At 64.2% G+C, this 44,457-nt stretch carries 46 protein-coding genes and 1 pseudogene; 22 read left to right on the top strand and 25 right to left on the bottom strand.

What is annotated here, in order from left to right:
• Positions 1-60 precede the first annotated feature (60 nt).
• Together AOQ71_RS21960 and AOQ71_RS21955 are read right to left on the bottom strand one after the other, a co-directional pair.
• Positions 61-390, bottom strand: coding sequence for a c-type cytochrome (locus tag AOQ71_RS21960; protein ID WP_245317065.1), 330 nt, complete (start codon positions 388-390; stop codon positions 61-63).
• 36 nt (positions 391-426) lie between these two features.
• Positions 427-2,091, bottom strand: a complete 1,665-nt coding sequence (locus AOQ71_RS21955; protein ID WP_057750872.1) for a methanol/ethanol family PQQ-dependent dehydrogenase — start codon at positions 2,089-2,091, stop codon at positions 427-429.
• Between the two features lie 334 nt (positions 2,092-2,425).
• Between AOQ71_RS21955 and lanM the strand changes: the two genes are divergently transcribed.
• The 4 genes from lanM (at position 2,426) to AOQ71_RS21935 (ending at position 4,327) form a co-directional block, all read left to right on the top strand.
• On the top strand, positions 2,426-2,818 hold the full coding sequence (lanM, locus tag AOQ71_RS21950; protein ID WP_057751392.1) for a lanmodulin LanM: 393 nt from the start codon (positions 2,426-2,428) through the stop codon (positions 2,816-2,818).
• 183 nt (positions 2,819-3,001) lie between these two features.
• Positions 3,002-3,082 (top strand): pyrroloquinoline quinone precursor peptide PqqA, encoded by an 81-nt coding sequence (pqqA, locus tag AOQ71_RS21945; RefSeq protein ID WP_057750869.1) that lies wholly within the window; start codon positions 3,002-3,004, stop codon positions 3,080-3,082.
• 25 nt (positions 3,083-3,107) lie between these two features.
• Positions 3,108-4,013 (top strand): DUF6662 family protein, encoded by a 906-nt coding sequence (locus tag AOQ71_RS21940; RefSeq protein ID WP_057750865.1) that lies wholly within the window; start codon positions 3,108-3,110, stop codon positions 4,011-4,013.
• Between the two features lie 104 nt (positions 4,014-4,117).
• A complete protein-coding gene (locus AOQ71_RS21935) occupies positions 4,118-4,327 on the top strand; it encodes a hypothetical protein (protein WP_057750862.1) in 210 nt (69 codons plus the stop codon).
• A gap of 10 nt (positions 4,328-4,337) precedes the next feature.
• On the opposite strand, the gene AOQ71_RS21930 is transcribed toward AOQ71_RS21935, so the two are convergent.
• From AOQ71_RS21930 to AOQ71_RS21915, 4 genes are read right to left on the bottom strand one after another with little or no spacing between them, the layout of a single operon-like run.
• Complete coding sequence (locus AOQ71_RS21930; protein WP_057750859.1) at positions 4,338-4,691, bottom strand: hypothetical protein; 354 nt, start codon at positions 4,689-4,691, stop codon at positions 4,338-4,340.
• A gap of 47 nt (positions 4,692-4,738) precedes the next feature.
• Positions 4,739-5,461, bottom strand: a complete 723-nt coding sequence (locus tag AOQ71_RS21925; protein WP_057750856.1) for an ABC transporter ATP-binding protein — start codon at positions 5,459-5,461, stop codon at positions 4,739-4,741.
• Positions 5,451-6,188 (bottom strand): ABC transporter permease, encoded by a 738-nt coding sequence (locus AOQ71_RS21920; protein ID WP_057750853.1) that lies wholly within the window; start codon positions 6,186-6,188, stop codon positions 5,451-5,453. Before AOQ71_RS21920 ends, AOQ71_RS21925 begins: the two co-directional genes overlap by 11 nt.
• 1 nt (position 6,189) lies before the next feature.
• Positions 6,190-7,131 (bottom strand): ABC transporter substrate-binding protein, encoded by a 942-nt coding sequence (locus AOQ71_RS21915; protein WP_205668256.1) that lies wholly within the window; start codon positions 7,129-7,131, stop codon positions 6,190-6,192.
• A 121-nt stretch (positions 7,132-7,252) separates the two neighbouring features.
• Here AOQ71_RS21915 and AOQ71_RS21910 point away from each other — a divergent pair, with 121 nt between their 5' ends.
• Positions 7,253-7,612, top strand: coding sequence for a hypothetical protein (locus AOQ71_RS21910; RefSeq protein ID WP_057751388.1), 360 nt, complete (start codon positions 7,253-7,255; stop codon positions 7,610-7,612).
• Between the two features lie 121 nt (positions 7,613-7,733).
• Here AOQ71_RS21910 and AOQ71_RS21905 read toward each other — a convergent pair whose 3' ends face one another.
• Positions 7,734-8,552 carry a quinoprotein dehydrogenase-associated SoxYZ-like carrier gene (locus AOQ71_RS21905; RefSeq protein ID WP_057751385.1) on the bottom strand — a complete coding sequence of 273 codons (819 nt, stop codon included), beginning with the start codon at positions 8,550-8,552 and terminating at the stop codon, positions 7,734-7,736.
• Between the two features lie 53 nt (positions 8,553-8,605).
• A complete protein-coding gene (locus AOQ71_RS21900) occupies positions 8,606-9,532 on the bottom strand; it encodes a quinoprotein relay system zinc metallohydrolase 2 (protein ID WP_057750851.1) in 927 nt (308 codons plus the stop codon).
• A 129-nt stretch (positions 9,533-9,661) separates the two neighbouring features.
• Between AOQ71_RS21900 and AOQ71_RS21895 the strand changes: the two genes are divergently transcribed.
• Both AOQ71_RS21895 and AOQ71_RS21890 read left to right on the top strand, forming a co-directional pair.
• Complete coding sequence (locus AOQ71_RS21895; protein WP_057750848.1) at positions 9,662-10,540, top strand: substrate-binding domain-containing protein; 879 nt, start codon at positions 9,662-9,664, stop codon at positions 10,538-10,540.
• Positions 10,537-11,139, top strand: a complete 603-nt coding sequence (locus AOQ71_RS21890) for a PQQ-dependent catabolism-associated CXXCW motif protein (RefSeq protein WP_083514397.1) — start codon at positions 10,537-10,539, stop codon at positions 11,137-11,139. Before AOQ71_RS21895 ends, AOQ71_RS21890 begins: the two co-directional genes overlap by 4 nt.
• 114 nt (positions 11,140-11,253) lie before the next feature.
• On the opposite strand, the gene AOQ71_RS21885 is transcribed toward AOQ71_RS21890, so the two are convergent.
• The 6 genes from AOQ71_RS21885 to AOQ71_RS21860 form a co-directional block, all read right to left on the bottom strand.
• Complete coding sequence (locus tag AOQ71_RS21885) at positions 11,254-11,553, bottom strand: copper-binding protein (protein ID WP_057750845.1); 300 nt, start codon at positions 11,551-11,553, stop codon at positions 11,254-11,256.
• 143 nt (positions 11,554-11,696) lie between these two features.
• The gene (locus AOQ71_RS21880; RefSeq protein WP_057750842.1) at positions 11,697-12,305 is read right to left on the bottom strand and encodes a BAR domain-containing protein; all 609 of its coding nucleotides are present in this window, start codon (positions 12,303-12,305) and stop codon (positions 11,697-11,699) included.
• Positions 12,302-13,150 (bottom strand): ABC transporter permease, encoded by an 849-nt coding sequence (locus AOQ71_RS21875; protein WP_057750839.1) that lies wholly within the window; start codon positions 13,148-13,150, stop codon positions 12,302-12,304. The genes AOQ71_RS21880 and AOQ71_RS21875 overlap by 4 nt, the downstream gene beginning before the upstream one ends.
• A complete protein-coding gene (locus AOQ71_RS21870) occupies positions 13,147-13,953 on the bottom strand; it encodes an ABC transporter ATP-binding protein (RefSeq protein ID WP_057750834.1) in 807 nt (268 codons plus the stop codon). Before AOQ71_RS21870 ends, AOQ71_RS21875 begins: the two co-directional genes overlap by 4 nt.
• A complete protein-coding gene (locus AOQ71_RS21865; protein ID WP_057750831.1) occupies positions 13,950-14,945 on the bottom strand; it encodes a YVTN family beta-propeller repeat protein in 996 nt (331 codons plus the stop codon). The genes AOQ71_RS21870 and AOQ71_RS21865 overlap by 4 nt, the downstream gene beginning before the upstream one ends.
• Positions 14,930-16,111 carry an ABC transporter substrate-binding protein gene (locus AOQ71_RS21860; RefSeq protein WP_057750828.1) on the bottom strand — a complete coding sequence of 394 codons (1,182 nt, stop codon included), beginning with the start codon at positions 16,109-16,111 and terminating at the stop codon, positions 14,930-14,932. The genes AOQ71_RS21865 and AOQ71_RS21860 overlap by 16 nt, the downstream gene beginning before the upstream one ends.
• 128 nt (positions 16,112-16,239) lie before the next feature.
• On the opposite strand from AOQ71_RS21860, the gene AOQ71_RS21855 reads away from it, so the two are divergent.
• Positions 16,240-16,740: a DUF3280 domain-containing protein gene (locus AOQ71_RS21855; protein WP_057750825.1), complete on the top strand. Its 501-nt coding sequence runs from the start codon at positions 16,240-16,242 to the stop codon at positions 16,738-16,740.
• Positions 16,741-16,947: 207 nt separating this feature from the next.
• Here the strand turns inward: AOQ71_RS21855 and fghA are convergent, their stop codons facing one another.
• Both fghA and AOQ71_RS21845 read right to left on the bottom strand, forming a co-directional pair.
• Positions 16,948-17,793 carry an S-formylglutathione hydrolase gene (fghA, locus tag AOQ71_RS21850; protein ID WP_057750822.1) on the bottom strand — a complete coding sequence of 282 codons (846 nt, stop codon included), beginning with the start codon at positions 17,791-17,793 and terminating at the stop codon, positions 16,948-16,950.
• A gap of 70 nt (positions 17,794-17,863) precedes the next feature.
• Positions 17,864-18,484 (bottom strand): response regulator, encoded by a 621-nt coding sequence (locus AOQ71_RS21845; RefSeq protein WP_057750818.1) that lies wholly within the window; start codon positions 18,482-18,484, stop codon positions 17,864-17,866.
• 203 nt (positions 18,485-18,687) lie between these two features.
• On the opposite strand from AOQ71_RS21845, the gene AOQ71_RS21840 reads away from it, so the two are divergent.
• The 6 genes from AOQ71_RS21840 (at position 18,688) to AOQ71_RS21815 (ending at position 27,777) form a co-directional block, all read left to right on the top strand.
• Positions 18,688-20,046 (top strand): histidine kinase, encoded by a 1,359-nt coding sequence (locus AOQ71_RS21840; RefSeq protein ID WP_057750815.1) that lies wholly within the window; start codon positions 18,688-18,690, stop codon positions 20,044-20,046.
• Between the two features lie 179 nt (positions 20,047-20,225).
• On the top strand, positions 20,226-22,694 hold the full coding sequence (locus AOQ71_RS21835; protein ID WP_430648641.1) for a TonB-dependent receptor: 2,469 nt from the start codon (positions 20,226-20,228) through the stop codon (positions 22,692-22,694).
• A 649-nt stretch (positions 22,695-23,343) separates the two neighbouring features.
• The gene (locus tag AOQ71_RS21830; RefSeq protein ID WP_057750809.1) at positions 23,344-24,111 is read left to right on the top strand and encodes a M48 family metalloprotease; all 768 of its coding nucleotides are present in this window, start codon (positions 23,344-23,346) and stop codon (positions 24,109-24,111) included.
• Positions 24,112-24,705: 594 nt separating this feature from the next.
• On the top strand, positions 24,706-25,458 hold the full coding sequence (locus AOQ71_RS21825) for a hypothetical protein (RefSeq protein WP_057750806.1): 753 nt from the start codon (positions 24,706-24,708) through the stop codon (positions 25,456-25,458).
• Positions 25,459-25,526: 68 nt separating this feature from the next.
• The gene (locus tag AOQ71_RS21820) at positions 25,527-25,982 is read left to right on the top strand and encodes a hypothetical protein (RefSeq protein ID WP_057750803.1); all 456 of its coding nucleotides are present in this window, start codon (positions 25,527-25,529) and stop codon (positions 25,980-25,982) included.
• A 220-nt stretch (positions 25,983-26,202) separates the two neighbouring features.
• Positions 26,203-27,777, top strand: coding sequence for a S8 family serine peptidase (locus AOQ71_RS21815; RefSeq protein ID WP_162268394.1), 1,575 nt, complete (start codon positions 26,203-26,205; stop codon positions 27,775-27,777).
• Between the two features lie 209 nt (positions 27,778-27,986).
• Here the strand turns inward: AOQ71_RS21815 and AOQ71_RS21810 are convergent, their stop codons facing one another.
• Both AOQ71_RS21810 and AOQ71_RS21805 read right to left on the bottom strand, forming a co-directional pair.
• Entirely contained in the window at positions 27,987-29,000 is a 1,014-nt protein-coding gene (locus AOQ71_RS21810; protein ID WP_057750797.1) for an ABC transporter permease, read from the bottom strand.
• Positions 29,001-29,012: 12 nt separating this feature from the next.
• On the bottom strand, positions 29,013-29,894 hold the full coding sequence (locus tag AOQ71_RS21805; protein WP_347336708.1) for an ATP-binding cassette domain-containing protein: 882 nt from the start codon (positions 29,892-29,894) through the stop codon (positions 29,013-29,015).
• Between the two features lie 22 nt (positions 29,895-29,916).
• Here AOQ71_RS21805 and AOQ71_RS49980 point away from each other — a divergent pair, with 22 nt between their 5' ends.
• Positions 29,917-30,081, top strand: coding sequence for a hypothetical protein (locus AOQ71_RS49980; RefSeq protein ID WP_347336707.1), 165 nt, complete (start codon positions 29,917-29,919; stop codon positions 30,079-30,081).
• On the opposite strand, the pseudogene AOQ71_RS49975 reads toward AOQ71_RS49980, so the two are convergent.
• From AOQ71_RS49975 to AOQ71_RS21800, 3 genes and pseudogenes are all read right to left on the bottom strand, one after another.
• A pseudogene (locus AOQ71_RS49975) lies at positions 30,055-30,335 on the bottom strand (D-xylose ABC transporter ATP-binding protein); the annotation flags it as partial. The gene AOQ71_RS49980 and the pseudogene AOQ71_RS49975 sit on opposite strands and share 27 nt — an antisense overlap.
• Position 30,336: 1 nt before the next feature.
• Positions 30,337-30,509, bottom strand: a 173-nt coding sequence (locus AOQ71_RS48295) for an ATP-binding cassette domain-containing protein (RefSeq protein WP_245317079.1), incomplete at its 3' end; no start/stop codon positions are given.
• A 30-nt stretch (positions 30,510-30,539) separates the two neighbouring features.
• Complete coding sequence (locus AOQ71_RS21800; protein WP_057750794.1) at positions 30,540-31,493, bottom strand: sugar-binding protein; 954 nt, start codon at positions 31,491-31,493, stop codon at positions 30,540-30,542.
• A 383-nt stretch (positions 31,494-31,876) separates the two neighbouring features.
• Between AOQ71_RS21800 and AOQ71_RS21795 the strand changes: the two genes are divergently transcribed.
• From AOQ71_RS21795 to AOQ71_RS21780, 4 genes are all read left to right on the top strand, one after another.
• Positions 31,877-32,281, top strand: coding sequence for a hypothetical protein (locus tag AOQ71_RS21795; RefSeq protein WP_057750791.1), 405 nt, complete (start codon positions 31,877-31,879; stop codon positions 32,279-32,281).
• Positions 32,282-32,422: 141 nt separating this feature from the next.
• Positions 32,423-33,886 carry a GH1 family beta-glucosidase gene (locus AOQ71_RS21790; RefSeq protein ID WP_057750788.1) on the top strand — a complete coding sequence of 488 codons (1,464 nt, stop codon included), beginning with the start codon at positions 32,423-32,425 and terminating at the stop codon, positions 33,884-33,886.
• A gap of 226 nt (positions 33,887-34,112) precedes the next feature.
• The gene (locus tag AOQ71_RS21785) at positions 34,113-35,345 is read left to right on the top strand and encodes an acetyl-CoA C-acetyltransferase (RefSeq protein WP_057750785.1); all 1,233 of its coding nucleotides are present in this window, start codon (positions 34,113-34,115) and stop codon (positions 35,343-35,345) included.
• A 334-nt stretch (positions 35,346-35,679) separates the two neighbouring features.
• Positions 35,680-35,982: an HU family DNA-binding protein gene (locus AOQ71_RS21780; RefSeq protein ID WP_008139488.1), complete on the top strand. Its 303-nt coding sequence runs from the start codon at positions 35,680-35,682 to the stop codon at positions 35,980-35,982.
• A gap of 70 nt (positions 35,983-36,052) precedes the next feature.
• Here AOQ71_RS21780 and AOQ71_RS46355 read toward each other — a convergent pair whose 3' ends face one another.
• The 4 genes from AOQ71_RS46355 to AOQ71_RS21765 form a co-directional block, all read right to left on the bottom strand.
• Complete coding sequence (locus AOQ71_RS46355; protein WP_167353991.1) at positions 36,053-36,208, bottom strand: hypothetical protein; 156 nt, start codon at positions 36,206-36,208, stop codon at positions 36,053-36,055.
• A gap of 5 nt (positions 36,209-36,213) precedes the next feature.
• On the bottom strand, positions 36,214-38,601 hold the full coding sequence (lon, locus tag AOQ71_RS21775) for an endopeptidase La (protein WP_057750782.1): 2,388 nt from the start codon (positions 38,599-38,601) through the stop codon (positions 36,214-36,216).
• An 8-nt stretch (positions 38,602-38,609) separates the two neighbouring features.
• Entirely contained in the window at positions 38,610-38,993 is a 384-nt protein-coding gene (locus tag AOQ71_RS21770) for an Hsp20/alpha crystallin family protein (protein WP_057751381.1), read from the bottom strand.
• Positions 38,994-39,219: 226 nt separating this feature from the next.
• On the bottom strand, positions 39,220-39,789 hold the full coding sequence (locus AOQ71_RS21765; RefSeq protein WP_057750779.1) for a YciE/YciF ferroxidase family protein: 570 nt from the start codon (positions 39,787-39,789) through the stop codon (positions 39,220-39,222).
• A gap of 502 nt (positions 39,790-40,291) precedes the next feature.
• Between AOQ71_RS21765 and AOQ71_RS21760 the strand changes: the two genes are divergently transcribed.
• The 3 genes from AOQ71_RS21760 (at position 40,292) to AOQ71_RS21750 (ending at position 44,214) form a co-directional block, all read left to right on the top strand.
• A complete protein-coding gene (locus AOQ71_RS21760) occupies positions 40,292-40,945 on the top strand; it encodes an L-fuculose-phosphate aldolase (protein WP_205668250.1) in 654 nt (217 codons plus the stop codon).
• Positions 40,946-40,957: 12 nt separating this feature from the next.
• Positions 40,958-42,745, top strand: coding sequence for a chloride channel protein (locus AOQ71_RS21755; RefSeq protein WP_057750776.1), 1,788 nt, complete (start codon positions 40,958-40,960; stop codon positions 42,743-42,745).
• 149 nt (positions 42,746-42,894) lie between these two features.
• The gene (locus AOQ71_RS21750) at positions 42,895-44,214 is read left to right on the top strand and encodes an alpha/beta hydrolase (RefSeq protein WP_057750773.1); all 1,320 of its coding nucleotides are present in this window, start codon (positions 42,895-42,897) and stop codon (positions 44,212-44,214) included.
• The last annotated feature ends 243 nt before the right edge of the window (positions 44,215-44,457 follow it).

Here is a 44,457-nt window from a genome sequence, read left to right as displayed (position 1 = left end):
AGGCTGCCGTCGCCGCAGCCGCGAGGATCGTCAGGAGCGCGAGCGCCGCTAGCCGGTGTCTCATGGCTTCCTCCGGCTCGAAATGAAGGCCCAGAGATTGCCGATGTCATCGTCGCTCAAGATATCGCCCCAGGGCGGCATCTTGTTGTTCTTGCCGTTCTTCACGGTGGTGACGAAGCGCGTCCTGTCGTCAGGGAAGGCGCGCAGGTCCGGCGTGATGGTGCCGGAGTTCATCAGGTTGGGGCCGTGGCAGTGCGAGCATTTTTCGGCATAGGTCGACTTGCCGTGGTCGATCTGCGCCTGCAGCGGATTGCCGTTCGAATCATCCGCGGCACGGACGGTCGCCGCAAGCGCGACCGTCAGCACCGCGACGGTGGCGATCCTCGCCACCGTCCTGTGAGCTGTGTCCTTCAACGGGGCTTGCCGTTACTGCTTCACCGCAAAGACCCAGAGCGAACCGCCGGGCGGCACCTTGGCCAGCCGCTCGTCGCCGGAGAACAGCGAGTAGACGCCGCCATAGCCGCTCGTGACGGCGACGTATTGTACGCCGTCCTGCTGCCAGGTCACCGGCTGTCCCTCGATGCCGGAGCCGGTCTGGAACTGCCAGAGTTTCTTGCCGCTGTCGGCGTCGAAGGCCTCGAACTCGCCGGTCAGCGCGCCGGTGAAGACGACGCCCCCCGCGGTCGACAGCACGCCGGAGAAGCGCGGGATGTCGCTGGCCGCCTCCCACTTCGCCTTGCCGGTCATCGGATCGATCGCCTTCAGATGGCCGCGCGCGCCGTCACCCCATTCCCAGGGATCGGTCAGGTCCATGCCGAGATACCATTCACCCTGTTTGAAGGTGACCGGCTCCGATTTGTACCTGCCGCCGAAGGCGAGCGTGTTGGCGTAGGCAAGGCCCGTCTGCGGGTTGAACGACATCGGTTCCCAGTTCTTGCCGCCGAGGATCGACGGATAGACCGTGACCTTCTTGCCGTCACGGGCATCCTTGACGACGTCGGTCTCGATCGGGCGGCCTGTCTTCATGTCGACGCCGGTCGCCCAATTCACCTTCACATATGGATTGGCGGCCAGCAGCTTTCCGTTGGTGCGATCGAGCACGTAGAAGAAGCCGTTGCGGTTGGCATCCATCAGCACCTTGGTCGGCTTGCCCTCGACATTCATGTCGGCGAGGACCATCTCGGCCACCGAGTCATAGTCGAACGGATTGTTCGGCGAGAACTGGTAGTGCCACTTGATCTTGCCGGTCTTGGGATCCATCGCCAGCACGGAGCAGGTGTAGAGATTGTCGCCGGGGCGCACGGCCGCATTGAACGGGCCGGGGTTGCCGATGCCCCAATAGACCGTGTTCAGCTCGGGATCATAGGACCCCGTGATCCAGGTCGAGCCGCCGCCGAGCTTCCAGGTGTCGCCCTTCCAGGTGTCGCCGCCGGGCTCGTCCGGCGAGGGGATCGAGTGGGTGCGCCAGAGGTGCTTGCCCGTCGCCGGATCCCAGCCGTCGATGAAGCCGCGGGTGCCGAATTCGGCGCCGGAGATGCCGGTGATGACGACACCGTCCGCAACCAGCGGAGCCACCGTCATCGAGTAGCCTTCCTTGATGTCGGCGGCTTTCTGCCGCCACAGCTCCTTGCCGTCCTTGATGTCGAGCGCGATGACGTTGGCATCGAGCGTGGTGCGGAACAGCTTGCCGTCGAACAGCGCCGCGCCGCGATTGATGATGCCGCAGCAGACGATGCGCGGTGTCTCGGCCGGATATTCGATCTTGGATTTCCAGATCTGCTTGCCGGTCTTGGCCTCGACAGCCATGGTCGCGTTGTGCGAGGTGACGTAGATCACGCCCTGGTAGACCAGCGGCTGCGATTCCTCGCTGCGATCGTCGTTGAGGGAGTAATTCCAGACCGGGACGAGATTCTTGACGGTGTCCTTGTTGATCTGGTTCAGCGTCGAGAAGCGCTGAAGATTGTAGCCCATCCCGTAATTGAGAACGTTCGACGTATCGGTTGCACCCTTGACCAGTTGATCGGTCGTCTGTGCGCTCGCAACCGAGCATGCGGATATGACGAGGCTCGCGGCCATCGCAAGGCGTTTCATCCGTTCCTCCCAATATGCGCGTCTTTTGACGCTGCGATTGCAACACTCCGCCCGAAAGCAAAACACGTCAATACGAAAGTCGAAACTGCGCTGCCGATATGTTGGACTCAGGAGATCGGTCACCTGACGGAAACCTGACTGATGACTCCGACTTGCGCGTAGACGCTGAAAAAATTCCGCGGCATGATGCAAGGGCCTGCAATGAGCGGGCGCCCGGACCGGTCCACCGGTTGTGCAGTGTACGGGTTGCAATTCCCGACTTGAACCGGGGCCGGCTTGCGGACTTATGCTGTCGCGATCCCCGGCGAGTCGGGGCATGGCGAGGGAGGTCAAAATGATATCGCGTCGCTCAGTTGCGCTTGCGTTCACGTTTGCCGTGGTGTCGGGTCCGGCCTGGTCGGCATCCGCTAGCGCTGTCAAGATGTTCGACACCGACAATGACGGCACGCTCGATCTAGCCGAGGTGAAGAAAGCTGCAACCGCGCTGTTTGCCAAGCTTGATCCGGACCATGACGGGACGCTCGATGCGCGCGAACTGCGCGGACGGCTAACGGCGAAAGAACTCGCCGCTGCCGACCCCGATCACGACGGCACGCTGACGCTCGATGAATATCTCGCCGTCGTGGAGCAGCGCTTCAACGCAGCAAATCCCGACAAGGACGGCACGCTCGACGCCAAGGAGCTGAATTCGCCGGCGGGTCGCGCCTTGCTGCGATTGCTGCGCTGAGGTCGTCAGCGCTTGACTGGGAGCGAAGGCGGTTTGTCCGAGAGCGAAATTTACGCGTGTTATTCGATACTTCGCCGTGTTCGCGGTCCGATTCCAGACTTGCGCTGTGCCTGAGGCAGCCCTAGGTTTTGCCCGGCGCGATGTCGCGCTCAATACTTGGCTCAATACCTGGGGAGACCTCGAATGGCCTGGAAAGCTCCGAAGATCGTGGAAGTGCCGATCGGCATGGAAATCAACATGTACGCCTGCGCAGCGCGCAAGTAAGACCGACAAACCTGCCGCGGCTTCGATGGCAGATGCCCTCGAAGCCGTGGTAGTGTTCTGCATGCGCTTGGGGGCTTCCACATTCCGGACTGCAGTTGCGTGCATCGTCGCGTTTGCGCCAGCAGCTGTGAGCGCCGAAGAGGGCTTTGATACCGAGCACATCTTCGGCTTCATGATCGGCAGCGATGTCGGCAATCAGGGCGAGCGCGAATTCCAGACCCAGACGACGGGACGCTTCGGCAAGGGCGCTGGCACCTATCGCGCCCTCGAGCACGAGGTCGAGCTCGAGATCGTGCCGCTGCCGAATTTTCGCGTCGAGGTCGGCGGCACCGTGGCGCTGCATGACATCACCGGCGTCCCTGACATCGATGACCGCCGCCAGTTCAATTTCCAGGGCCTCTCGCTCGATTTGCGTTATCGCCTGCTCGGCCGTGAGCACGCCCCCTTCGGGATGACCATCGCCGCCGAGACCCATGGCGATCGCATCGACGAGTTCAGCGGCGCGAAGGGGCGGATGTACGGCACCAATTTCACGCTCGCCTTCGATCGCGAGCTGATTCCGAACTTCGTGATCGGCGCGCTCAATCTGATCTACCAACCGGAATGGGCGCGCTTCGAGGTGTCAGGCCTGTCGGAGAGGAGCTCGACCATCGGCGCCGCATTCGCCGGCATGGTGCGTGTGCGGCCGGATGTCCTGCTCGGAGGAGAGCTGCGCTACTTCCGCCAATACGAAGGCATTGGCCTTGGCGAGTTCGCAGGCCAGGCCCTGTTCGTCGGACCGACGGCCTATGTCCAGCTCTCCGAGCAATCGCGGCTGACCCTGAGCTGGAGCACGCAGGCCTGGGGCCGTCCGGCGGGATCCGGGGCCAATCTCGATCTCGTCAATTTCGAGCGCCACCAGGCGCGGATCGTGTTCGGGATCAACTTCTAGCAGGAGAGGTTCCCCGCTTGTCCTCACGCCGGATTGAAACTTCCAGCTGCGGGAAACGTAGCCCTTTGTGCTAGTCTCAATCGCACCCGCGCGAGGATCCCGGCATGAATCCGATCGACCTGGTGGTGACTGTGTGTGTGGTGCTCTCGCCTGCGACCTGCGAGGAGCAGCATCTGGTGTTCAATTTTGGCGGCTCGCCGGCGCAATGCTCCATGGCCGCGCCGCCCTATATCGCGCAATGGATCGGTGATCACCCGAAATGGCAGGCGGTGCGCTGGCGCTGCGAATTTCCGCATACGCATTACAAGGCGTGACGCGCGAACGTTACTTGGTGCAATCCTTCAAATCCTTGTCGGAGATCGAGAACACTGCGTCGGCTTTGATCTCGATGTCGCGCACGATGCATTGCCGCGAATTGGCATAGCTCACCTTGGCGTCGTAGCGGCCGGGCTCGATGCCGGTGATGCGCAGCCGTTCGTCGTGGTCGACCTCCTTGTCCTTGTCGTTCAGGCACTGGTTGGGGCCCCAGTCGGTCTTGCCTGATGGCGAAAGCTGGAAGCCGGAGATCGTCTCGCTGGTGAGATTCCAGAGCCGCATGCCCTTGCCCTTGGTCTGCGCGAGCGTGGCGCCCGTCATCGCAATCAACAGCATGCCTGTCGCAATCAGCTGGCGGCGCACGGTGACCTCCCACGACAATCTCGTTGAACGTAGTTGATCACGAGTTCTCATTTCGTTTCAAGCTCCAACGCCGCAAGCTCCGCCCTGATCTCCGTCCTGATCCTGGCGAGCTCAACTTCGTTACGTTTCGCGCGCGGAATCGCGATCGGCATCTCCTGCACGATGCGTGCGGGGCGGGGCGAGAGGAAGAACAGGCGGTCGCCGAGACGGATGGCATCTTCGAGGCTGTGGGTGACGAGCAGCGTCATCACGGGACGGCTCGCCACCAGCGTCGCGATCTCGTCGCGCAGGCGTCCGGCGAGGGCGTCGTCGAGCGAGGCGAGCGGTTCGTCGAGCACCAGCAGATCGGGCTCGACCGCGAAGGCACGGGCGAGCGCGACGCGGCGGGCAAGGCCCAGCGACAATTCGCCTGGAAAGTGACTGCGATGCGCTTCCAGCTCGAGGATCCTGAACAGCTCCGACAGCTTGCCATCGGTGACGTCGGGCGCTGCCAGCCGCACATTCTGCTCGACCGAGCGCCACGGCAATAGCCGCGGCTCCTGGAACACCATGCCGATCCGCGCCTCCGGCGGGCGCGCGACATGGCCGTCGAAGTCGCGGTCGAGCCCGAGGATGATGCGCAGCATCGTGCTCTTGCCGCAGCCTGAGGGGCCGACGAGCACGCCGACCTCGCCGGACTGAATCGCGAACTTAATCGGCGCCAACACCTGGTGCGGTCCACCCGCAGCGCTCCGATAGGTCTTGCCTGTGATGTCGACCTCAAGCCGCACGGGGCCGCCACCGCGTTGCGCGGGCCTCGAACGGCTGCACCAGCGCCGTCTCGATCACGAGCACGACCGCGGCGAAGGTCAGGGAATAGGCGAGCAGGCGCGGCGTGTCGAACAGCTGGAAGGCGACTCCGATCTCGAAGCCGACGCCGTTCGGCCGTCCCAACAGCTCGGCGACCAGCACGATCTTCCAGACCAGCGACAGGCCGGAGCGGGCGGAGGCCGCGATATAGGGGGCAAGCTGCGGCAGTACGACATGGCGGAAGGCGCGCCAGCGCGGCATCGCAAAGACGCTCGCCATCTCGTCGAGCGAACGGTCGAGTGCGCGCGTGCCTTCGCGCAAGGTGACCACCGCGGTCGGCAGCTTGTTGATGGCAATCGCTGCGATGGCCGCGGCCTCTGTGAGCCCCGCCCAGATATAGGCCAGCACGATCACCACCAGCGCCGGCAGGTTGAGCAGCAGGATCAGCCAGGGATCGCCGAGGCGGTCCGCGAGCGTCACCCGTCCCATCAGATAGCCGATGGCACTGCCGGCCGACATCGCGAGCGCGAAGGCGAGCGCAACGCGCGCAAGCGTGGCACCGAGATGCAGGAACAGCGCGCCGGACGCCGCTTCCGCGATGATGACGTGGAGCACGACGGGCGGGGAGGGCAGTTTTGCACCGCCGACGAACAGCGCGGCTGTCCACCAGATCGCAAGCAGCAGGGCAATCGACAGAATGCGCAGCACCTCAGTCTCCGGGGACGGCGTGGTAGAACGTGCCGGGATCGAGCTCGGCCGCCGGCCCGACCAGGTCACGGCCGCCGATCTCGGCCAGCACGCGATAAAGCACGCGCGCATCCGCCTCCTCGTCACTGATGCTCCGGCGCGGAATGCCGTCGCGATAGCGGTCGCGATAGGTTTTCAGCATGGCCGGATCGCTCGCGCCGGTGAGCGGGGCGATCTTGTCCCAGGCCGCATCGGAGGTGACCAGAAGCTGCTTGGCCTTGCGGGTCATGGCGAGGAAGCGCGCCACGGCGTCGCGATGGCTGGCGGCCCAGCCCTCATCGAACACATAGCCGACCGCAGAGACCGCGCCCTTGGCGCCGAGGTTCGGCAGGATGTCCTCGATGCCGGCGAGGCGGCGGAAACCTTTTGCCTCGAGCTGGGCGCAGAAATTCCAGAAATTCACGCTCGCATCCATCTCGCCGTCGAGCGCCTTGGCGGCGACCAGGGGCGGCGCGCCATAGACGATGGCCGCATCCGACTTGAGGTCGATGCCGTCCTGCTTCATCCGCGCCTGCAGCAGCAGCCAGCTCTTGTCGATCGGGCCGCCGCCGACGCCGAGTTTGCGTCCCCTCAGATCGGCCAGCGTCTTGATCGGCGAGGATGCGGGCACCATCACGGCGCCGAGCGCACTGGAATAGGGATAGAAGGTCAGCTTGGCGCCGAGCGCGCGCTCGCGCGACACCCAGAGCCAATCCGACAGCATGATGTCGGCATTGCCGGCACGCATCGCAATCTTGCCGGCCTCGGGGCTCGCAAGCTCGGTGACCTCAAGCGACAGGTCGGCCTCCTTGTCGAGCCCGGCCGCGCGGATCGTCGCCAGTTCCCAGGAGAACGTTCCGGTCTTCTGCACCGCAAGGCGGATGATATCAGCGGCGTGGGCCGCCGTGCCCAGCGCCAGCATCATCGCCAGCACTATTGTTCGTGCCAGAACTCTCATCACCTTGTGAGCCATTTCCTCGGATAGAGTGCTTCTCAGGACAATAGGCATAGCATAGCTTCCATCGCAACCAGCCGGGAGGATGCTCATGAACTTTGCGGGACAGTTACGACCTGTTGTCGCCGCTATAGCTATGCTCGCGGCGACCGGTTATGCGGTGCGAGCCGAGGAGGCCAATGATTATCCCACCTCGGCGCGCGCGGAATATGTCTATGGCTGCATGAAAGCCAATGGCGAGACGCGGCAGGCGATCGAGCAATGCTCCTGCTCGATCGACGTGGTCGCCTCGATCGTCCCCTATGAACGCTATGTCACTGCAGAGACCGCGCTCAGCATGTCCCAGGTTCGCGGCAATCTCGGTACCCAGTTCCGGACCTCCGAGCAGGCGAATGCGGCCGTGAATGATTTGCGCAGGGCGCAGGCCGAGGCCGAGGTGAGGTGCTTCTGATTTAGCCCTGTCATTCCGGGGCGGTCCGAAGGACCGAACCCGGAATCTCGAGATTCTCAGGTGCGCAATTGCGCACCATAGTTCGATGCTTCGCATCGCCCCGGAATGACGGCTTGACGACTTACGTCCCGGACTTCTCCACGTCCCACTCATTCCGGAACACGTGTCCGTCCGTGTCCCTGGCCTCCGCGCGGAATCGCTTGGCGCCGTTGGAGACATAGGTGAAGCGCAGATTGGGATCTTCCGAGATCGAGATGCCGCCTTCCATCGACAGCACCGGGCTGCCATCCTGCGTCAGCTTCAGCTGGTTGATGAAGAAAGCGGGGATATAGAGCTGGGTGACCTGATCCATCTGCAGGCCGGAATTGTTGGGATGGCCGATCATGATCTGGGCCTCACGGATGCGGCTCGCAGGCAGGTCCTCGCGCGCGAATTGCCGGTAGCGCATCTGGCCGAGGTGGTTCTGGGCTTCCTCCGCGTTTTTCCCCGCCGGCGCCGAGCAGCCGCCTGAGGCCTTCACATAGGTCTTGGAGACGTAGAGCTGGCCGTCGCTGAGTTCGGCGACCGCATGCACATCGGTGTAGTTGTTGACGCGCACGCGCGTGGAGATTTCGCTGACATTGGCATCTGCGCCAAGCTCAAACTTCGCGGCCATCGGCGCCGGGTTGCGGTCGATCACCAGCGTGATCGAGCGGATGCGGCGGCTGTCAGCGGGCGACAGCTTGCTGCGCAAAGTCACCGGCACGATCGCCGCATCCTCGGCGCGATAGGGCATCTCGATGGCGATGACCTCGGCGCCGTCGTTGATCGGACGGTTGTTGAAGATATCCTGCACCAGGCCGGGCCAGGGATCGTAAGCCTCGTCGGCGCTTGCAGGCAGCGCAAAGGCGATGCCGAGCAGCGCGGCGATCAGCGGCAGGCGGCGTATGCATCCCATCATGATCAAGGTCCTATGCGGACGGCGCGAATATCAGGGCGAAGGTAGCGCGCCCACTACTCCCATTCAATTTCAGAAAATGCTGCGGTTGCGTTGCGGGCGTTGTAATCGTCGAACAGTTCCCAATGCGACCGCTCCGTCGCGGCGGCCTTCTCGGCCGCGGTCCGGATCGGCTCGCCCTTCTTGTTCGAGGTACGGACGTCCGACAGCAGCGTCGTGAGATAACGCCGCTCGTCTGACAGGGCGGCAGGCCAATCGCTCACAGGGCCGTGACCGGGAATGACGCGCACCGCCGAAATGGCCTCCAACTGCTTCAGCAAGGCAAGCCAGCCACGAAGGCTGCCGTCCATCACCGGGATGTGGCGGAGAAAGACGAGGTCGCCGGCGAACAACGTCTTCGTGGTTTCGTCGAACACGGTCAGATCGTTGTCGCTGTGCGCGGCTGGCCACGCCCGCAAGGTTATCAGGCGCGATCCGAGATCGAGCGTCATCGTGTCCTTCACCAGCACGGTCGGCGGCACGATCTTCACGGGATCGATCAGCTCCCCGCCCATGATGCGCCTGAAATTGTCGAGATAATAGGGGCCGCGCCTCGCCAGCGCCTGCGGCAGCTTGCTGTGGCCGACGAAGCTGGTTCCCTCAGTGAGAAAGGCGGCGTTGCCGAACACATGGTCGGGATGGCCGTGGGTATTGATGACATAGCGGATCGGCTTCCTGGTGTGGGCCCGTACCGCCGCGAGCAGCGCCTCGCCTTCGCGCAGGCTGCCGCCGGTGTCGATCACGGCCACCGCGTCCTCGCCGACAATGAAGCCGACATTGGCGATATCGCCTTCGTTCTCACGGGTCATCAGGGCGATGGTCCCGGAGTGCACGAAGATTCCGGTCGCGACTTCGCTTACAGGCAATTCGGCTGCCCCAGTGCGTGCTAGCGTCGCGAGTCCAAGCAGAGACAGGGCTGCGATCTTTGAAACGAGCTGCGACACTTTTCCGCCTCAGTTCAGGATTGGCCTCATTGCACTGCAACACAACAAGCCAGCACCAAGTTGGCAAACAAAAGAGGGTGCGTCCTGCCTTGCATGGATAGCATTCGAGGGAAATGAGGAGGAAGCGCGATGGAGGCCGGACGACATCGTCGCTGGTTGGTTTCACTGTGCGTGATGGCGGCATCTTGTGCGATCGGCGGCGTTGCCCGCGCGCAGACGAGCGATGGTGGCGATCTCTCGTTCGAGCTGGTCGATCCCAAGGTGCTGCGGGTTTGTGCCGATCCGCGCAACATGCCGTTCTCCAACGAGAAGGGCGAGGGCATCGAGAACAAGCTCGCCGAGCTGTTCGCCGACAAGCTCGGCAAGAAGCTCGACTACGTCTTCTTCCCGCAAGCCACAGGCTTCGTGCGCATGACGCTGGGTGCGCATCGTTGCGACGTCATCATGGGCTTCCCGCAGGGCGACGACATCGTGCAGGGCACCAATCCCTATTACCGCACCACCTATGCGCTGGTTGCGAAAGAGGGCAGCGGGCTCGAGGATGTCGACACGCTCGAAGATCCCAGGCTGAAGGGCAAGCATGTCGGTATCATCGCCGGGACGCCGCCGGCGACCAACATGGCGATTGCCGGGCTGATGAGCGACGCCAAGCCCTATCCGTTGATGATCGACACACGCTACGACAATTCGGCGCAGGCCATGGTCGACGATCTCACCTCGGGGAAGATCGATGCCGGCGTGCTGTGGGGGCCGATGGCGGGGTACTACGCCAAGAAGGCCGGCTCGCTGCACGTGACGCCGCTGGTGAAGGAAAGCTCAGGGCCAAAACTGGTCTATCGCATCGGCATGGGCGTGCGCGCCGCGGATCAGAACTGGAAGCGGCAGCTCAACAAGCTGATCCAGGAGAACCAGGGCGAGATCAACAAGATCCTGCTCGACTTCGGAGTGCCTCTGCTCGACGAGAATGACAGGCCGCTCGGCGTGGAGGCGGCCAAGAAGACGCCATGAGATGGCCCCTTGCCGCTGCGCTCGTCGCCGCCGCGCTGGTGGCGCAAGTGTTGGTGCAGCAAGTGTCGGCGCAGCAGGTGTCGGCGCAGCAAGGTCAGGCCCGGCAGCAGGAGCCGTTCGAGCCGGAGGGCTATCGCACCGACAATTACCGCGCGCCGGTGCCGGCGACGCTGGAAGGCGCGCGCGTGCTGACGACGGCGGATGCCGAGACGATCTGGCGGGCGAAGAGCGGTGCTTTCGTCGATGTGCTGCCGCGTGCACCGAAGCCGAAGAGCCTTCCCGCGGGCACGGTGTGGCGCGATACGCCGCGGAAAAATATCCCGGGCAGCATCTGGCTGCCCGACACCGGCTACGGCGCGCTGCCGCCTGCGATGGATGATTATTTCCAGCGTGGCCTTGCGCAGGCCTCGCACGGCGACAAGGCCGCGTTGCTGGTGATCTATTGCCTCGCCGATTGCTGGATGTCCTGGAACGCCGCCAAGCGCGCGCTGGCCTACGGCTATGCCAACGTTGCCTGGTATCCTGACGGCACCGACGGCTGGGAGCACGCCAAGCTACCGACGGAGGAGGCGCAGCCGGAGCCGCGGCCGGAGCAATAGGGCCCGGCTCTCCGCCGTCATTGCGAGCGCAGCGAAGCAATCCAGAATCTTTCCGCGGAGGGACTCTGGATTGCTTCGCTGCGCTCGCAATGACGATGTGGGTAGAGCGTCGCCCTACTGCTTCTGCAACTTCGTCAGCGTGCCCGCCCCGTCGGCGTCGGTCGCGGTGAATGTCACCCTGTCGCCGGCATGGACGGCATCCAGCATGGCGGCATCCTTGGCCTTGTACTGTTGAAGCGCGCCCGCGCCGCCGGCACTGCCGCCGACCGTGCCCTTCTGCATCTCCTGGATCGAGATCGTATTGTTGAGCCTGTTGATGCTGGTGACCATTCCGGTCTTGTCGTCAGCAAAGGCACTTGATGCGAGCACGGTGATGGCCGCAGCGCCTGCGAAAATGAATTTTGCTGTTCCCATCGAGGCCTCCCGGCGTTTGATTCACGGGACAAGCCATCCTAGATCGATTTGGTTCCGGCAGATAGCGCGGCGAACATTAAGGATCGCACTGATATCGCGGGAACTTTATGAAAGCCAGCAGGATTGACGTTATAAGGCTCGCGCTATTCCATTTCCTGCTGGATCACCCGGCCGAGCGCGAACAGACGCTGATCGATCGCGGTCGGAACCTCGCAGACGAAGCGCACCACCTTGCGGCGGTCCTCGAAAATGCGGGTCTCCCAGATCAGCTGGTTGCTCATGGCGTCGACCTTGGCGTCGTCGCGGGGCGTTGCGTCCTGGAGTGCCTGGAGCTGGATGGTCTCCGCGCGGATCTTGTCGGCGGCCTCGCGCTGTTTGCGGCTGACGCGTTCAAGCCCGCTCATGACCTGGGATCGCTGGGCGTTGAGCGTGTCGAACAGGCCGGCGAACAGCAGCTTTGCGTTCGCGGTCTTGTCGGCGGAGCCGGCCAGGAACTCCTTCACCGACTTCTCGGCCTCGTCCAGCGGCGTCTTGCGCGCCGCAAGCCTGGCGACCAGCGCGCTGATCTTGCTGTCGTCCTTCCACTTGCTCTCGGCGTCACCCAGCTCCGGACCGGCCCAGACCGCGGCCAGCGAAATCTCCGGAACCTTGGCTTGCGCACATGGCCAGTTGGGATAGCGCGGATCGGCAGCGCGCGCCGCTGTGGAGACCGTGAACGCAAGGGCCGCCAAGGCAAGGGCTCGAACCATCATCCTTCGCCTCCCGCAGGCCCGCGCCGCGCCAGCCCGCGCGAGGGATCATAGGCGAAAATCGCTGCCGTCATGAAGACGATTGTGCAAGCTCCGACCACGGCGAGCGAGATCCAGTTGATCTGCCCATACAGCGCAAAACGTATCAGCTCCACCGCATGGGTGAACGGGTTGGCCTGGCAGATATAGTAAAGATAGGGGCTGCCCTCCCGCACCCGCCAGAGCGGGTAGAGCGCGGATGAAGCAAAGAACATCGGGAAGATGACGAAGTTCATCACGCCGGCAAAGTTCTCGAGCTGCTTGATGCCGGAGGAGATCAGCATACCCAGCGAGCCCAGCATCAGCCCTGACAGGATCAGCGCCGGCAGCACGGTGAGGTAACCGATCGGAGGCGGGGTGATATCCCAGAACCAGGCGATGATCAGGAACGCATAGACCTGGAGCAGCGACACCGCCGTGCCCGCGAGCAGCTTGCAGAACAACAGGAAGCCGCGCGGCAACGGGCTCACCAGCAGCGTGCGCATATTTCCCATCTCGCGGTCATAGACCATCGAGAGCGAGGACTGCATGCCGTTGAACAGCTGGATCATCGCCATCAGCCCGGGCGCGATGAAGACCTCGTAGAGGATGTAGGTCTCGTAGGGCGGGATGATGGAGATGCCGAGCACCTGGCGGAAGCCGGCCGCAAAGATGAACAGCCATACCAGCGGCCGCACCAAGGCCGAGACGAAACGCTCGCGCTGATGCAGGAAGCGCAGGCCCTCGCGCCAGACAATGCCGGTGAGGCAGGTCATGTACTCCTGTAACGAGAAGCCGCGCGGCGCCTCGCGCGTGGTGATGCTGCTCATGCGCCGCCTCCCGGCATCACTTGCGCGCCGGTCAGGCGCATGAAGGCGGTGTTGACGTCCTGCGCGCCGGCCTCGGTGACGACGCGGTTCATCGGCCCCTGCGCCAGCACCTTGCCCTGGTGCAGCACGACGAGATCGTCACCGGGCATGATCTCGTCGAACAGATGCGTGGCCCAGAGCACGCCGATGCCTTGCTCGGTCACGAGCTGACGAACATGGCTGATGATGTCGGCCCGCGCCTTGACATCCAATCCGACGGTCGGCTCGTCCAGCAGCAGCAGGCGCGGCCGGTGCAGCAGCGCGCGGGCGATCTCCAGCCGCCGCATCTGGCCGCCCGAGAGATCGCGCACCTTGCTGCCGGCACGCTCGCTGAGGCCAATGCGCGCGAGCAGCTCGGCGCTGCGCGCCGCCGCCTCGCGCCTGATGATGCCGTGAAGCGCCGCGTGATAGAGCAGGTTCTGCGTCAGCGACAGGTCGAGATCGAGCGTGCGCGGCTGGAACACGACGCCGAGCAGGCGCAGCGCCTCGCCGGGGCTTTTGCTGATGTCATGGCCGAAGATGCCGATGCGGCCGGTCTGAATGCCGAACAGCCGCGTGATCAGCGAGAACAGCGTACTCTTGCCGGCGCCGTTGAGCCCGAGCAGGGCGGTGAAGCTCGCCGGCTGTACGTTGAAGGAGACGTCCGTCAGCGCCCGGCGCTGGCCGTAGGCATGACTGACACCGTCGATCGACAGCGCCGGCACCGCGGCGGGATCTGGCCGTGGCGTCTGGCGCGGTTCGGGAACAGGAGCGGGGCTGGTCATGGCGCGATCCCTGGCGCCATCGTGATGCCCCAGGGCAGTTCGCCCACCTGAATGGTCTTGATCACCTTTTGCGCGGCGACGTCGATGACGGAGACGTCGTTCGAGACGCCGTTGGTGGTGAGCAAATATTTTTCGTCCGGCGTGAAGGCCATGTGCCAGACGCGCTGGCCGACCAGGAGATATTTTGTAACTTTGTGCGTGGCGGTGTCGACCACGGCGACGCGGTTGGCGGGCCCGAGCGCGACGAACGCTGTTTTATCATCCTTGGTCATGCCGATGCCAACGGGCTGGATTGCCTCCTTCCGCAGGCCGGGAATTTCGAAGGTCACCTTGCCGATCACCTCGTGCTTCCCGGGATCGACGATCGAGACGGTACCACCGATCTCGGAGGACACCCATAATTCGGACGCGTCGTGCTTGTAACAGGCAAAGCGCGGCCGCGCATCCACCAGCACGTTGGCGACGATCTGGCGCGAGGCCGTGTCGATGAAATGCGCCATGTTGGTCGTCTCGGATGTGTTGATCAGGGTCTTGCCATCAGGGCTGACGGTCATGCCCTCGGGCTCGACGCCGACCTGGATATCGCCGAGGCGGGCGCGCTTCTCGAGGTCGATCACGGTCACCGTGTTGTCGTTCTCGTTGGCGACATAGAGCGTCTTGCCGGCGGCATCCTGGGTGAACAATTCAGGGTCGGGGCCGGAGGGCAGGGTGTCCACCACGGCTTGCGTCCTGGCGTCGATCAGCTGGATACTGTCGTCGTCGCCGACCGCGACCATCACGAACTTGCCGTCGCGCGTGAACTCGATGCCGCGCGGCCGCTGGCCGACCTTGATGGTTTTTGTGACGGTCCAGCCGTCGGTGTCGATGACGGAGACCGTGTTGCTTTTCTCGTTCGAGACATAGGCGATGAAGCCATGCGCGGGCGCTGCCGCCAGCACCAGTCCGGACAGCAATCCCGCACGCAACATCCGCATCCTCATTTCAGCTTGCATTTGCTCTCCGGGCGATCGTAGCCGAGCGTGTCGAGCTCGGAGACCTGGTGCAGAAACCCTTCCTGCGGCGACACCGACACCACCATGCGGCCGTCGACCAGCAGGATCGGCTGCCGCAGCTGCAGATTCCAGTCGCGCAGCGTCAGCCTTGTGCCCTTGAACGCGGCGACCTCGAAATTCGGTCCCTTGATGAAGTCGGTGACCTTCTTGACCTCGCCGGAATTGGTCCGCGAGGTCGCTTCGCCAATCATGCGCACCGCCGTCCAGGCCTGCATGTCGAGCGCGGTCATGCGGCGCGCGTTCAGCTTGATGAAGCGGTTCTGCATCTGCGTCGCGCCCCATTGGTCCTGCGCCGCATCCCAGCTGCGCGGCACGAGGCCGGCCGAGCCGGCGACGGGACGGGGATCCCAGGTACGGTAGGGCAGATAGGCGGCGAACACCTCGCTTTCGTCAGCGGCGACAAGCACGTCATAGGCAGGTGCCTGTTGCGTGAACACCGGCATCTGCCGCTGGATCAGCGTGACGCCGGAATCCGTGCGCCGTGCGCCGCCGGTGTCTTCAAAAGTGCGCTCCTGCACGATCTTGGCGCCGAAGCGTGCGGCTGCGCGCCGCAGCGCATCGGCGTAGAGCTTGTCCTCGTCATGCGAGCCGACCACGAGCAGCCAGCGCGACCATTTCTTCCACACCAGATATTGGCCGAGCGCATCCGCCAGCATCGACCGTGTCGGCGCGGTGTGGATCACATTGGCGCGGCAATCGGCCTCGCGCAGCCGCTCGTCGATGGCGCCGGCGTTGAACAGCAGCGTGCCGCGATCGCGCAAGGCGTCGGCCACTTTCAGAAGCGCATCGGCCGGCAGGGCGGCGACAATGAAACCGTTGTGCTCGGCCAGCGCGGTCGCAGCCTGGACCGGATCTTCGCCCTCCCTGATGCGGTGCTCCTCCAGCGCGAAGCGCTGGCCGAGGAATTTTCCGGTCGTGTTGTTGTCCTCGATCGCGAGCTTGGCGCCGGCGACGCCGTCATTCTCGGCCGGCTGCTCGACCAGCGACAGCGTCGATCTGGTGCCCGCTAAACCGAGATAACCGACGCCGATAGTCACGGGGTCGGCCGCCAGCGCTTGCGCCGCTGCCAGACACAGGCCGATCGGGCCGAGCAACCATCGGATCATGCTTCCTCCGCAACCTCCTCCCCGGCTTGACCGCCGGTGGAGAATTGTTTCTGTTCGAGCATGACCGATTTGGCCGGGCTTGCAACCCCGCATTTGGTCGTCGCGACACGAGGGTCGGAATCACGATCATGCGAGCGCTGATATGTTTTGCAGCTTTGCTGCTGATGGTTTCGCAGGCAGAAGCCGATCCGCCAAAACTTGCCGTGTTCGATTTCGAGCTGATCGACACCAGCCTGCCCGGCGAGTTCTACGGCTCCAAGCCGGAAGAGGCGCGGCTCGATCGCATCAGCGAGCAGCTTCGCAAGGCGCTGGCAGAGTCAGGCAAGTTCCAGGTGCTCGATATCGCGCCGGTCAGGGATGCGGCCCGTCACAGCAATCTGCAGGCCTGCGGCGGCTGCGACCTCAAGCTTGCCGGACAGCTGGGCGCGGACCTCGAGATCACAGGCATGGTGCAGAAGGTCTCGAACCTGATCATCAATCTCAACGTTTACCTGCGTGACGTGAAGACCGGCAACATGATCACGGCCGCCAGCGCCGACATGCGCGGCAACACCGATGAATCCTGGACGCGCACGATGAGCTATCTGATCCGCAACCGCCTGCTCGCGCCGAATTACGGAAGGCCCTAGTGGGATATTCTCTCAGCAAGCAGGGGATCGTAGGGTGGGCAAAGGCGCACCTGCGCCGTGCCCACGATCGCTCAGTGATTCGAGACAAATCGTGGGCAGGCTTCCGCCTTCGCTCTTCGAGCTACGGCGGACAAGTCGCTTTGCCCATCCTACGAGACTGCGGTTGCGGAGATATATCCCTCATCACAAGGGGGAGAAGAAAAGACCTCACCCCTTCAGCCGCTCCGCATGCCAATGCAGATGGTCGCTCATGAAGGTCGAGATGAAATAATAGCTGTGGTCGTAGCCCGGCTGCCGCCGCAGCGTCAGCGGGATGTTGGCCTTGGTGCAGGCGGCCTGCAGCAGCTCGGGCTTGAGCTGCTCCTTCAGGAAATTGTCGGCCTCGCCGACATCGACCAGGAAGCCGGAAAACTTTGCGCCGTCCTCGATCAGCGCCACGGTGTCATGGCTGCGCCATGCCTCCTTGTTCGGACCGAGATAGAAGCTCAGCGCCTTGATACCCCACGGCACCTGTGATGGCGCCACGATCGGGGCGAAGGCGCTGGCGGCGCGGTAGCGGTGCGGATTGCGCAGCGCTACCGTCAGCGCGCCGTGGCCGCCCATGGAATGGCCCATGATCGATTGCCGCTTGGCATCGACGGGAAAATGTCCCGCCACGAGCTTCGGCAATTCGTCGGTGACATAGCTCCACATCCGATAATTGCGCGTGAACGGTGCCTCCGTCGCATCGACATAGAAGCCGGCGCCCAGGCCGAAATCATAGGCACTGTTCGGATCGCCTGGCACGTCGGGGCCGCGCGGCGAGGTATCAGGAGCGACGAAGATCAGGCCGAGCTCGGCGCAGGCTTTGCGGAATTCGCCCTTCTCGGTGACGTTGGCATGGGTGCAGGTGAGGCCGGAGAGATACCAGACCACGGGCAGCTTGGCGCCTTCGGCATGCGGGGGAACATAGACCGAGAACACCATATCGGTTCCGGTCGCCATACTTGCATGGCGATACACGCCCTGCACGCCGCCATGGGACTTGTTGGTCGAGACAGTCTGGATCGTCATGCCTGATAGCTCCGTGGCATCTCGCCACATCGAGAATGCAATGCGTGTGTGACCAAAGTTTGTGGCGCGTTCAGGCGACGCCGCTGTCGATCGCCAGCCGTACCAGCTCGACCGAGGTCTTCACCCCCAGCTTCTGGCGCATGATCGAGGAGGTGTTGGCGACCGTCTTGTAGGACGATTGCACCAGCCAGGCGATTTCCGACAGGCTTTTTCCGGCGCTGAGCAGCCGCAAGATCTCCATCTCGCGCGCGTTCAGCTTCGACAGTGGGCTCTGCGCCAGTGCGGGCCCCGCGAAGGCGATGCTGCGCGCGATCGCACTCGGCAAGTAAGTTCCGCCAGCGCCGACGGCGCGGATCGCCTCGACAAGATCATCGGGATCGCCGGTCTTGGAGACGTAGCCCCTGGCGCCGCATTCGATCGCGCGCGCGGCGAAGGCGGGGTCGTCGTTCATGCTGAACATGATGATGCGGGCATCCGGCGCGTGGGCGAGGATGCGGCGCGCCAGCTCGAAGCCGGAGACGGTCGGCAAATTGATGTCGATGATGCAGAGGTCGGGGCGCTCGACGATGAAGACGCTCTCGCCATCCTCGGCGTCGGCGGCCTCCAGGATCTCGATCTCGCCTTCGTCGGCCAGCACGGCGCGGCAGCCGGAGGCGACAATGGGATGATCGTCGACGATCAGAATGCGCATAGGCGTTCCCCGCGACAGCACCGGACTCGTCGGTTTCGCGTGAGTTTCGCGATTTCGCGCCGCATGATGCCGAACGAGAAGCTTGTCGGCCCATGCAACCCGGCCGGGATTGCTGTACGCTTCCGATTAGATATCGGGCGCTTCGCCCCTGTCAACGCTATTGGGCAGACGCGAGCGATCCGCAGCGGGTACGGGCGAAAGCAATGTGGCAAAATCTTTCCTTGCGCGGGCGCATCAACCTTCTGCTGGCGCTGCTGCTTGCCCTCGGGCTCGCGGTCAACATCGCCCGCCAGGTCGCGGAAGCGGGGCCGCGCGTGCAGGCCGAGGACCAGAGCGTGATCCGGCTGGCGCGCGAATTCATCGAGATGATCGTTGCCGATCTCGACGAGGCGCCGGATCCCGATGCGAGGCTGAACCGGATCGCGCACGATCTGAACCGTCTGCGTCATGTCAGCATCGCGCTTCGCGATGCCGGCGGTAACCCGCTGACACCACCGCGGACCGATGCGGATGACGATTCGTCGGGGCCGCCGGCCTGGTTCGTCAGCCTGGTTCATCCCGAGCAAACCGCCGTCAGCGTGCCTGTTACGGTTCATGGCAAGCCCGGCTCGCTGGTGATCACCTCGCATCCCAATGACGAGATCGCCGAGATCTGGGACGCCATCGTCACCCAGCTCGAGGTCGGCTCAGTGATCGCGCTGGTGCTGTTCCTGGTGATGATGACAGTTGTCGGCCGGGCGCTTGCGCCGCTCCAGTCCCTGGCGCAGACCATGGGCGAGCTCGAGGGCGGCGACTACGGTGCACGCGTTGAGCCCGGTGGCGCGCCTGAGTTGGCTGCGATCTGCACCAGGCTCAATCATCTGGCGGCGACACTCGGCGAGGCGGTCGAGGACAAGCGGCGCCTTGCCGAGCGCGCGGTGTCGCTCCAGGACGTCGAGCGCAAGGAGATCGCGCGGGAGCTGCATGACGAGTTCGGGCCGTATCTGTTCTCGCTGCGCGCCCATGCCAGTGCGCTGGCGAAGCTGGCCGACGGACGCGCGCCCAGCGCGGATGCCGTGCGAAAGCACGGCGGCGCACTGCTGGAGCAGATCAACGCGCTGCAGCAGTTCACGCGCCGCGTTCTGGAGCGGTTGCGGCCGGTCGGTCTTGCCGAGCTGGGCCTCGGCAAGGCGCTGGAATCGCTGTCGCGGCTGTTGCGGGAATCGCATCCCGACGTCACCATCGAAACCACGATCTCACCCGCGCTCGGCGCCACCGGCGAGACGGCCGACCTCACCATCTATCGCGTCGTGCAGGAGGCGCTCACAAACGCGTTCCGCCACGCCGGCGCGACTGCGATCGTCGTGGTGATCGAGCCCGCGGAGCAGCCGGGCCGCGATGGTCGCTGCTGCGCGCGTGTGCGGGTCAGCGACAACGGCCGCGGCATGGAGCCTGGCCAGAAGCTCGGCTTCGGCCTTGTCGGCATGCGCGAGCGCATTCTGGCGCTCGGCGGCACGCTCAACGTGGCCTCAGGCGAGGGTGGCGTCACTGTGGAAGCATTGGTTCCAACCGCGGCGGCCTGATCGCGCCCGGTTCAAGCGGGAAAATTCCCGATCGGGAATAATTCCCGATTCCATCGGGAAAGCGGGTGCGGATAGCCTACGACCTTTTGTGGCTAGTGCATCAGGTGCCGCCGATTACACTCGTCTCAAACCATCAGGCGAAATGAAAACAGCCGGTGGTTACGGGTGGAACGATGGGAATGCGCTGGGCTGGACACACGCGAGGTCTCTTGGTGGCCTCGGTCTCATCAGGTCTGATGTCGGGATTCGTTCTCGCGACGGACGCGCGCGCCGCGCAGGACGAGGAGACCAACGTCCAGAATCTGCCGGCGGTCGAGGTGGTGGCGCCGCAGCCGGTCGCGCGTCGCGCGCCGCCGCGCCGCGTCTCGCGGACAGCTGCGAACGCAGGCAAGCCAAGGAGTAGTGGCAGGATCTACGTCTATCCGACAGCGCCCGGCACCGGCAGGGGTCTCGAGGTCGACAAGGTTCCGTCGGCGATCAACGCGGTTGACGCGGGCCAGATCAAGCGCACCGGCTCGCTCAACGTCACGGATGCGCTGCGCGACAACATCGCGGGCGTCAGCATCAGCGAGGTCACGGGCAACCCGTTCCAGCCCAATGTCGAGTTTCGCGGCTTTATCGCCTCGCCCGTGACGGGCACGCCGCAAGGCCTCGCCGTGTACCAGAACGGCGTGCGCATCAATGAAGCGTTCTCGGACGCCGTCAACTGGGACCTGATCCCGACCGCAGCGATCAGGTCGGCGACGCTGGTGACCAACAATCCCGCCTTCGGCCTCAACGCGCTCGGGGGCGCGATCAATCTGCAAATGAAGGACGGCTTCACCTATCAAGGCGCAGAGCTCGATGTGATGGGCGGCTCGTTCGGCCGCATCCAGGGCTCGGCACAATGGGGCAAGCAGGTCGACCAGGTCTACGGCGTCTACGCCGCGCTTGAAGGCCTGCACGACAACGGCTTCCGCAACTTCTCCCAATCGGACGTGCGGCGCTTCTATGGCGATGTCGGCTACATCAAGGGCGACAGCGAATTCCACGTCAATATCGGAGCCGCCAAGAACGATTTCGGCGCCAATGCCACCGTTCCAGCCGAGCTGCTCAACAATTACTGGGGCGCGACCTACACCACACCGCAGACCACTTCCAACCGCGTCGGCTATCTCAACCTGACGGCCAAGGCCGACGCGACGCCGACTTGGACGCTGGAAGGCACCGCGCACGTACGCCGGTACGAGCAGAAGATCGTCGACGGCAATCCCACCAATGTCGGCGAGTGCACGGCGGACGCGACGCTGCTGTGTTTCGGCGACGGTGCGACGCCCGCCAACGGCACCAGCGGCATGCAGCTTGGCAATCCCTTCGCGCCGGGCACGATCCTCGGCGAGATCGACCGCAGCTCGATCCGCTCGACCAGCTTCGGCGTCTCGGGGCAGGCCACCAACACCGATCAATTGTTCGGGCACGAGAACCGCTTCGTGATCGGCACCAGCTACGATGCCAGCACCACGCGCTACGATGCCATGGCGGAGATCGGCTCGATCGGAGAGAACTATGTCGTGACTGGCAGCGGCGTCTTCCTCGGGCCATCAGGCACGATCGCGACCGGGCTTGCCGGTCCCGTCTCGCTGCGGACGGTCAATCAATATAACGGCCTCTATGCGACCGATACGTTCAACGTCACGGATGCCTTCGCGATCACAGGGGGCGCCCGCTTCAACGTGGCGCGCATCTCGCTGGAGGACCAGCTCGGCACAGCGCTCAACGGCGACACCACCTACACGAGATTCAATCCGGTGATCGGCGGCACCTACAAGATCACGTCGGAGCTGACCGCCTATGCCGGCTATTCCGAGGCCAACCGCGTGCCGACGCCGCTCGAGCTCGGCTGCGCCGATCCGCACAATCCCTGTCTGATCGCAGCGTTTCTGGTCTCCGACCCGCCGTTGAAGCAGGTCGTGTCCAAGACGGTCGAAGCGGGCTTGCGCGGCACCAGGGAGCTGAACATCGGCACGCTCGGCTGGAAGATCGGCGGCTTCCGCGCCACCAACTATGACGACATCCTGGCCGTCCCCGTCCCTGATCGAACCGGCTTCGGCTATTTCAGCAATGTCGGCCGGACACGGCGGCAGGGGCTGGAGGCCGAGGTCGACATCAAGTCGCAGGCGCTTCAGTTCCAGGCGAGCTACACCTTCATCGATGCCCGCTTCCTCGACCCATTGACGCTCGGCTCCAACAGCCCGTTCGCCGATGCGGAGGGCCATATCCAGGTCTTGCCAGGCAACCAGATCCCCGCGATCCCGCGCCACCGCGTCAAGCTCGGCGTCGATTACGCCATCACCGACGAGTGGAAAGTCGGCAGCAACGCACTGTTTGTCTCCAGCCAATACCTCGTCGGCGACGAATCCAACCAATATGCGAAGCTGCCGTCCTACAGGGTGTTCAACCTGCACACCTCCTACCAGGCCACCAAGAACGTCCAGCTCTACGGCAAGGTCGACAATGTCTTCGACGTCAGATACGCGACCTACGGCCAGTTCTTCGACACCGGCGCGCTCCCGAACTTCACGAACGGCGGCAACCCCTTCACCGACCCGCGCTCGCTGAGCCCGGCAAGGCCGCGCGCGTTCTATGCGGGGATGCGGGTGACGTTCTAGGGCGTTTACTCATACATCCGCCCGTCCTCATCATCCTGTCTGGCATCCTTTTGTTCGTTGCCGAGCTTGCCGGTGCGCGCGCTCACAAATCGCTGGACAGGGGGATGGCCCGGGCTCGTGACCGGCCTATGCCGTCATCAGCGGCGACCGCCGCCGCAGTAGCATCCGAAGCGCATGACCAAACCATCGTTTATCTTGAACAGGGGCCCCGGTTCCTGTGACGCTTTCACCGGGGCGGACCTTGTGGATACCGGGACTTCGGCATGAAACTGGCATGACGGCGCACTGTGAGACCCATATTCTATCGCTTTGAGCGTGCACAAGGGGACAGTGTACAAGGGGGACAACGGTGATTAACGCTGGCGTAAGCCCGATAGCGTTGCGTGGTGATCGGCACGGCCATGATGTCGTTGTCGGCTTCACACCGGGCATTTCGTTCGCTTTGGTGCGACATGCACCGCGAGAGATGCTGCGCGTTTTGCGGTGCGGCCCTACCGTCAGCGTGGAAATGCATTGGCTGTCGGGAGAGCCGGGCATCTTCCTGCGATGCAGGATCGAGCTGAGCCCGAAAGACCAGTGGCGGTTGCGGCATCGGCGGCACGCCCATCAGGCTGCGAACCATCAATCATCCCAATTGGCGATCCTTTCAATGACGTTGCTGCTCGCCGTGTGCGGCTGGATCGTCGGTGGGGCCGAGGGAATGCAGCGGGCGCTCATGGGAAGCACGCCCCGTCCCGACGAAACGATCATCTCGCGCGAGAACATGTATCGCTGGTTCGGCGCCCACCTGCTGTCCCACGCCGAGGTGCCGGACCTGTTCGCCATTCTGACAAGGGTTTGCAGCCGGGCCGGCCTCGTGCGATTGCCGGATCTCTATTGCCTGCCGGCACCGCGCGACATGAATGCCTATGCGCTTGGTGGACCGGAACGCAGCGCCATCGTGCTGACCGAAGGCCTGCTGCGCGGCATGACGCGCGACGAAGTTGCCGGGATATTGGCCCACGAAGTCGCTCATATCCGCAACAATGACGCCTGGACGATGGGCTGGGCGACGGCGTTGCGACGCGCGATCGAGTGGACCTCGCTCGCCGGTCTCGCGCGGCTGCGAAGCAGCCATCATCTCACTGGCATGACATCAAGCCAGCCATTGGCGACGCTGCTGAGCGCAGCCCCGGCTCTCGGCCAGCTGCTCGGACTTGCGCTGTCGCGCGTGCGTGAAATGGATGCGGATGCAACGGCGCTCGAGCTCACCGGCGACTCGCGAGCGCTCATCGCCGCGCTCGACAAGCTCGAGCGCCATCACACTGGCTCTGCGCCAAGTCGCACGTCCGCATTTGTGAATGATCCGGCACGCTTGCTGCGCAGCCATCCCGCCACCTTCGAGCGCGTCGGCGCCTTGCTCAACCTCGCGTACTAAAGCGCGTTGAATCGTCATCGCTGCAGTCGCTGAAGTTGATGCCGATGCACATCGGAAGGCTCGTTGACCAGGCAAAGAGTACTGACGAAAATCCCGGCTTGAAATTTTTGCGGAGTTTGATTGCTGCCAAAATATCGCCGCGCTTTCGCGAAACTATTTTGGCGTGAGTACGTTTTTCGCGTCTCTGCTCATTACAGTACCGGGGAGACACCAGCGTAATTGCCTAGCGTATGAGCGGACGTAAGACATAAGCGATACATCGTCGGCCACCATGCCGGTGAGGAAAATCCGCTCCACATCTCTCGACGGCTTCATTTTGCCGCTCTAAAATTTCCTACCGTCGGCTTGTCACTTAGTGGGGGACGCAACTCGCGCCTTCCATGCGGGCGACATTGCTTGCGGCTGAGACATCCGTACCAGACATTTGAACTCGAAGGTCCAGCGCCGTCGCACCGGCGCGACGGATCGCTATTGCCGGCGAAGAGGTCGCGTCTGCGACCGGCCTTCGCAGGATTCTTGGAAGGATTTTTGGAAGGGAAGGATTTTTGGAAGGGTTTTGGGCTGAGGGCACCAACCATCGCAAGGAGGCAAGCGATGACCTATTACGATACCCTGCAACAGAACCTCGCGCATGGTTCGCCATTCGGACAATTCGGGCCGCAACAATGGGGCTTGGGAGCATCGCAAGGCGGCCAGCAATATGGAGGCGGCGGCCTTGGATTGGGCCAGGCGGCCTATGGACAGCAACATGGTCAGTTCGGCGGTCAGCCGACCTTTGGCGCGTTTGGATATGGCCCCGGCTGGGGCGGGCAAACGGGCTGGGGCCAGCAATGGGGCGGACAACAGCGCCAGCTGTCGCAGCAGGACGTGAGTGAGGTCGTGCGGCAATTGATACCGGCGCTGCCTCAGATTCTCGCGCAAGCTCAGAACCCGTTCGCCAGCATAGGCTATGCGGCCTACGGCCAGGCGCCGCGGCAGCTAAGTCCGCAAGATGTGAGCGAGGTCGTGCGGCAGATCCTGCCCATCGTGCCGCAGATCGTGGGAATGCTGCAAAGCCAGCCCCAAATGCAGCATTCGGCCATGCATGGCGGTCCCGGTCAGGGGCAATTCGGAGGCCTCGGTCAATTTGGCCTCGGCTATCCAACGCAAACTCAGCCCACGCAGATGTGGGGCACCCAGTTCGGCGCACCGCAGTTCCAGGCGGCATTCGGCGGTGCTCAGACCAGCTTTGGCCAGCAGCGGCAACTGACGCAGCAGGATGTCGCCGACATCACCCGCCAGCTGATTGGCGTCATTCCGCAGGTCATCGGTAACCTTCAGGCCTACGGCCAGCAGCGGATGATCTGACTGCGCAGTAAGGCGCGACCGCCGCCAAAAGCGGCGGTCGCGCAGCGCATCCTCGAAGGAGAACCCTCATGTCGGATTCCAATCCCTCCGCTGCATCGTCACAGCGCCACTCCTCAGACATTCAGCAGCTCGTGGGCCTGCTCAGCAATTTGATGCCGCTGCTCCTGCGCCTGCAGTCTCAAGGGTTCGAGCAGCCGTTCCGAACCGTGCCCGGCAGCTTCCCGATGCCGAACCCGGTGCTCGATCATCAGGCCGCGGAAAGCATGATCGGGGACATGATCGCAGAATCATTACGTTCGCTCTCTGCCTATCTGGAGGCCAACGCGGCACAGCATGCGGGCCTCGAAAACTGCGTCTCGGTCGTCACCCAGGCAGCCAATAAGTTTACCGAGCGGGATTTTGCACAGGCCTTCAACCTGATCTATTTCGCCTATCGCGCGATCGAAGCCGCCCGCGCAGCCGATCCCCGCCTTCCGGTGCTGCGACAGGCTTCGATGGATCGCACGCAATCTTCCATCCACTGAAATCGAAGGAGGCGACGCCATGGCAATAAGCCCAGATGATGCGCGACCGACCTCAAGCGACAATCGACGTAAAGCAGTGCGCAGCACTCAATACATGATCGCCCCAGCGGGCCCCGGTGTCAGCGCTCAAACGCTGGCCGAACAACTCAACCAGTTCGGCAACATCCTGTGGACCCATGACCAGCGCGGCGTCAGTGGTCCGCCAATTGCGATCGTGCGCATGCCTGAGGAAGCCGCCGCCGCCTTGCGCCGCTCCACGGCCGGCAGCCTGATCATCGAGCCGGACAGCCATCTGAGAGCTGCATCCTTTGTCCGCCCGGCCTCCTCTTTCATCCCGGCGGCCACGACGATGACCGCACTCGGGCCGGACTTGAAGGTGACCATCCGGGTCCTCGGCGAAGCAGGTGCGCCGGTCGAACAAGCAGTTGTGCAGCTCGTCGGCGAGCAGGCGTCAGTGCAGGGACGAACGGATGGGGATGGCAGCGTCGTTCTGACGCTGCAGGACGAAGTGCCGGAAACGATCGCCGCCGTATTCGTGAGCCCGCGCTCCGGCCATTGGGGCGTGTGGCAACAGCAGCCCAATATCGAGGCCGATGCGGTGAATACCCTCACCCTGAAACCGTTGCAACTACCTGGCGGGCTGGATTGGGGCGGCGAAGCGATGCGCTTCGATCAGATTCCGAACCAATGCCGCGGCGCTGACGTCAAGGTCGCTCTCATCGACGGCGGCGTGGCGACCAGCCACAAGCAATTGGCTGACATCAATCACGGTATCGATGCCAAGGGTGGCGACGAACGCTCGTGGTCGAATGACGTCACTGGCCACGGCACGCCTTGCGCGGGCATCATCCGTGCGGCTGCACAGGCAGATCACGGTATCCGTGGCTATGCCCCGGACAGCGAGCTGCATGTTTACAAGCTTCCAACTGATGCCCGCTGCAGCGACCTGATCGCGGCGCTCGATTACTGCCTGCAAAACAGTATCGACGTGGCGTTCGTCGGAGTCGGTTGTGAGCGCGGCTCCGTGCTGGTCGAGCAGCGCATTGCCATGGCCAAGCAGCAAGGCGTCAGCATCATCGCCGCTGCCGGCAACTCCGGAGCGGGCGTACTGTTTCCGGCCTGTTCCCCGCATGTCATGGCAGTCGGTGCTGTCGGACGGATGGGAAGCTTCCCGGAAGACAGTCCGCAGGCGGCGCAGGCCGCAGCTGCCACTGCGGCGGCGGGGGGGTTGTTCGTACCGCCGTTTTCCTGCCGCGGGCCCGAACTCGACCTGTGCTCGCCCGGTGTTGCAGTCATTGCCTGCCAGTCGCCGGGCGGCTACGCCGTCTGCGACGGCACCTCGCTCGCAGCGGCTCACGTTGCCGCGCTTGCAGCCTTGATCCTCGCCGACCACGCCGACTTCAAGGGCACCTTCATCGCCAAGGATGCCCACCGGGTCGAACGGCTGTTCCAGATTCTGAAGGATACGGCGCAGCCCGTCGGTCATCCCTGGCAGACTGGAGCCGGGTTGCCGGATGCGGCCCGCGCGCTCGGCGTCTGGTCCGATCAGCCGCCCCTTGCCATGCCTCTGAATGCCGGACTCCGCGAGATGCGCAGCGCCATTCGGCAGCTCGACCGGATGCCATTCGGCGCAAGCCAGGCGATGATATACGAGCCGCCGCGCGGCCCGGCCAACGTGACGCGGCTTCCGCTGAATCCGGCCCCTCTGGCGTTCCGGGCTGCCGGCGCGGGAACGGCGACGGTGCATGAACTCAGAGCAGCGATGACGCTCGCGGGGCTTGCGGAGGGACGGTAGAACATGATCGGGACCCGCAGTCCCTGATGATGCCAGCATACGCCTGTTTTGCCCGACGGAGCAAACGGTATTCTGTTTTTCGGAAATGTTGTGCTCGAACAACGAGCTCATGCGCGATGATTGGTCATCCCGATCGCATGGCGCATCAAGCCATTGATTTCGCTATCCCCGGCTACTGTGCATGGGGTTGTTTTCGGCTCACGCCGCCGTCACCCCTCGAGCGGGGCCGCCGTGAGGCTTGGCTGGGTCCGGCCCTTGGCCGCGCTGACGCGCTGCCGGCGCTGGACCAGGTACTGGTCGGCGAGCACGCCGATCAGGATCACCGCGCCCATCACGGCGAAATTCAGCGAGCTCGGGATGCCCAGGAGATTGACCAGGTTCTGCAGCACCTGCAGCAGCACGGTGCCGAGCACGACGCCGACGATCGAGCCTTCGCCGCCGCGCAAGGAGCAGCCGCCGAGCACGGCCGCGGCGATGGCATAGAGCTCGTAGAACGAGCCGTGCACGGCCGGCGAGATCGAGCGGGTGTACATCGCGAACAGGATCGCGGCGAACGCGGTCAGCCCGCCGCAGATGACATAGGCCGAAACCATCACGCGCTCGGAGCGGATGCCCGAATAGCGCGCGGCCTCCTCGTTCTTGCCGACGGCATAGAGATAGCGGCCGAACACCGAGCGGTGCAGCAGCACCCACGCAACGACAGCGACGACGATCAGCGCCACGATGCTGTGCGGGACCGGAAAGCCGAGCACATTGGTGCGGCCCGCGGTCAGCCATTCCAGCGTCGGGAAGCTGGCGCCGAAACCGAAGCCGGCGGTCGCGTCCTCGGTGTAATAGCGCGCCGCGCCGCGATAGATCAGAAGCCCGCACAGCGTCACCACGAACGGCTGGATATGCATCCGCGTCACCAGCACGCCGTGCACGAGGCCGATCACGAGGCCGCTCGCGATGATCGCGGCAACGGCGAGCATCCAGTTGACGTCGTGATTGACGATGAGATCGATGAAGAGAACGCCGAGCAGGGCGATCACCGATCCGACCGAGAGCTCGATCCCGCCGATGATGATGACGAAGGCTTCCGCGATCGAGAAGATGCCGAACATCCCGACCTGGTTCAGCGTGTTGGAGAGATTGCCAACATAGAGGAAACGCGGATTGATGAAGGCCACCACCGCGCCGACGACGAGGATCAGGACCAGCAGGCTCAGATCTTTCTTGTTCAAGGCACCCTCATCTCAAACCGCGTGGCCGACGGCCAATTGAAGCACGTTGTGCTCGCTGAACTGGCTGCGATCAAGGAACCCCGAGATCGCGCCCTCGTGCATGACGGCGATCCGGTCGCTGACCCCGATCACCTCTTCCATGTCGCTCGAAATCATCAGGATGGCGACGCCGGCGTCGGTCAGCCGGCGCAGCATCTCGTAGATCTCCTGCTTGGCGCCGACGTCGACGCCGCGCGTCGGCTCGTCGAAGATCAGCACCTTGGGCCGCATCGACAGCCATTTGGCCAGCACGACCTTCTGCTGATTGCCACCGGACAGCGAGCCGACAGCGGTTGCAACATCAGGCGCACGGATCTTGAGCTGCTCGCGCTGGATCCGCGCGTTCTTGGTCTCCTGCGCGGTGTTCACCAGGAGGAAGCGCAGATAGGACGCCAGATCCGGCAGCGAAATGTTCTCGGCGATCGACACGTCGAGCAGCAGCCCGCAGCCCTTGCGGTCCTCCGGGATCAGGTAGATGCCATGGTCGATCGCCGCGCGCGGGTTGGTCACGCGGATGGCTTCGCCGTTCAGCTTGATCGCGCCGCGGCGGAGCGGATCGACGCCGAAAATAGCGCGCGCCAGCTCGGTCCGGCCGGAGCCGACGAGGCCGGCCAGCCCCAAAATCTCGCCGCGGCGAACCGAAAGGCTCACCGTGCGCTCCGGATAGGTGTCGGTCACGGCCTCGACGATGTCGAGCACGGCTTCGCCGGGCGGGGCGGCCGGCGGCACATAGAGCGATTTGAGGTCGCGCCCGATCATCAGGCGGATCATCGCGGCCGGCGACAGCTCGGCACGGGTCAGCGCGCCGACCATGCGTCCGTCGCGCAACACCACCGCGCGGTCGGCGCATTGCATCACCTCGTTGAGGCGATGGGTGATGAAGATGATGCTGAAAGTGCGCCTTCAGGGCCGCGATGACCCGCATCAGGCGGTCGGTCTCGGAAAGGGTCAGGCTCGATGTCGGCTCGTCCATGATCACAAGGCGCGCATCGAGCGACAGCGCCTTCATGATCTCGACGAGCTGGCGCTGGGCCAGCGATAGCTCGGCGAGCGGCGCGTCCGGCGCGAAATCGGCCCCGAGGCGGTCGAGCAGCGGCTGCGTCCTGGCGTAGAGCGCCTTGCGGTCGATCAGCCGCAGCGGCCCGCCATGCACGGGCTCGCGGCCGATGAACACGTTGCCGGCAACGTCGAGATTGTCGAACAGGTTGAGCTCCTGATGCACGAAGGCAATGCCCGCGGCGATCGCCTCGGCCACCGCCAGCGCGCTGCGCTCGACGCCGTCGACGCGGATGCGGCNCTCGGCTCGACCACGCCGCCGAGCACCTTCATCAAGGTCGACTTGCCGGCGCCGTTCTCGCCGATCAGCGCGATCACCTCGCCCGGCGACACGGCAAGGCCGACGTGGTCGAGTGCGACCACGCCGGGATAGCTCTTGCTGATGTCGACGAGTTCGAGAAACGGCTCAGTCATTGAAGGCTGCGGGCAACGCCCGCGCGTCTCCTACTTCTTGAGCATCGCCTTCATCGAGGCCATGAAGTCGTCGACATTGCTCTTGTCGATGACCTTGCCGGGCACGATGATGATGCCGCCCGCGGGTACGCCGGACTTGTCGCCCTCGATGTACTTCGCCATCAGCTTCATGCCTTGGTAGCCCCACTCGAACGGCTGCTGCACGACGGTGCCGGCGATGGCGCCTTCCTTGACGCCGCCCAGCGTGATCGGATCCTCGTCGAAGCCGATGATCTGGATCTTGCCGAGCTTGCCGGCCTCCTTCAGCACCTCATAAATGCGCGGGGTGTTGTAGGAATAGAAGCCGACCAGGCAGCTCACGTCGGGCATGGCGGCGAGGATGTCCTCGACGTTACGTTTGGCGCGGGTCTGATCGATCTCGTCGCCGCGAACGTCGACCAGCTCGACCTTGGAGCCCTTGATGGTCTCCTTGACGCCCTCGATGCGCTCGCGGGCGTTGTCGGCGCCGGGCAGGCCGACGAAGCCGACGCACTTGCCGCCGTTCGGCAGCGCCTTCAGCATCAGCTTGCCGGCGTCCTTGCCGAGGTCGACGTTGGACGAGCCGATATAGGCGATGCGCTTCGAGTTCGGCGCGTCGCTGTCGGTGGTGAACAGCAGCGTCTGCGAAGCGATCTTGTTGAGATGCTCGACCTGGTTCTTCGGATCGACCGCGCTGACCATGATGCCGGCGGCACCGGCGGCGACGAGGTCGTCCATCATGCGCTGCTGGACGGCCGCGGCGGCCTGTTCCGGATATTTGAGCTGAAGATTGTAGTTGGGCAGCTCGCCCTGGGCCTTCTTCACGCCGGCTTCCGCGATCTTCCAGAAGTCGGACGCGCCGTTGACGACGAAGGCCAGAACCTTCTTGTCGGCCGCATCGACCGAGCCGAGACCCAGAGACATCGCGAACGCGACGGATACACCTGCGAGCAAGAGACGCTTCATTATCATCCTCCCCTTTGGCGGTCGGCCCTTCATGAAGGCCAACTCTGCTTCAGCCCGAACCGGGCACATGCCTCATCCCCCTCATTGGACGCACAGGTCGGCCGCCAATCCGCAACTTTGCGGCAGGGGCGGGGTCACCAGCCGGCCCATGAGGTGAAATGAGGCGCGTACCTCAACCGTAGCAAAAGCACGTCGAGCGTGCAACAGCGGGCGTTATTCGCGCGAAGTCCCCTCGAAGTTCGCCTCTCCGGCGTTCATCCTCCTGAACATGTCCAGGGAACTTGAGGCCAGAGGGACCGGATTCGTACGGGCCGGCTCATTAACCGGGCTTTAGCGCTGATCGTGCGGATGAATTGGCGTAGCGAGACGAGGGGAGACGGCCCATGCTGAGGGACGGGACCTACGCGGCGTGGTACAAGACGCCATTCGACCAGGGCACCGGCATTGTCCATGTCGCCGATGGCCAGATCTGGGGCCGCGACAGCCTGATGACGTATCACGGCTCCCTGCAAATCGATGGCGATCGTTTCACCGCGACCGTGTCGACGAAGCGTCACACCGAAGGACGTGACACGGTGTTCGGCGTCTATGATGAACTTACGCTGGACATCGAGGGCACGTGCCCCGGCAAGATCGCGACCTACACGGCGACGGCCGCGCAGGCGAGGGGAGTCGTCCTCCAGGGAACGCTCATTCTGGCGGAACAGCCGGCCGCGCCCGAACGGACCGAGGAGGTCCCGGCGTTCAATCCCGCCAGGCTGCCAAAGCTGCCGAGGCGCTCGCCCTGAGCGCGGAAGCCATCGCGCCTGCTTTGATATCGCGGGTCGGGACAGCGCAGTTCCGCATCCACAAATCTCGGCGCCGGCGCTTCTCAAACCGCCTGCACCCCGGCATGGTGCCGCCGCATCAATCTTTTCGGGGCAGCATCAATGTCGGACAAGGTCTCGCGTCGCCAGTTCGCGAAAGTCGCGGGACTCTCCGCAGCAGCAATCGCAAGTCCCCTTGCGATGGTCGAGGCCAAGCCGGCAGCGGCGCCGCGCAGCGGGAGTAGTTTTCCGCCGGGCTTCCTCTGGGGTACGGCGACCTCGTCCTATCAGGTCGAGGGTGCGGTCGAGGAGGACGGGCGAGGGGGCTCGATCTGGGACAAGTTCGTCCGCATCCCCGGCAAGATCGAGGACGGCACCAATGGCGATCGCGCCGTTGAGCATTATCATCGCTACAAGGACGACATCGCACTGATCAAGGAGCTCGGCTGCAAGGCCTATCGCTTCTCGGTGGCCTGGCCACGGGTGTTTCCTGATGGCGACGGCAAGCCGAACCCCAGGGGACTCGACTTCTACAATCGCCTGATCGACGAACTCCTGAAGAACGGCATCGAGCCGTGGCTGACGCTTTATCACTGGGACCTGCCGCAATCATTGCAGGATCGCTTTGGCGGCTGGCGGTCGACCGAGACCTGCAAGATCTTCGGCGACTATTCGGCCTATGTCGCCGAGCATCTGACCGATCGCGTCAGGAACGTGTTCACGCTGAACGAGAGCGGCCGCTTCGTCTATTTCGGCTACGGCATCGGCATCGATGCGCCCGGCCTGACGCTGCCGCAGGCCGACGTGAACCAGATCAGGCACAACAGCGCACTCGCGCATGGTCTCGCCGTGCAGGCGGTGCGCGCCCATGGCCGCCGCGGCACGCGCGTCGGACCTGCCGAGAACATCGATGCCTGCATTCCCGCGATCGACACGCCCGAGAACGTCCGCGCCACCGAGATCGCACTGCGTGAGTTGAACGCCGGCTATCTCAACGTCATCATGACGGGCCGTTACACCGACGCGTTCCTGAAATATGCAGGCGCCGATGCGCCGAAATACACCGACGCGGAGTTGAAGGTCATCGGCTCACCGGTCGACTTCCTCGGCCTCAACATCTACGCGCCGCAGCATTATATCGTGGCCTCCGACCAGGGCGCGGGCTTCATGCCGCTGCCGATCCCGAAATCCTTTCCGCACATGAATTCGGATTGGCTCCGCGTCGGCCCCGAGACGATCTACTGGGTGCCGAAGCTCGCGGCAAAGATCTGGAAGACCGATGCGATCTATATCACCGAGAACGGTGCCTCCGGCGAGGATCAGGTCACGCCCGACGGCAAGATCTACGACACCGACCGCATCATGTACTTGCGCAACTATCTAGCCCAGCTTCAGCGTGCCACCGCGGAAGGCGTGCCGGTGCGTGGTTATTTCCTCTGGAGCCTGCTCGACAATTTTGAATGGGTGTTCGGCCTCAACAAGCGCTTCGGGCTCTACCACGTCAATTTCGACACCCAGGTGCGAACGCCAAAACTCAGCGCGAGCTTCTACCGCAACGTGATCGCGAGGAACGCGGCGGGGGTGTGATCTCATCATTCATGCAGAAGGTCGTCATGCCCGGGCTTGTCCCGGGCATTCACGTTCTTTGTGCCGCGTTGCAAGGCGTGGATGGNCCCGGCCATGACGTGCGGAGACCTTTGTGCACTAACCGCGCTGCGGAATGCCGGCGAGGGGACATAGCCGCCTCTCATTGACTCCGCCTCCCCCCTGATTCAAAACCGTCCTCAACACGCATAACAAGAGGACAACGTCCATGACCGACGCGCTGATCATCGATGCCTGCCGCACCCCGCGCGGCGTCGGCAAGGCCGGCAAGGGAGCTCTCTCAGGCATTCATCCGCAGCAATTAGGTGCCACCGTGCTGCGCGCGCTGGCCGATCGCACCGGGATCAACACCGCCGATGTCGACGACATCGTCTGGGGCTGCAGCGCGCAGGTGGCAACGCAAAGCGGCGATCTCGGCCGCATGTCGGCCCTGGATGCCGGTTATGACGTGCGGGCCAGCGCCGTGACGCTGGATCGCTTCTGCGGTTCCGGCATCACCAGCGTCAACATGGCGGCGAGCTCGATCATGGCGGGCGCGGAAGATCTCGTCATCGCCGGCGGCTGCGAGATGATGTCGATGGAGGGGCGCCGCGGCGGCGGTCCGATGATGATGGACTCCGGCAATCTGCGGCTTCGCGCCAGGCATCCGCAGTCGCATCAGGGCGTCTGCGCCGACGCGATCGCGACGCTGGAAGGCATCACCCGGCAGGACGTCGACGCGCTTGGCCTCGAAAGCCAGAAGCGCGCCGCGCAGGCGATTGCCGGCGACCATTTCAAGAAGAGCCTCGTGCCCGTGCATCGCGAGGACGGCAGCCTCGCGCTCGACCATGAAGAATATCCGCGGCCGCGGACGACGATGGAAGGGCTGGCTGCCCTGAAGCCGGCGTTCCCCGCGATCGCCGACTATGCGCTGGACGACAAGGGCACGACCTATCGCGGCCTGATCCTGCAAAAATATCCTGATCTCGACATCAACTTCGTGCACCATGCCGGTAACTCGTCTGGCGTTGTTGACGGCGCCGCCGCGATCCTGCTCGCATCGCCGTCTTACGCTAGAGCGCACGGCCTTAAAGCCCGCGCTCGCGTGGTGGCGATGGCCAATATGGGGGACTCCCCGACCTTGATGCTGAACGCGCCGGTGCCGGCGACGAAGAAGGTGCTGGCGAAGGCCGGACTCACCATCGACGACATCGACCTGTTCGAGATCAACGAGGCCTTTGCGGTGGTGACCGAAAAATATATCAGGGATCTCAAGCTCGACCGCGCCAAGGTCAATGTCAATGGCGGCTCGATCGCGCTCGGTCATCCCATCGGCGCGACCGGATCGATTCTGATCGGCACCGTGCTCGACGAACTCGAACGGCGCGACCTCAAGCGCGGTCTCGTCACCATGTGCGCGGCCGGCGGCATGGCGCCGGCCATCATCATCGAGCGCGTCTAGCGCGCCGCGGCCCCGTAAAAAGCAGGGAAAAACGTCGCAGGGCGACGATCAAGCCTTATTTTTCAGGGTGAATCGTGCTTCTCCTCTCACAAAGAGGCCGGTCGTCGCTTGTCGAAAGCATCGAATCAGCTTTAGCAAGGCAGCTTGCGGGCCTTTGAAACAAGGCAAAAACCGCTGCGCGAGGCGCCATCCGCTCTGGAAGCCGCTAAAATGCAGGGTTTTTTGTCTCAGGGGGCCAAAAAAGCCCGTAAAACCGCGACAAAACTGTGCAGAAGGCTATAGGCCTTCGCCGGTTGGTCTAATATGCAACCGGCAACGAATCAGAGGAGACACGATGCCAGCCCAAATGTCCAAATCGCAGTTGATCGAAAAGATTGCGACCGCCACTGAGCTTTCCAAGCGCGACGTCAAGAGCGTCATGGAGACGCTGACCGACGTCGGCCACAAGGAGCTCAAGAAGAACGGCCTGTTCCTGGTGCCGGGCTTCGCCAAGTTCGTGGTCATCAAGAAGCCCGCGACCAAGGCGCGCAAGGGCACCAACCCGTTCACGGGCGAAGAGATGATGTTCAAGGCCAAGCCGGCCCGGAAGATCGTCCGCGCCCGCCCGGTCAAGGCGGCCAAGGACGCCGTGGCCTGATAACGCAAAGGCCCCCTCGATAAGGGGGCCTTTTGACTTGGGGCAGCCGCGAGGGCCTGAGACGGAGGGCTCAACCCTTGCGGCGCTTCACCCGGACCGGGATCGGCTGAAGCCGCGGCTCCGGTCCTGCGAGCGCATCGCGCACCCGGTCGATGGCCCGACCCAGCAGCTGGCGCAGCTTCTGCGTTGTCCGCGATCGCTTCGCGTCTTCCAGCAGTTTCTTCATCGCATTCACTCCGCCGCTTCGACCTTCGCGCCGACTTCCGCCGGCTCGAGCGCGGCGGCGATGGCCTCGTCGACACGTTCCAGCCAGATGAATTCGAGATTGTCCCGCGCGCTCTTCGGGATGTCGTCGTAATCTCGCTTGTTGCGCGCCGGCAGCATCACCCGCTTCAAGCCGGCCGCGGCCGCAGCCACCACCTTCTCCTTGATCCCGCCGACCGGCAGCACCAGGCCGCGCAGCGAGATCTCGCCGGTCATGGCCGTGTCGCTCCGCACCGTGCGGTTGGTGAGCAGCGACGTCAGGGCCGTGAACATCGCAACGCCCGCGCTCGGTCCGTCCTTCGGGGTTGCCCCCGCGGGCACGTGAACGTGGATGTCGCTCTTCTCGAACACCGAGGGATCGATGCCGAGCTGGCTGGCTCTGCTCTTCACCAGCGTCAGCGCAGCCTGCACGCTCTCGCGCATGACTTCGCCGAGCTGGCCGGTCAGGATCATCGCGCCCTTGCCGGGCACCCGCGTGGCCTCGATGAACAGGATGTCGCCGCCGACAGGCGTCCAGGCCAGGCCGGTGGCCACGCCCGGAACGCTGGTGCGCAGTGCGATCTCGCCCTCGAAGCGCGGCTGGCCCAGTATGGCCGCGATGTCCTTTGCCGTGACCACGACCTTTGCGGTCGTGCCTTCGGCAATCTGCACCGCCGCATGGCGGAACACCTTGCCGATCTCGCGCTCGAGGTTACGCACGCCGGCCTCGCGCGTGTAACCCTTGACGATCAGCTTCAAGGCCTCCGGCTCGATCTCGGCCTGGTCGGGTGAGAGGCCGTTGGCCTCCAGCTGCCGCCGCACCAGATAGCGCCGCGCGATTTCCAGCTTCTCGTCCTCGGTGTAACCGGCGAGGCTGATCAGCTCCATGCGGTCCAGCAGCGGACCCGGAATCTGGTCCAGCATGTTGGCGGTCGCGATGAAGACGACACGCGACAGGTCGAAGGGCACGCCCAGATAATTGTCCCGGAACGTTCCGTTCTGCTCGGGGTCGAGCACCTCCAGCATCGCGGCGGAGGGGTCGCCCTGCACGCCACGGCCCATCTTGTCGATCTCGTCCAGCATCATGACGCAGTTGCGGGCGCCCGCCTTCTTGATGCCCTGGATGATGTTGCCCGGCAACGCGCCGATATAGGTGCGCCGGTGGCCGCGGATCTCGGCCTCGTCATGCACGCCGCCCAGGCTGACGCGCACGAAGGGACGATCCATCGCGCGGGCGATGGACTGGCCGAGCGAGGTCTTGCCGACGCCAGGCGGGCCGACGAAGCAGAGGATCGGCGCCTTGCCCTGCGGCGCGAGCTTGCGCACCGCCAGATATTCGATGATCCGGCTCTTGATCTTCTCCAGGCCATAGTGATCCGAATCCAGGATACGACGTGCTTCCTTGATGTCGATCGGCTTCTCCGCGGGCAGCGCCCAGGGCAGCTCGATCAGCCAGTCGAGGTAGGTGCGCACCATGCCGGCTTCACCGGCCGCCTCGGGCATGCGCTCGTAGCGGCGCAGCTCCTTCTTGGCATGCGCCTCCGCCTCCGGCGGCATGTGCGCCTTGGCAATCGCAGCCGTCAGCTCGGCGACTTCGGCGGCCTTGCCGTCGCCTTCGCCCAGTTGCCGCTGAATCGTCGCCATCTGCTCGCGCAGGATCGCCTCGCGCTGCCGCTCGTCGAACGAGGCGCGGGTCTTCTGGCCGATTTCGTTGGAGATGCGCAGCACCTCCAGCCGTTCGGCCAGGTGCTTCGACACCTTCTCGACGCGCAAGGAGAGGTCGATGGTCTCCAGCACCTCCTGCTTGTCCTGTGGCTTGATGTCCATGAACGACGTCGCCAGGTCCGCCAGCGCGCCGGGCGCACTGGTGCCCTGGAACATCGCGACCAGCTCGGGCGGGGCCTGCGGCAGCAGCTCGATCGCCTCGATGGCCTGGCGCTGCAGGTTCAGCGCCCTTGCCTCGATCTCGGGTGAGGTCGTGGTCGGCTCGGGGATCTGCTGGAAACGCGCAGCCAGGAACGGCGTCCCCGGCAGGAAGTCGAGGATACGCGCGCGCTGCACGCCCTGGCAGACGATGTGATGTGTGCCGTCGGGTGCGGTGATGTAGCGCACGATGTTGGCGATGGTCGCGACCTTGTAGAGATCATCGGGGCCGGGCTCGTCGATCTCGGGGCTGCGCTGCAGCACGATGCCGACCGGCCGCTGCTCGCGCAGCGCCTGCTGGGCGGCGGCGATGGATTTCGGCCGCGCGATCGCGATCGGCGCGATGGCGCCGGGGAACAGCACCATCTCGCGGACGGGGATGATGATCAGGGCGTCGTCGGGGATCTTCACGTCAGGATTGGTCTGTGCGGTATTCATCTGTTCGGTGGCCATGATCGACCTCAGGATTTGGCGAGGCGCAGCGCGACGCAGCCGTCCATCACGAAGCGGCTGATGGCGTAGCGGCCAAGGGGCAATGCAATGCGGCGCTCAAAGCGTCCCTGCGGCAGCTCGAGCCGGTGGATGCGGGCGTTGCGAAGTTCCGGCGGCAGCGTGCGCTGGCCCGAAATGACCAGCACCCCGTCATGGATGACCGTCTCGACATTGTCCGGATTGACGCCGGGGAGCGCGACCAGGATCAGAAGCTCATGCTCGGTCTCGAGCACGTCGATCGGCGGCTCCCAGCAGGCGTCCTGACGGCCGAACTGCTGCCGCATGCGTTCGCCGCGGGTCAGCTGGTCGAGGGCCTCGGACAGCATCCAGTCAAAGGGATTCTTGGGTTGCATGGCAAAACTCGGAAGAAGGCTCTGCGGTTGGGAAAACGGGGATATGGTGATGGTTCCCGCAAATTCCAGCATCGCGCGTTGGCGGCATGCCTGCCTCTCGAACGGGAGCAGGCTCTTGCGCAGGCTCTTGCGGCAAGCCCTTGCGCCAGGCCCTTCGCTCAGGCGCATCGGCGCCGCGAAAGATGTTCCGCGGCGCCGGAGGCAACAATTGGGCGGGTGGTCGAGATCAGGCGGCTTCGCGGTATTCGGCCTCCGCTTCGAGGTTGATGACCGACGTGGCGAGCTCGGTCAGGGTGTGGTCGGTCGCCTCTTCCTCGTCGAGCGTATCCTGCAGCAGCCTTGCCGCCTCGGGCATGCCGAGCTCCTCGGCCCAGGTGCGAAGTGTGCCGTATCGGGAGATCTCGTAGTGCTCGACGGCCTGCGCCGCGGCAAGCAGGCCGGCGTCGAGGGCAGGGGCGTTCTTGAAGTCCTTCATGATCTCGGCGCCCTCATCGGTGATGCCGTTGATCGCCTCGCACGGCTTGCCGCGCGCGGGCTTGTCCAGCATCCCGAAGATCTGCTCCAGCCGTTTGACCTGGCCCTGCGTCTCCCGCAGGTGCTTGTTGAAGGCGGCCGCAAGGTCCTTCGAATGCGCGGCCTTGGCCATCTTCGGCAGCGTCTTGATGATCTTGTTCTCCGCGTAATAGATGTCTTTCAGCGTTTCCAGGAAAAGGTCGCTCAGCATCTTGGGCACCCGACGCGGGCGGCGCGATGCGGCCTTTTTCGCGGGTGCACGTTTCTTTGCTTTCTTCGCCATAGGTCCTCCTCATGAGGCGACATGGGAAGGCTCGTCCTTCCTCAATCCTCTCGCGATCAAGAGCCGGGGCAGGCAAATGTTCCTCGCGAAGGCCTGCGCGAGCCGCTAGGGCTGGCCGTCGATCCCCACCCGGGACGCCAAGCCATGCTCGACTTCGCCCTGTCCGCCTTCGTGACGCTGCTGCGCGCGCAGGCTCGGGCGCACCGGAAATGCGGTGCTCTCGCCGGTGCTCGGCATGCTGCTGGTGGCCTATTCGGTGCAATTCGTGATCAACGACATTGCGGCTGTCCGGGCCGGCCTGTCTCAGCCCCGCGACGAACTGTTAATCTGTTGATTTTACAATAAATTCATGACCCGCGCGGGCGCGTCGGCAATCCGGCGCCTGACAAGGGCCGCTTTCGCTTGCACTGCCATATTGCTTTGACGTACTTCGGGTCTAACAAGAGACCATCGCCAAGAAGATCACCAAGAAAATCGTCAAGAAGGTCGAGATGAAGTCGGGATGTCGATGACAGCGGACGAACTCGCAAAGAGACAGGCCATCATCGACGCCTGCCGCCGCATGAATGCGCTCGGCATCAACCAGGGCACCTCAGGCAATATCAGCGTGCGGCATGGCGAGGGGCTCCTGATCACGCCCACCAGCCTGCCCTATGACACCATGACGCCGGACCAGATCGTCTTCATGGCGATGGACGGCTCGCATGCACCTAGCCAGAAGCCGTCCAGCGAGTGGCGCTTCCATCTGGACATCCTGAAAGCGCGCACTGAGGTCAACGCCGTCGTGCACGCCCATCCGACCTATTGCACCATCCTGGCGATCATGGGCATGGAGATCCCGCCGGTGCACTACATGATCGCGGCGGCCGGGGGCGACAGCATCCGCTGCGCGCCCTATGCCACTTTCGGGACGGTGGAATTGTCCAAGCACGCCGTGCGCGCCCTGGAGGGGCGGCTCGCCTGCCTGCTGGACCATCACGGCATGATCGCGATCGGCCAGACGCTCGACAAGGCGATGTGGCTCGCCGTCGAGGTCGAGACGCTGGCGCGGCAATATCACGGCTGCCTCCAGATCGGTAAACCGCCGCTGCTCTCGAGCGCCGAGATCGAGCGGGTCCGTCAGCGCATGGCCGGCTACGGCCTGTCGGAAGGGTAGGGCTCGCAAGCGGTGTTCGCGCGGATCAGATATTTCGTCGACGGCAAGGGGACCAACCGCACGATGGTCCGGCTGCGCGCGCTGTTGCGCAGCAACGAATTCTACCTGATCCCGCTCGCGCTCGTCATCGGCACGCTGGCCGGTGCGATCGTGACCCTGATGGCCGTGATCGCGCAGATCGCCCATGTTGTGATCTACGGCATTCCGATCGACGTACGCCTCTCCGCCAACGCCTATATCAATCCGTGGGCGGCGATGATCGCGCCGGCGCTCGGCGGCCTCATCCTCGGCATCATGGAATGGTGGCGGCGGCGGCTGAAGATCTCGAGCGCGGTCGACCCGATCGAGGCCAACGCGCTGCGCGGCGGCAATCTGTCGATGCGCGACAGCGTGGTGGTGTCGAGCCAGACGCTGATCTCGAACGGCTGTGGCGCCTCTGTGGGCCTCGAGGCCGGCTACACCCAGATCGGCTCGGGCATCGCCTCCCTGTTCGGCAAATTCTTCAATCTCCGCCGTAACGATCTTCGCCTGATGGTCGGCTGCGGCGCCGCCGCTGCGATCGCCGCGGCCTTCGGCGCGCCGATCACCGGCGCGTTCTACGCCTGCGAGCTGATCGTCGGCGTCTATTCGGTCGGCAGCGCCGCGCCGATCCTGGCGGCCTCGCTCGCCGGCGCGCTCACTGCGCAATGGCTCGGCGGCGCGCCGTACTCCATCGAAATACCGAAGGTCAGCGCCGTCGGCGTCGAGCAATATCTGGCGTTGATCGGGCTCGCACTCATCACCAGCGGCGTCGGCATTGCCGTGATGCGCTCCTCGCCGATGTTCGAGCGGCTGTTCAAATGGCTGCCGGTCTGGCTGCGCCCGGTGTTCGGCGGCCTCATCGTCGGCAGCTTCGCCCTGGTCACGCCGCAGGTGCTGGCGGCCGGCCACGGCGCCATGGTGCTCGACCTCTTTCACGACATGACGATCGGCCTGGTCGCGATCATCATCGGGCTGAAGGTGACGGCCTGCCTGATCTCGCTGGCCTCGGGCTTCCGCGGCGGTCTGTTCTTCGCCTCGCTGTTCGTCGGCAGCCTGATCGGAAAATTCTTCGCCGCGGTGCTGCTCTTGATCAGCCCGAACTTCGCGATCGATCCGCTGGTGGCGATGCTGACGGGCATGGCGACGCTGGGCGTTGCCATCGTCGGCGGTCCGCTGACCATGTCGTTCCTTGTGCTCGAGATGACCCGCAATGTCGACGTCACCGCCGTGGTGCTGGCCGGCTGCATCGTCACCTCGATCTGCGTCCGCTTCATGTTCGGCCACTCCTTCTCGACCTGGCGCCTGCATCTGCGCGGCGAGACCATCCGCAGCGCCAATGACGTCGGCTGGCTGCGCAACCTCACCGTCGAGCGTCTGATGCGCTCCGACGTCGCCAAGGTGCCCTCGAGCACCACCATCGCCGCGACCCGCAGCGAATTTCCGCTGGGATCGCGCCCGGGCGTCGTCGTCGTCAACAACGCCGACGAATATGTCGGCCTGGTCCTGCTGCCCGATTTGTTCTTCAGCGACCTCGACACCATCGCCGACGACATCCAGATCATCGAGCTTGCGCGGCTGACCGAGATCGTGCTGATCCCGGAAATGAACGTGAAGTCGGCCATGGCGGTGTTCGACGAGGCCGAGGCCGAAATGCTGGCGGTGGTCGATTCCACCGACAGCCGCAAGGTGGTCGGCTTCCTGACCGAGACCACCGCCCGCCGCCGCTATGTCGAGGAGATCGACAAGGCCACGCGCGGCGTGCTGGGTGCATTGTCCTGATCGCGCCAAGGCAAGTTGAGGCTGGCAAGTTGAGGCTGGCAAGTCGAGGCCGGCACGCCGGGCGGACTTGCCAGATCGTTCACAACCTCTAGGCTAGGGACCGGCGGCGGGGCTGGCCCCCGGCCGCATCCAGCGACGAGGGACGTGCGATGTCGGACACGCTTCGCCTGTTGCTTGCCTTGCTCGAACTCGGGCCCCGGCTGAAGGATCTGCTTGCCGACAAATGGCCCCCTTACGCCGACGAATTGCAGGAATTGGCGGGTCGCGCCGGCAACGGCGAGGATCCGGCCAGGCTTCGCCAGTCGCTCGACCTGCTGCTCGTGCGGCTGCTCGCGGAGGCGCCCGCTACGGAGCTCGTCGCGCATGTGATGGAAGACATGGCGGCGCCCGCGCCCGCCACCGAGACCGTGACCCGCCGCGGCCGGGTCTCGCCGCTGGTCGTCCCTGATATCGTCGAGCCGACCACGGATGAGGCGACCGGAATCGTCACCATCCCCGTGTTCTACGGCACCGACCGCGCCCGCGGCGACGACACGCCGGCGCGCTATTTTGGCCCTGCGCGCGGGACGCCGTCATTCGGGATCGCCGAGGTCAGCGTGCCCACGCGTGGCCGCGACCTCGGCGAGCTCACCAGCCCGAGCTGGTGGCACCTCGAATTCTCGGCCAATCCGGAAAAGCACGTCATCCTCAAGTCGGTGGGCGCGCTGGGCAGGGACGCCTTCGTCAACACCCTGAAGGATTCGCTTGCGGCGGCGGATTTGCACGACGTCCTGATCTTCGTACATGGTTACAACGTCACATTTGAAGACGCTGTGCGGCGCGCCGGGCAGCTTGCCGTGGATCTGAAATTCGCCGGCAGGACGCTGCTGTACAGCTGGGCGTCGGCGGCGGACACCAGGAAGTATACCGTGGATGAGAGCACGATCGACTGGTCGCGCGATCATTTCGAGGCGTTTCTCCAGCTCGCGCTCGGCGAGATCGGAGCCGGCAAGGTCCACGTCATCGCTCACAGCATGGGCAACCGCGCCGTGATCAACACGCTCGAGGGCGTGACGTCCTGGCGGTTGCCGGCCGATGCCGCAAAGCTCGGTCAGATCGTCTTTGCCGCGCCTGACATCGACCGTGACCGTTTCGTCCAGCTCGCGGCAAAATTCAAAGGCTGCGCGGCGCGCGTCACGCTTTATGCCTCGTCGCGCGACGTGGCGCTGCTGGCCTCGAAATTCGTGCACGGCTATCCCAGGGCGGGCGAGGCCGGCGAAGCGCTGACGATCGTCGACGGCGTCGACACCATCGATGCCTCGCTGGTCGATACCAGCCTGGTCGGCCTGCGCCATTCCTATTTCGGCGAGAAGCGCTCGATCCTGAACGACATGTTCAGTTTGATCGTGCAGCAACTCGCGCCCGACCAGCGTTTTGACCTCCAGGCCGCGGGCGATGCGGTGCGGAGGTACTGGAGCTACAGGGCCTAGGGGCGGTACTATCGGTCAAAGCGTGGCAGATTGCCGCGATCACGAAACCATTGCAGTGCCTTGCGCATTATACCGTGTTTCCAGATCGCCTTTTTTGGCGAGAGCAGAGGACGCGAAGATGAGTGACAGGTCGGTGAAATCGAGAAATGGCCGCAGCACTGTACTGGCCGCGTCCACCGGTCTTGCTCTGGCCGTCGCGTCCGTCTCGCCGTCGGCTGCCGGATCGCCGGCAGCGGCTAAGGG

Source organism: Bradyrhizobium manausense (assembly GCF_001440035.1).
GTDB classification, from domain to species: Bacteria; Pseudomonadota; Alphaproteobacteria; order Rhizobiales; family Xanthobacteraceae; genus Bradyrhizobium; species Bradyrhizobium manausense.
This window is presented reverse-complemented; position numbering and strand designations above follow the sequence as displayed.

What these genes read in the sequence shown, in the direction of transcription:
- AOQ71_RS21955 (WP_057750872.1), bottom strand. Translation starts at nt 2,091, where the DNA reads ATGAAACGCCTTGCGATGGCCGCGAGCCTCGTCATATCCGCATGCTCG.
- fghA (WP_057750822.1), bottom strand. Translation starts at nt 17,793, where the DNA reads ATGACGATCCAGACTGTCTCGACCAACAAGTCCCATGGCGGCGTGCAG.
- AOQ71_RS21790 (WP_057750788.1), top strand. Translation starts at nt 32,423, where the DNA reads ATGTCGGACAAGGTCTCGCGTCGCCAGTTCGCGAAAGTCGCGGGACTC.
- AOQ71_RS21860 (WP_057750828.1), bottom strand. Translation starts at nt 16,111, where the DNA reads ATGATCCGATGGTTGCTCGGCCCGATCGGCCTGTGTCTGGCAGCGGCG.
- AOQ71_RS21805 (WP_347336708.1), bottom strand. Translation starts at nt 29,894, where the DNA reads ATGCAATGCGCCGACCGCGCGGTGGTGTTGCGCGACGGACGCATGGTC.
- AOQ71_RS49980 (WP_347336707.1), top strand. Translation starts at nt 29,917, where the DNA reads ATGAAGATGATGCTGAAAGTGCGCCTTCAGGGCCGCGATGACCCGCAT.
- AOQ71_RS21910 (WP_057751388.1), top strand. Translation starts at nt 7,253, where the DNA reads ATGAACTTTGCGGGACAGTTACGACCTGTTGTCGCCGCTATAGCTATG.
- AOQ71_RS21875 (WP_057750839.1), bottom strand. Translation starts at nt 13,150, where the DNA reads ATGAGCAGCATCACCACGCGCGAGGCGCCGCGCGGCTTCTCGTTACAG.
- lon (WP_057750782.1), bottom strand. Translation starts at nt 38,601, where the DNA reads ATGGCCACCGAACAGATGAATACCGCACAGACCAATCCTGACGTGAAG.
- AOQ71_RS21845 (WP_057750818.1), bottom strand. Translation starts at nt 18,484, where the DNA reads ATGCGCATTCTGATCGTCGACGATCATCCCATTGTCGCCTCCGGCTGC.
- AOQ71_RS46355 (WP_167353991.1), bottom strand. Translation starts at nt 36,208, where the DNA reads ATGAAGAAACTGCTGGAAGACGCGAAGCGATCGCGGACAACGCAGAAG.
- AOQ71_RS21820 (WP_057750803.1), top strand. Translation starts at nt 25,527, where the DNA reads ATGTCGGATTCCAATCCCTCCGCTGCATCGTCACAGCGCCACTCCTCA.
- AOQ71_RS21865 (WP_057750831.1), bottom strand. Translation starts at nt 14,945, where the DNA reads ATGCAAGCTGAAATGAGGATGCGGATGTTGCGTGCGGGATTGCTGTCC.
- AOQ71_RS21760 (WP_205668250.1), top strand. Translation starts at nt 40,292, where the DNA reads ATGTCGATGACAGCGGACGAACTCGCAAAGAGACAGGCCATCATCGAC.
- AOQ71_RS21905 (WP_057751385.1), bottom strand. Translation starts at nt 8,552, where the DNA reads ATGATGGGATGCATACGCCGCCTGCCGCTGATCGCCGCGCTGCTCGGC.
- AOQ71_RS21825 (WP_057750806.1), top strand. Translation starts at nt 24,706, where the DNA reads ATGACCTATTACGATACCCTGCAACAGAACCTCGCGCATGGTTCGCCA.
- AOQ71_RS21885 (WP_057750845.1), bottom strand. Translation starts at nt 11,553, where the DNA reads ATGGGAACAGCAAAATTCATTTTCGCAGGCGCTGCGGCCATCACCGTG.
- AOQ71_RS21770 (WP_057751381.1), bottom strand. Translation starts at nt 38,993, where the DNA reads ATGCAACCCAAGAATCCCTTTGACTGGATGCTGTCCGAGGCCCTCGAC.
- AOQ71_RS21795 (WP_057750791.1), top strand. Translation starts at nt 31,877, where the DNA reads ATGCTGAGGGACGGGACCTACGCGGCGTGGTACAAGACGCCATTCGAC.
- AOQ71_RS21935 (WP_057750862.1), top strand. Translation starts at nt 4,118, where the DNA reads ATGAATCCGATCGACCTGGTGGTGACTGTGTGTGTGGTGCTCTCGCCT.
- AOQ71_RS21855 (WP_057750825.1), top strand. Translation starts at nt 16,240, where the DNA reads ATGCGAGCGCTGATATGTTTTGCAGCTTTGCTGCTGATGGTTTCGCAG.
- lanM (WP_057751392.1), top strand. Translation starts at nt 2,426, where the DNA reads ATGATATCGCGTCGCTCAGTTGCGCTTGCGTTCACGTTTGCCGTGGTG.
- AOQ71_RS21940 (WP_057750865.1), top strand. Translation starts at nt 3,108, where the DNA reads ATGGCAGATGCCCTCGAAGCCGTGGTAGTGTTCTGCATGCGCTTGGGG.
- AOQ71_RS21830 (WP_057750809.1), top strand. Translation starts at nt 23,344, where the DNA reads ATGACGTTGCTGCTCGCCGTGTGCGGCTGGATCGTCGGTGGGGCCGAG.
- AOQ71_RS21890 (WP_083514397.1), top strand. Translation starts at nt 10,537, where the DNA reads ATGAGATGGCCCCTTGCCGCTGCGCTCGTCGCCGCCGCGCTGGTGGCG.
- AOQ71_RS21750 (WP_057750773.1), top strand. Translation starts at nt 42,895, where the DNA reads ATGTCGGACACGCTTCGCCTGTTGCTTGCCTTGCTCGAACTCGGGCCC.
- pqqA (WP_057750869.1), top strand. Translation starts at nt 3,002, where the DNA reads ATGGCCTGGAAAGCTCCGAAGATCGTGGAAGTGCCGATCGGCATGGAA.
- AOQ71_RS21835 (WP_430648641.1), top strand. Translation starts at nt 20,226, where the DNA reads ATGCGCTGGGCTGGACACACGCGAGGTCTCTTGGTGGCCTCGGTCTCA.
- AOQ71_RS21800 (WP_057750794.1), bottom strand. Translation starts at nt 31,493, where the DNA reads ATGAAGCGTCTCTTGCTCGCAGGTGTATCCGTCGCGTTCGCGATGTCT.
- AOQ71_RS21840 (WP_057750815.1), top strand. Translation starts at nt 18,688, where the DNA reads ATGTGGCAAAATCTTTCCTTGCGCGGGCGCATCAACCTTCTGCTGGCG.
- AOQ71_RS21870 (WP_057750834.1), bottom strand. Translation starts at nt 13,953, where the DNA reads ATGACCAGCCCCGCTCCTGTTCCCGAACCGCGCCAGACGCCACGGCCA.
- AOQ71_RS21780 (WP_008139488.1), top strand. Translation starts at nt 35,680, where the DNA reads ATGCCAGCCCAAATGTCCAAATCGCAGTTGATCGAAAAGATTGCGACC.
- AOQ71_RS21895 (WP_057750848.1), top strand. Translation starts at nt 9,662, where the DNA reads ATGGAGGCCGGACGACATCGTCGCTGGTTGGTTTCACTGTGCGTGATG.
- AOQ71_RS21815 (WP_162268394.1), top strand. Translation starts at nt 26,203, where the DNA reads ATGCCTGAGGAAGCCGCCGCCGCCTTGCGCCGCTCCACGGCCGGCAGC.
- AOQ71_RS21785 (WP_057750785.1), top strand. Translation starts at nt 34,113, where the DNA reads ATGACCGACGCGCTGATCATCGATGCCTGCCGCACCCCGCGCGGCGTC.
- AOQ71_RS21765 (WP_057750779.1), bottom strand. Translation starts at nt 39,789, where the DNA reads ATGGCGAAGAAAGCAAAGAAACGTGCACCCGCGAAAAAGGCCGCATCG.
- AOQ71_RS21915 (WP_205668256.1), bottom strand. Translation starts at nt 7,131, where the DNA reads ATGATGCTGGCGCTGGGCACGGCGGCCCACGCCGCTGATATCATCCGC.
- AOQ71_RS21880 (WP_057750842.1), bottom strand. Translation starts at nt 12,305, where the DNA reads ATGATGGTTCGAGCCCTTGCCTTGGCGGCCCTTGCGTTCACGGTCTCC.